The 57,671-nt window shown below is 67.8% G+C and carries 43 protein-coding genes and 1 pseudogene; 13 read left to right on the top strand and 31 right to left on the bottom strand.

Annotation, left to right across the window (positions count from 1 at the left end; translation table 11 throughout):
- Positions 1 to 569 precede the first annotated feature (569 nt).
- The 3 genes and pseudogenes from ACYVKI_RS14200 to ACYVKI_RS14190 all read left to right on the top strand — a co-directional run.
- The gene (locus ACYVKI_RS14200; RefSeq protein ID WP_460691016.1) at positions 570 to 1,493 is read left to right on the top strand and encodes a carbohydrate kinase family protein; all 924 of its coding nucleotides are present in this window, start codon (positions 570 to 572) and stop codon (positions 1,491 to 1,493) included.
- Between the two features lie 54 nt (positions 1,494 to 1,547).
- Positions 1,548 to 2,192 (top strand): 5-formyltetrahydrofolate cyclo-ligase, encoded by a 645-nt coding sequence (locus tag ACYVKI_RS14195; RefSeq protein WP_460691015.1) that lies wholly within the window; start codon positions 1,548 to 1,550, stop codon positions 2,190 to 2,192.
- Positions 2,193 to 2,239: 47 nt separating this feature from the next.
- Positions 2,240 to 2,458 (top strand): annotated as a pseudogene (locus tag ACYVKI_RS14190) (FmdB family zinc ribbon protein); the annotation flags it as partial.
- Positions 2,459 to 2,472: 14 nt separating this feature from the next.
- Here the strand turns inward: ACYVKI_RS14190 and ACYVKI_RS14185 are convergent.
- The 7 genes from ACYVKI_RS14185 to ACYVKI_RS14155 form a co-directional block, all read right to left on the bottom strand.
- Positions 2,473 to 2,682, bottom strand: coding sequence for a hypothetical protein (locus ACYVKI_RS14185; protein WP_460691062.1), 210 nt, complete (start codon positions 2,680 to 2,682; stop codon positions 2,473 to 2,475).
- Between the two features lie 25 nt (positions 2,683 to 2,707).
- Positions 2,708 to 3,352: a Flp pilus assembly protein CpaB gene (gene cpaB / locus ACYVKI_RS14180; protein WP_460691014.1), complete on the bottom strand. Its 645-nt coding sequence runs from the start codon at positions 3,350 to 3,352 to the stop codon at positions 2,708 to 2,710.
- A 333-nt stretch (positions 3,353 to 3,685) separates the two neighbouring features.
- A complete protein-coding gene (locus ACYVKI_RS14175) occupies positions 3,686 to 4,042 on the bottom strand; it encodes a hypothetical protein (RefSeq protein WP_460691013.1) in 357 nt (118 codons plus the stop codon).
- Entirely contained in the window at positions 4,039 to 7,989 is a 3,951-nt protein-coding gene (locus tag ACYVKI_RS14170; RefSeq protein WP_460691012.1) for a DUF4011 domain-containing protein, read from the bottom strand. Before ACYVKI_RS14170 ends, ACYVKI_RS14175 begins: the two co-directional genes overlap by 4 nt.
- A gap of 47 nt (positions 7,990 to 8,036) precedes the next feature.
- The gene (guaA, locus tag ACYVKI_RS14165; protein ID WP_460691059.1) at positions 8,037 to 9,587 is read right to left on the bottom strand and encodes a glutamine-hydrolyzing GMP synthase; all 1,551 of its coding nucleotides are present in this window, start codon (positions 9,585 to 9,587) and stop codon (positions 8,037 to 8,039) included.
- A gap of 74 nt (positions 9,588 to 9,661) precedes the next feature.
- Entirely contained in the window at positions 9,662 to 10,195 is a 534-nt protein-coding gene (locus ACYVKI_RS14160; RefSeq protein WP_460691011.1) for a DUF3817 domain-containing protein, read from the bottom strand.
- A complete protein-coding gene (locus ACYVKI_RS14155) occupies positions 10,192 to 11,082 on the bottom strand; it encodes an SURF1 family protein (protein WP_460691010.1) in 891 nt (296 codons plus the stop codon). The genes ACYVKI_RS14160 and ACYVKI_RS14155 overlap by 4 nt, the downstream gene beginning before the upstream one ends.
- A 138-nt stretch (positions 11,083 to 11,220) precedes the next feature.
- Here ACYVKI_RS14155 and ACYVKI_RS14150 point away from each other — a divergent pair, with 138 nt between their 5' ends.
- Complete coding sequence (locus ACYVKI_RS14150; RefSeq protein WP_460691009.1) at positions 11,221 to 11,865, top strand: VOC family protein; 645 nt, start codon at positions 11,221 to 11,223, stop codon at positions 11,863 to 11,865.
- A gap of 32 nt (positions 11,866 to 11,897) precedes the next feature.
- Here the strand turns inward: ACYVKI_RS14150 and ACYVKI_RS14145 are convergent, their stop codons facing one another.
- Positions 11,898 to 13,091, bottom strand: a complete 1,194-nt coding sequence (locus ACYVKI_RS14145) for a hypothetical protein (RefSeq protein ID WP_460691008.1) — start codon at positions 13,089 to 13,091, stop codon at positions 11,898 to 11,900.
- A gap of 42 nt (positions 13,092 to 13,133) precedes the next feature.
- Positions 13,134 to 14,378: a nucleotide sugar dehydrogenase gene (locus ACYVKI_RS14140; protein WP_460691058.1), complete on the bottom strand. Its 1,245-nt coding sequence runs from the start codon at positions 14,376 to 14,378 to the stop codon at positions 13,134 to 13,136.
- 838 nt (positions 14,379 to 15,216) lie between these two features.
- Between ACYVKI_RS14140 and ACYVKI_RS14135 the strand changes: the two genes are divergently transcribed.
- Positions 15,217 to 16,605: a hypothetical protein gene (locus ACYVKI_RS14135; protein WP_460691007.1), complete on the top strand. Its 1,389-nt coding sequence runs from the start codon at positions 15,217 to 15,219 to the stop codon at positions 16,603 to 16,605.
- Between the two features lie 140 nt (positions 16,606 to 16,745).
- Here ACYVKI_RS14135 and ACYVKI_RS14130 read toward each other — a convergent pair whose 3' ends face one another.
- From ACYVKI_RS14130 to ACYVKI_RS14085, 10 genes are all read right to left on the bottom strand, one after another.
- Positions 16,746 to 17,762 carry an ATP-binding protein gene (locus ACYVKI_RS14130; protein WP_460691006.1) on the bottom strand — a complete coding sequence of 339 codons (1,017 nt, stop codon included), beginning with the start codon at positions 17,760 to 17,762 and terminating at the stop codon, positions 16,746 to 16,748.
- Entirely contained in the window at positions 17,762 to 18,493 is a 732-nt protein-coding gene (gene cuyB, locus ACYVKI_RS14125; protein WP_460691005.1) for a cysteate racemase, read from the bottom strand. The genes ACYVKI_RS14130 and cuyB overlap by 1 nt, the downstream gene beginning before the upstream one ends.
- Positions 18,490 to 19,611, bottom strand: a complete 1,122-nt coding sequence (locus ACYVKI_RS14120) for a hypothetical protein (RefSeq protein WP_460691004.1) — start codon at positions 19,609 to 19,611, stop codon at positions 18,490 to 18,492. Before ACYVKI_RS14120 ends, cuyB begins: the two co-directional genes overlap by 4 nt.
- Complete coding sequence (locus ACYVKI_RS14115) at positions 19,604 to 21,058, bottom strand: ATP-binding protein (protein WP_460691003.1); 1,455 nt, start codon at positions 21,056 to 21,058, stop codon at positions 19,604 to 19,606. Before ACYVKI_RS14115 ends, ACYVKI_RS14120 begins: the two co-directional genes overlap by 8 nt.
- A 452-nt stretch (positions 21,059 to 21,510) precedes the next feature.
- Complete coding sequence (locus ACYVKI_RS14110) at positions 21,511 to 22,611, bottom strand: SAM domain-containing protein (protein ID WP_460691002.1); 1,101 nt, start codon at positions 22,609 to 22,611, stop codon at positions 21,511 to 21,513.
- Between the two features lie 437 nt (positions 22,612 to 23,048).
- On the bottom strand, positions 23,049 to 24,806 hold the full coding sequence (locus tag ACYVKI_RS14105) for an ATP-binding protein (RefSeq protein WP_460691001.1): 1,758 nt from the start codon (positions 24,804 to 24,806) through the stop codon (positions 23,049 to 23,051).
- A gap of 485 nt (positions 24,807 to 25,291) precedes the next feature.
- Complete coding sequence (locus ACYVKI_RS14100; protein ID WP_460691000.1) at positions 25,292 to 26,458, bottom strand: ATP-binding protein; 1,167 nt, start codon at positions 26,456 to 26,458, stop codon at positions 25,292 to 25,294.
- 17 nt (positions 26,459 to 26,475) lie between these two features.
- Positions 26,476 to 29,256, bottom strand: a complete 2,781-nt coding sequence (locus ACYVKI_RS14095) for an acylphosphatase (RefSeq protein ID WP_460690999.1) — start codon at positions 29,254 to 29,256, stop codon at positions 26,476 to 26,478.
- Positions 29,257 to 29,487: 231 nt separating this feature from the next.
- Entirely contained in the window at positions 29,488 to 29,961 is a 474-nt protein-coding gene (locus ACYVKI_RS14090) for a hypothetical protein (RefSeq protein WP_460690998.1), read from the bottom strand.
- A gap of 9 nt (positions 29,962 to 29,970) precedes the next feature.
- A complete protein-coding gene (locus tag ACYVKI_RS14085) occupies positions 29,971 to 31,698 on the bottom strand; it encodes an asparagine synthase-related protein (protein WP_460690997.1) in 1,728 nt (575 codons plus the stop codon).
- 157 nt (positions 31,699 to 31,855) lie between these two features.
- Between ACYVKI_RS14085 and ACYVKI_RS14080 the strand changes: the two genes are divergently transcribed.
- The gene (locus tag ACYVKI_RS14080; protein WP_460690996.1) at positions 31,856 to 33,094 is read left to right on the top strand and encodes a sugar-transfer associated ATP-grasp domain-containing protein; all 1,239 of its coding nucleotides are present in this window, start codon (positions 31,856 to 31,858) and stop codon (positions 33,092 to 33,094) included.
- 4 nt (positions 33,095 to 33,098) lie between these two features.
- Here ACYVKI_RS14080 and ACYVKI_RS14075 read toward each other — a convergent pair whose 3' ends face one another.
- The 7 genes from ACYVKI_RS14075 to ACYVKI_RS14045 form a co-directional block, all read right to left on the bottom strand.
- The gene (locus ACYVKI_RS14075) at positions 33,099 to 34,094 is read right to left on the bottom strand and encodes a hypothetical protein (protein WP_460690995.1); all 996 of its coding nucleotides are present in this window, start codon (positions 34,092 to 34,094) and stop codon (positions 33,099 to 33,101) included.
- A gap of 101 nt (positions 34,095 to 34,195) precedes the next feature.
- The gene (locus ACYVKI_RS14070; RefSeq protein WP_460690994.1) at positions 34,196 to 35,809 is read right to left on the bottom strand and encodes a glycosyltransferase; all 1,614 of its coding nucleotides are present in this window, start codon (positions 35,807 to 35,809) and stop codon (positions 34,196 to 34,198) included.
- Positions 35,810 to 35,817: 8 nt separating this feature from the next.
- Entirely contained in the window at positions 35,818 to 36,237 is a 420-nt protein-coding gene (locus ACYVKI_RS14065) for a hypothetical protein (RefSeq protein ID WP_460690993.1), read from the bottom strand.
- Positions 36,238 to 36,366: 129 nt separating this feature from the next.
- Complete coding sequence (locus ACYVKI_RS14060) at positions 36,367 to 37,626, bottom strand: hypothetical protein (RefSeq protein ID WP_460690992.1); 1,260 nt, start codon at positions 37,624 to 37,626, stop codon at positions 36,367 to 36,369.
- On the bottom strand, positions 37,616 to 40,534 hold the full coding sequence (locus tag ACYVKI_RS14055; protein ID WP_460690991.1) for an acylphosphatase: 2,919 nt from the start codon (positions 40,532 to 40,534) through the stop codon (positions 37,616 to 37,618). The genes ACYVKI_RS14060 and ACYVKI_RS14055 overlap by 11 nt, the downstream gene beginning before the upstream one ends.
- A gap of 306 nt (positions 40,535 to 40,840) precedes the next feature.
- On the bottom strand, positions 40,841 to 41,263 hold the full coding sequence (panD, locus tag ACYVKI_RS14050) for an aspartate 1-decarboxylase (RefSeq protein ID WP_460691057.1): 423 nt from the start codon (positions 41,261 to 41,263) through the stop codon (positions 40,841 to 40,843).
- Between the two features lie 156 nt (positions 41,264 to 41,419).
- Complete coding sequence (locus ACYVKI_RS14045; protein WP_460690990.1) at positions 41,420 to 42,868, bottom strand: TIGR01906 family membrane protein; 1,449 nt, start codon at positions 42,866 to 42,868, stop codon at positions 41,420 to 41,422.
- Between the two features lie 284 nt (positions 42,869 to 43,152).
- On the opposite strand from ACYVKI_RS14045, the gene ACYVKI_RS14040 reads away from it, so the two are divergent.
- From ACYVKI_RS14040 to ACYVKI_RS14025, 4 genes are all read left to right on the top strand, one after another.
- A complete protein-coding gene (locus ACYVKI_RS14040; RefSeq protein ID WP_460690989.1) occupies positions 43,153 to 43,731 on the top strand; it encodes a hypothetical protein in 579 nt (192 codons plus the stop codon).
- Between the two features lie 8 nt (positions 43,732 to 43,739).
- Entirely contained in the window at positions 43,740 to 45,878 is a 2,139-nt protein-coding gene (locus tag ACYVKI_RS14035) for an LCCL domain-containing protein (protein WP_460690988.1), read from the top strand.
- 45 nt (positions 45,879 to 45,923) lie between these two features.
- The gene (locus tag ACYVKI_RS14030) at positions 45,924 to 48,890 is read left to right on the top strand and encodes a BTAD domain-containing putative transcriptional regulator (protein ID WP_460690987.1); all 2,967 of its coding nucleotides are present in this window, start codon (positions 45,924 to 45,926) and stop codon (positions 48,888 to 48,890) included.
- A 481-nt stretch (positions 48,891 to 49,371) separates the two neighbouring features.
- Positions 49,372 to 50,349, top strand: a complete 978-nt coding sequence (locus ACYVKI_RS14025; protein WP_460690986.1) for a hypothetical protein — start codon at positions 49,372 to 49,374, stop codon at positions 50,347 to 50,349.
- Between the two features lie 125 nt (positions 50,350 to 50,474).
- Here ACYVKI_RS14025 and ACYVKI_RS14020 read toward each other — a convergent pair whose 3' ends face one another.
- Both ACYVKI_RS14020 and ACYVKI_RS14015 read right to left on the bottom strand, forming a co-directional pair.
- On the bottom strand, positions 50,475 to 51,464 hold the full coding sequence (locus ACYVKI_RS14020; protein WP_460690985.1) for a stage II sporulation protein M: 990 nt from the start codon (positions 51,462 to 51,464) through the stop codon (positions 50,475 to 50,477).
- A gap of 10 nt (positions 51,465 to 51,474) precedes the next feature.
- On the bottom strand, positions 51,475 to 52,533 hold the full coding sequence (locus tag ACYVKI_RS14015) for an ATP-grasp domain-containing protein (protein ID WP_460690984.1): 1,059 nt from the start codon (positions 52,531 to 52,533) through the stop codon (positions 51,475 to 51,477).
- A gap of 193 nt (positions 52,534 to 52,726) precedes the next feature.
- Between ACYVKI_RS14015 and ACYVKI_RS14010 the strand changes: the two genes are divergently transcribed.
- Genes ACYVKI_RS14010 through ahcY form a run of 3 tightly spaced genes read left to right on the top strand, consistent with a single transcriptional unit; the run spans position 52,727 to position 55,286 of the window.
- The gene (locus tag ACYVKI_RS14010) at positions 52,727 to 53,545 is read left to right on the top strand and encodes an RDD family protein (RefSeq protein WP_460690983.1); all 819 of its coding nucleotides are present in this window, start codon (positions 52,727 to 52,729) and stop codon (positions 53,543 to 53,545) included.
- 59 nt (positions 53,546 to 53,604) lie between these two features.
- Positions 53,605 to 53,814 carry a Trm112 family protein gene (locus tag ACYVKI_RS14005; RefSeq protein WP_460690982.1) on the top strand — a complete coding sequence of 70 codons (210 nt, stop codon included), beginning with the start codon at positions 53,605 to 53,607 and terminating at the stop codon, positions 53,812 to 53,814.
- A complete protein-coding gene (gene ahcY / locus ACYVKI_RS14000) occupies positions 53,811 to 55,286 on the top strand; it encodes an adenosylhomocysteinase (protein ID WP_460690981.1) in 1,476 nt (491 codons plus the stop codon). The genes ACYVKI_RS14005 and ahcY overlap by 4 nt, the downstream gene beginning before the upstream one ends.
- A 615-nt stretch (positions 55,287 to 55,901) precedes the next feature.
- Here ahcY and ACYVKI_RS13995 read toward each other — a convergent pair.
- From ACYVKI_RS13995 to ACYVKI_RS13985, 3 genes are all read right to left on the bottom strand, one after another.
- Positions 55,902 to 56,105 carry a hypothetical protein gene (locus ACYVKI_RS13995; RefSeq protein WP_460690980.1) on the bottom strand — a complete coding sequence of 68 codons (204 nt, stop codon included), beginning with the start codon at positions 56,103 to 56,105 and terminating at the stop codon, positions 55,902 to 55,904.
- Positions 56,106 to 56,108: 3 nt separating this feature from the next.
- The gene (locus ACYVKI_RS13990) at positions 56,109 to 57,143 is read right to left on the bottom strand and encodes a glycosyltransferase family 2 protein (protein ID WP_460690979.1); all 1,035 of its coding nucleotides are present in this window, start codon (positions 57,141 to 57,143) and stop codon (positions 56,109 to 56,111) included.
- A 292-nt stretch (positions 57,144 to 57,435) separates the two neighbouring features.
- A partial coding sequence (locus ACYVKI_RS13985) for an LPXTG cell wall anchor domain-containing protein (RefSeq protein WP_460690978.1) occupies positions 57,436 to 57,671 on the bottom strand: 236 nt, incomplete at its 5' end.

The raw sequence follows: 57,671 nt of genomic DNA, 5'->3' as shown, positions 1-57,671 counted from the left end.
GACGGTGACGCACGGTGAACAGATCAGGCCCGCGCCCAGATGACGGGGCACGCCTTGATGGGCGCGGTCCGATGGGTCTCGGCGATGGTTTCGATGACCGGTCTGCCGTGGATGGCGGCGGGGCACGCTCTGTGCCGGGCAGGCTTCCCGAGAGCGGAGGTCGGCGCGACGGAGCACCTTGGATCTCGCCGGTGGCGGGGACCATCTGCGCCCGGACCTCAGCGGGACCGATGTGTACCACCGACGCTCAGACGAGCCCTCACCGAGCATCTGGTGCACCGGGGTCTCAACGCCCTACCGGGCGTACCCGCCGATCAGTAGACTGAGAGCGACCAGGGTCGTCGCCCGGGCCGGCTGGCTCTTCGACGACCTCCGGAGCGGCAGCGACGCCGCATCAGGAGGACCGCCCGACCGATCGTCCTCGCTGAGGCGTCCGCCGCCGTCTCGTTGTTGCCTCTCCGCAGTGTCGACGGTGAAGACACCGTCGTGCTGTCCCTCCTGTGCTTTCTTCCATACCGGGCGGCGCCAGCCCCCGGCCGGACCACCGCGACGCCCCAGGAGATGCTCACATGCCGCAGGACCCCGCGACCGCTTCCGCTCTGATCATCGGCGAGGCGCTCGTCGACGTCGTCACCGACGCCTCAGGACACCAGGAGGACCATCCTGGGGGCAGCCCGATGAACGTGGCCGTGGGGCTGTCCCGCCTGCAGGTCCCCACCATCCTGGCGACCCATATCGGCGACGACGCCCACGGCGCGCTGATCACCGACCACCTGACGCAGTCCGGGGTCATCGTGTTCCGGGTGGGTCCGAACACGACGGCCACCTCCACGGCGCATGCGGTCCTCGACGCCGACGGCGCAGCCAGTTACACCTTCGATGTCACCTGGGAGCCGGGTCCCCTCGAGGTGGACACCCCGGAACTGATCCACACCGGGTCGCTGGCCACCTGCCTGACTCCCGGAGCCGACGTCGTCGAGGAGACCCTGCGTGAAGCCCCGGCCGGGACGCTGGTGTCCTTCGACCCCAATGTCCGCCCCTCGCTGGCACCGTCCCGGGAGGCGCTCCGCGACCGGGTGGAGAGCATCGCGGGGCTCGCGCACGTGGTGAAGATGAGCGACGAGGACGCCGCCTGGCTGCACCCGGAGGAGAGCCTGGAGCAGATCGTCGACCGGTACCGCGGCCAGGGGGGGGGTGGGGTGTTCGTGCTGACTCGGGGTGCCCACGGCTGCACGATCGGCACCCGGGAGTGGGTCGTGGATCTGCCCGCGGCCGCGACCGAGGTCGTCGACACCATCGGCGCCGGGGACGCCTTCATGTCGGGGCTGCTCTTCGCGCTCGTGTCCTCTGGGCAGGCCCAGGCGCTGACCCGGGGCGGCGGCGAGCGGGCGGACCTGGAGGAGTGTGCACGGGTCGCATTGCGCAGTGCGGCGGTGACGGTGTCCCGGGCGGGCGCGAATCCGCCCTCGCGCCAGGAGCTCGTCGGCGGCTGACCGCCACACCTGGCGTGTGGCCGCCCAGGGCGGCGTCCCAGCTACGCTGGTGGCATGAGCGAGACGGCGGAGGCCAAACAGCAGGTGAGAGCCAGGATCCGCGCCGCGCGTCGGGCCCTGGACGAGGAGTCACGACGCCGGTTGGGCCAGCAGATCTCCCAGGTCCTGACACGCGGTGCCTCGGTGGGATCGCCCGGGGCAGACTTCTCCCGCGTGGCGGCGTATCTGCCGATGCCGACTGAACCGGATGTGCGCGACTTCCTGGCCCACCATCTGGTCCATGACGGCACCGTGTTCCTGCCCCGCGTGTCCGAACAGGAGGAGCCCCACCTGGAGTGGGTGCAGTGGACACCGGATGCCCCGACCAGGCGGCACCGGGTGCTGCCGTTGGATGAGCCGGAAGGCCCGGGGCAGGAGATCGAGCAGGTGGTGGATGAGGGACCCCTGCTGATGCTGCTCCCAGCACTTGCGGTGGACACTGCGGGGCGCCGACTGGGTCAGGGCGGCGGATACTATGACCGGCTCTTCTCCCGGCTGCGGGCCTCAGAGCGGCTGGCTGAGGTCGTCGCCTGGGCGGTGGTGGGCCCCGGGGAGGTGCTCGAGCCAGGCACCTTCCCCGTGGAGGAGCATGATCTGCGGGTCGAGGCCGCGGTGACCCCTGACGGTCTGCGCCGCTTCTCCCCCGCCCCCGGCACCTGAGGGTCTGCCAGGAGGTGGGACTCGGGTAGGTGTGGAGGCGGTATAGAATGGGTGCTCGGCAGATGTCCACGCGGTCGCCCCTGCGCTGGGGGCGGGCCGCCTGTCCCCACCGACCGAGGAATCCGATGCCCACCTATTCGTACGCCTGCAAGGACTGCGCCCACGCCTTCGACATCGTCCAGTCGTTCACCGACGATTCGCTGACCGCGTGCCCGGAATGCTCCGGGACCCTGCGCAAGAAGTTCGGCAGCGTCGGCGTGAGCTTCAAGGGTTCGGGCTTCTACCGGACCGACTCCCGCGCCGCGGCCAGCTCCAGCACCGGCTCCTCGGGCGACTCCTCGAGTTCGTCCACCTCCTCGAGTTCGTCCACCTCCTCAAGTTCGTCCACCTCGTCCAGCTCCTCCAGCTCCTCGGCGACCAAGGCACCGGCCGCCGCCGGGGCAGACTGAGCCCCACCGGCCAGGGCACCGCGAAGGGCACAGGAGCTCACGGAGGGCGTCGCGCAGCTCGTCCCCTCACCCCACCAGGCTCAGGTGGAGGCGCCCCTGGTGAGCGGCCTGGGCGATGTCCTGCGCCGTGGAGGGATCGACGCCGATGACCACCACCTGCCCGCCGTCACCGGCCTGAGGGAACCAGTCGTCCCCGTCGCCGGTGGGCGTCCACAGCACCGGGGCGCTGCGCGCCACCGTCCGGGACGAGGTGCCTTCCTCCAAGGACTCCGCCGAGAGGATCACATCCACCTGCTGACCGGGAGTGAGCATCCCCACCAGCGCAGTGTCCGCCGGACGCACCGGCACCGCCACGTGCCCCTCCGGCTGTCCGGCCAGCAGGCCCGGGCCCACCAACAGCGAGGGCAGCACCACCGCACCGGAACGCAGCGGCACCGCCGCCTGACCGCCCACCAGCTCGTCGACGCCGACCGGCTCCCCTGCCGGGACCGCCTCCGCGTCCACGCGCACCTCTTCGAGCATCGCCGCGGTCAGCTCCTCCCCCACCGCGACATCCTGGGTGAGGCGGACCGCGATGACCAGCTCCCCTCGAGACTCCACCCCGGCGAGCAGCCCCGCTCCCACCGCGCAGAGCCCGCACAGCACCGCCAGCGGGATCCGCAGCCGCCGGACCCAGAGACCCAGGGCGGTGCCGCGCAGACGCCGGGCCACCCGCGGTGGACGATGCCGCTCAGGCGTGGGCGCCGGTCCGCCGCGCGACCGCCCAGCGCGAGAGCCTCCGGTGCGGGAGCGTCCAGCACGAGAGCGCCGGGCACGCCGGGTCTGACCGGTCTGCCCCGGCGAGGCAGCTCGCCCTGCCCCTGGAGCAGATGACGACCGGGGCGCTGAGCGCGGAGGGGCCGGGAATCGGCGAGGTTCGGCGGAGAGTGTCATGCCCTCCACTGTGGGACGACCCCGGTGGAGGTGACGACCCCACAGCCAGCGCCTGTGGAGAGCTCAGCGTGTCGGCCTGCCGCCCCGGACACTGTGGAGGACGGAACTGGTTCACTCCCAGTGCGGGGGCCGCTGCTCCAGGATCCAACGGTCCCGGGGACTCAGCGCAGAGGTGCTCGCCGCAGGAGTCTTCGCCGAAGGAGCCGGCGCCGCCGCAGCCTTGCCCGCAGCCGAGGTGCCCGCAGCCGAGGTGCCGTTCCTCTTCTCCGTGCCGTCCTCACCGGGGGTATCCCGCTGCGCGGCATCGGCCTGCAGCGAGGCCGACCGGAACGGCTGCGATTCGATCTCCTCCGGCTGCCCGGAGGTCGCCGGTGCGACCACACGGCGTCGACCCCGCCGCCCCCGCTGGCCCGACTGGCCAGACTGGCCGGGTCGGTCCCGCCGACCTCGGGGCTCCTCGGTGCTCACCGGACCCACTTGCCCCGCTCACGCGGCGGAGCCCAGGTGGTGGCCCGGCGGTGTGAGTCCTCATCCTCGGCGTCGGCGGCCCCGCCGAAACGCACGCGGGACCCGGCGCCGTCGCGCGGCATGCGCTCGGCCAGAGCACCGGTGGTGTTCAGGGCGATCCGTCCGTACTCGGCGAACTCAGGCCCCTCGGCCAGCCCCACCTTCTCGGCGACGACCTCAGTGCAGCGGATGGGATCCGAGAACACCTCGATGGTCCACAGCACCAGGTAGTGCCAGCCCAGCGCCTCGAAGTCGGCGGGACGCTGGCGGGATCTCTCACGCACGCTCATCGCCGCATAGCGGTCCGTGCCGTCGGAGACCATCGCCAGCGGGGTCACCGGGGACTGCGGGCTGATCTTCCGCGGGCATGCGGCCAGGTCCAAGGTCCCGCGGAATCCGTCCTCCACCCGGCCGCCGCGGGCGCGGATGCGGTCCACCAGATCCAGCACCAGCGGGTCGGTCAGCGAGCCGGAGGCGGTCGGGTTGTCCACCCCGTGCAGCCCCAGAGCGATCAACCGACGCATCAGCGCCGCCCCGTGCTCCAGGCGTGCGGGGTCGAGGTCCTCAGGCGCCAGGGAGGTCACCACCGTCAGCTCTCCGCGCGCCCGGGTGGTCGCCACGGCGAAGAACTCCTCACCGCGGGGCTCGGAGAGATCACCGAAGTGGTGCACCGCCTCCCCCTTGATGCCGCGGCCGTAGCCCAGGGAGAAGATCACACGGTCCCGCACCAGATGATGGGCGCGCTCCACCGGCGCGACGACGAAGCTCTCGCCGTCGTCGGCTTCGAAGAACGGGCGCGCCCAGGTGTGGTTCGCCAAGTTGACCCGGATCGCGTCGGCCACCCGGCGAGCATGCCACTCAGAGCCGGTGATCACCGCCAGCGAGCGATCCTTGGTGGTGCGCACGTGGTCGAAGACCATGTCCACCACGCGGTTGACCTCCACGGTAGGGGACTCCACCGAGTCCCGCGCCCCGGGCCGGCCCACGGCGTCGCCCAGGTGCTCGACCACCAGACGTCGGCTCTGCCCGGTCAGCTGGGCGGCGTCGGGGAGGCGCTGCAGCTGGCCGTCGTAGAGCGCCTCGGAGAGCAGACCGGTCAGTTCCTGGTCTACCCCGCGGTGCACCCGGCGCAGCCGGTGCTGGGGCAGCACCTCGGCCAGCTGCGCGTAGATCGAGGCGGGCACCTGCTGTTCGGCCTCGCGGGCCACCGGATCGGCGGAGACCTGGAACGGCTTCGGCGTCCCGGAGACCGGGTCTCCGAAGGCGATCACCTGGTCCGCCCGGGAGATGGCCCCCAGCGCGGCCGGCACGGAGAGGGTCTCGGCGTCGAGGAGGATCACCGCGTCGAAGCGCGCCTGCGGCGGGAACTGGTCGGACAGCCCCATCGGGGAGGTGGTCCACACCGGCACCAGCGGTTGGATGAGGGCGTCGTCGACGGCGTCCAGTCCGGCCACAGTGGGTTCGTCATCACGCAGCAGCGTCTTCAGCCGCACGGCGGCCTCGGCGTGGGACTCCACCGCGGACTTCCAGCGCACCGCCAGGGCGTGGGTGAGCCGCTGGGCGCCGGTCTCGATGTGGGCGGCGTCGGCGGCGCGGAACTCGGATTCGATGCCGCGCAGGTTCTCCCCGGTGGTCATCGCCAGGTAGTCGTCTCCGGAGATCATCGCCTCCAACGCGGACTGCCACCAGGCCAGCTCCAGCTCGTCGGCGACCTGCTCGGCGGGGACCTCCCGTTCGGCGAAGTCCTCCATCAGTTCGCGGAAGCCCTGCTCGCGCAGCTGCTCGGTCACCAGAGTCCGCTCGGGCAGAGTCTCCAGCGGCTTCTCATCCTGCGCGAGAGTCTCCACCGTGGAGATCATCTCCTGGGCCGGCATGTCGAGCAGGTCGCGGTCCTCGGCGTCGTCGGGGTCCACCGGGCGCAGCACGGCGACCAGCTTCTCCAGCCGGGTCTGCACGTGCCCGATCGTGTCGGCCAGCCGATCCAGGCTCTTGGGCACTTTGGGCAGGGACTCGTCCTGGGCCTGCCGGGCCCATTCCTCCCGCTCGGACTGCACCTCGATCAGCGAGGAGTGCAGGTCATGGATGGACACTCCGGAGCGCACGTACTCCTTGGCCACACGGCGCAGCCGGGAGCGGGCCATGGAGGTCATCTCCACCCCGTGCTGGCGTCGCCACCAGCCGGGCGCGGTGGCGGCGATGAGGTCGTCGACCGGTTTGGCGTAGACGTCGTGGCTGAACCGTCCCAGGGACTCCTGGACGCGCTGGAAGAGCAGCACCTGGGCGTGCCAGTCGGAGAAGCTCTCCCCCAGCTTCAGCCCGGTCACCGCGGTGGCGACCTCCATCTGGGCCTGGAGCTTCGGCAGCTCCTCGCGCAGGTCCTTCACCAGGGCCATGGCGTCCTCGGTCTCCTGGCGGTTCCGCAGCCGGGCGTTGTACCAGGGGCTGGTGCGGGTCTCCGAGGCGAAGGCTCCCAGCTCGGCGGCACGGCGGAGCTTCACGGTGATCTGGCTACGGTCCACGGTGTTGTCCAGCACCGAGCGCTTCAGCCGCACAGAGGTCGACGGCGCCGGGTTCAGCGAGGTCAGCGCGGCCAGGGCCTGCATCGCCTGGTAGGGCGAGCAGGACCACCGGGCGCGCACGTTGTGCAGGGATCTCACGTGGTCGATCAGCTGGTGGCGTCGGTCGATCAGGCGCTGGTGCAGGGCTCCCAACCGGGGCGGTTCGGCCCGTTCGGCCCGTTTGATGGCGCGGACCATCTGTTCGCGCAGGTCCTGGCCAGTGGCGGAGGCGGGCACGTGCAGCGCCAGGGTCCCCAGGCGGGCGTCCTTGAGGCGGTTGCGGAGCTCCTCGAGGGTGGAGGTCCGTTCGGCCACGACGAGCGTGCGCTTCCCGGACCACGCCAGGGCGGCTGCGGCGTTGATCGCCGTCTGGGTCTGCCCGGTGCCGGGCGGGGCGGAGACCACCAGGGAGGCGCCCGTCTCGATCGCGTCCAGGGTCTCCTGCTGATCCGGGTCGGCGTCGAGGACCAGCGTCTCCTCCCGCGGGTCGCGGGCATCCAGCGGTGCGGTCTCGACGGCGGGGGCCGGGATCTGCTGACCTGTGGCCAGGGCCTGCAGCACCGGGTGCTCCAGGTCCAGGGCTTCGGGGTTCCCCAGATCGGCGAGGTCGGCGAAGGTGGAGATGTAGGTCTGCCGCCACACCTGCAGGGCGTCCACGGAGTCGGCCACCAGGCGGGAGAGCAGGTCCGCGGTGCGCACCGGGTCGAAACGTGCGGTGGCGTAGCCGGTGGCGTGGAAGTCCTCGGGGTCGAGGGGGATGCCGTGTCGGCTGAGCATGTGCCGGGCCAGGGCCGGGTTCAGCCGCGCCGGGGCGGTGAACTGGACTTCGTAGTCGTCGTGCTCCGAGCGCGGGCGCAGGGCCACCGGGACCAGCATCACCGGGGCGGTGAACTGCTCGTCGCCGGCGTCGGTGGTCTCCGTCCAGGAGGCGATTCCGGCGGCGAGGAAGCCGACGTCGATGCCGCGCTCCTCGGCCATCTCACGGATCTTGGTGCGGATGCGCCGGGCGGCCTCCCGGCCGGCGCTGTAGGCGCCGGATTCGTTGAGCAGCGTGGAGAGCCGGGTGCGTCGGCCGGCGAGCAGCTGCATCAGCCCGGAGGAGTTCGCCTCGGTGAGGTCGATGGCGTTGTGCTGCGAGGGGGTGAAGCGCAGCATGGTGTCGTTCTCGGTGCCGGAGTGCCTGGCCTCAACCCAGGCGGTGACCGGATCCCCGTCCGGTCCGATCTGGCTGAGCTCGGAGGTGTCCGCAGACGCCAGGGCATCGGTCTGCGGTTCAGCCTCGGCCGCTGCGCCGCTCTCAGCCTCGGGCAGCGGGACACTCTCCTCAGACGTGGATTCGTCTCTGCTCACTTCTGACCTTCCGGCGGGATCACCTTCACGTGGACGACGATGCTAGATCATTCCCATTCGATGGTGCCTGGGGGCTTCGAGGTGACATCGAGGGTTACCCGATTGATCTCCTGAACCTCGTTGGTGATGCGGTTGGAGATGCGGGCGAGCAGGTCGAAGGGCAGACGAGACCAGTCAGCGGTCATCGCATCCTCGGAGCTGACCGGACGCAGCACCACGGGGTGGCCGTAGGTGCGACCGTCGCCCTGCACACCCACCGAGCGGACATCGGCGAGCAGCACCACCGGCATCTGCCAGACGTCGCCGTCCAGACCTGCCGCGGTGAGCTCTTCGCGGGCGATCGCGTCGGCGCGGCGCAGGATGTCCAGGCGTTCGGCGGTGACCTCGCCGATGATGCGGATGCCCAGCCCCGGCCCCGGGAAGGGGTGGCGCTGGACGATCTCGGCGGGCAGCCCCAACTCGGCCCCCACCGCGCGGACCTCGTCCTTGAAGAGGCTGCGCAGCGGCTCGACGAGCTTGAACTGCATGTCCTCGGGGAGCCCGCCCACATTGTGGTGAGACTTGATGTTGGCCGCCCCCTCGCCGCCGCCGGACTCGACGACGTCGGGGTAGAGGGTCCCCTGGACGAGGAACTCCACCCGGGCTCCCTCGGCGGCGGCCTCCTGCAGCACGGCGGACTCGGCGTCTTCGAAGGCGCGGATGAACTCGCGGCCGATGATCTTGCGCTTCTGCTCCGGGTCGGTCACCCCGGCCAGGGCGCCGAGGAACCGGTCGCGCTCGTCGGCCACGTGCAGCTTCGCTCCGGTGGCGGCGACGAAGTCCCGCTCCACCTGTTCGGCCTCGCCTTGGCGCAGCAGGCCGTGGTCGATGAACACGCAGGTCAGCTGCTCGCCGACGGCCTTCTGGACCAGAGCGGCGGCGACGGCGGAATCCACTCCCCCGGAGAGCCCGCAGATGACGCGGGCGTCGCCGACCTGGTCACGGATCGCGGCGACCTGCTCCTCGACGATGTTGCCGGTGGTCCACTCCGGGGTCAGCCCGGCGCCGTCGTAGAGGAAGTTCTCCAGCACCCGCTGGCCCTGCGGGGAGTGCTTGACCTCGGGGTGCCACTGGACCCCGTAGAGGCGTCGGGTCTCGTCGGCGAAGGCGGCGACCGGGGCGCCGTCGGAGGCCGCGAGGACCTCGAAGCCCTCAGGGGCGGCCTGCACCGAGTCCGAGTGGGACATCCAGGTGGTCTGCACCGTGTCGGTGCCGTCCAGCAGGGAGTGCGGCGCCGTGGTGGAGCGGACCTCCGTCTTGCCGTACTCGCGGTCGCCGGTGCGGGCGACCTCCCCGCCCAGGGCGTGGGCCATGGCTTGGAAGCCGTAGCAGATGCCGAGCACCGGCACTCCGGCCTCGAAGAGCGCGGCTTCGACCGCCGGGGCGCCGTCGGCATAGACGCTGGAGGGGCCGCCGGAGAGGATGACCGCCGAGGGACGGCGGTCGAGGATCTCCTGGGCCGAGAGCGTGTGCGGCACGACCTCGGAGTAGACGCGCGCCTCACGGACGCGGCGGGCGATCAGCTGGGCGTACTGGGCGCCGTAGTCGACCACCAGCACAGTCTGGGCGCTGTGCGTGGGACGTTCGGCGGCGGGGGCGGGGCTCTCAGATGTCACCCGACCATCCTACCGGTTCAGTACCGTCGGACGGCCTCCGGGTTGGCGTCGACGTCGCGGCGCACCTCGGCGGCGATCCGACGCTCCACGATGAAGCTCAGGAACGGCACCACACCGCCGAGCACGATGGTCACCAGCCGGGAGAAGCGCCAGTTCATCAGGAACCACAGCCGGAAGCCGGCGATGACGTAGACGACGTAGATCCACCCGTGGATCACCGCGGTCCAGTAGGAGATGCCGGTGCCGTCGACCACGGACTCCTGGGGGTGGAATCCGAGGGTGTTCGCCGCACCGTCGGCGGTGGTGCCTCCGGCGTAGAGCTCGTAGCCGAAGCCGTAGTCCATGATCATCTTGGCGACCAGGATCAGCAGCATGATGCCGGTGGTGAAGGCGAAGATCTTGTAGAAGGTCAGCGAGCCGTTGATCTGCTGCATCGTGCCCTGGAAGCGGCGCTTCTGCGGGCGCCGGGGCGCCGCGGGCACCTCAGCGGCCTCCGGCACCGCGGGCACCTCGGGGGCGGCGTGGTGGTGGGATCGGGTGTTCTCGGTCATCGTGCGTCCTTCTCGTCCAGCTGGCGTGTCGCCTCGTCGGTGGCGGTCTGTTCGGCCTGCTCAGGGCTCTGCCCAGCCTCGACGGCGGCCAGGTATTCGTGACGCCATCGGCTCTGCCATTCGGCGTCGAGGGCGGCGGCCTCCTGCTCCTTCTCGTGGGCATCCTTGACCAGGCGCCACCACAGGTAGAACGCGAAACCGGCGAAGACCACCCATTCCACGGCGTAGAAGAGGTTCAGCCAGTTCACCGAGGAGCCTTCGGGCTGGGGGCCGACCCAGACCGGCTCCAAGGGGGAGGCCTGGGCGTCCGCCCCGACGTCCTCGCCGTCTGCATCGACGACGTCGAAGGCCACCAGGAAGCCGGAGTAGCCGGGCTGGTCCCAGACGTTGATGAGCTCGGCCGGCGAGAGGCTGGAGAAGATGTGGGGGGCTTCGCGCTCCCCCGGCACGGGTGCCTCCGGGGGCAGCAGGCGGCCGGTCAGCTCAAGCTGCCCGGCGGGCAGGGGGTCGACGGCGTCGACGGCGTCGGTCCAGCCGCGCACCACCGGGATCACCTCTCCGTCCGGGGCGCCGTCGACGGCGAAGGCGCCCACGGCCCACCAGCCGTTCTCCCCGTCCTGGAGGCGCTCGTCGATGAGCACCTGGGTCTGGTCGACGAATTCGCCGGAGAGGGTGACGACGCGGTCCGCTTGCTCCAGGGTCATCGGCTGCTCGGGGGCGTAGATCTCGGTGAACGGGACCGGCTCCTCGGTGATCTCCTGTGAAGGGGCCTCTTCTGCGCGGGACTGGCCGAACTGCCAGGCGCTGAGCACCACGAAGGCGGTGGCCAGAATCAGGGCCAGGGCGAGCATCGCCATCCACTTGGGCTGCAGCGCGGTCTTGAGCACCGCACCAGGATACGCGTGACAGCTCGGCGACGCCCCTCGGGCCACCGAATATTTCTACGTGCGGTAGAAGAAACTCCTGGTCGTCACGAGGACGACGTCGATTGGTGACCAGTGCCACGCTGGTGTCAGTATGGACCCATGATGCGCTTGGATCACGTCTCTTATGCGGTCGGCCCGGATGGCATGGACGCCACGGTCGAGAGGATCGTCCATGAGCTGGGCGTGGAACGAGTCAAGGGTGGCATCCACCCGCGCTTCGGCACACGCAGCTCGATCATCCCGCTGCGGAACCGCCAGTACCTCGAGATCGTCGAGGTCCTCGACCACCCCTCGGCTGACAAGGCCCCTTTCGGTCAGGCCGTCCGCAACCGCTCTCAGGTGGGCGGCGGATGGATGGGCTGGTGCGTCACCGTCGACGACCTCTCCCCCTTCGAGGAGCGCCTGGGCCGCAAGTCCGTGCCGGGCAACCGGAAGTTCCCGGACGGTCAGGAGCTCACCTGGCAGCAGATCGGCATCAAGGGGCTCATCGCGGACCCCCAGGTCCCCTATCTGCTCCGCTGGGATGCGGGCACTGAGGATCTGCACCCCTCCCAGGCCTACCCGCCGCAGGCGGAGCTGGTGCGGCTCTCCATCGCCGGCTCCCCGGATCGGGTGGCGGACTGGCTGGCCTGCCCCAACGGGGATCCCTTCCAGGACGTCGCCGTGGACTGGGTGGCCCCCTCCGGGACTCCGGGACTGATGTCAGTGACCTTCCGCACCCCCAAGGGCGACGTCACCATCTGAGCCGGTCCCTGCGCCCGGGCCGGGTGCGCCGTTCAGGCGGCGTCGGCGCCCTGGTGCAGGGCGTGTGCCAGCACCGTCTGGGCTGCCTGCTCGGCCCCGTCGGCGACGGGCTCCCCCGGTCCGGCGGGTGCCTTGCGGTCCGCGCCCCACAGTCTGGCCTGCATGGATTCCAGGGCTGTGGTGAGCTGGGCGCGCAGCCTGTCGATGTCGTGCGGCCCCTCCACCTCCTGGTGCAGCCCCCAGCCGAGATCCGCGATGCGTTCGGCGCGGGTGCGCAGCGCGCGGACCTGTTCGGCCCGCAGCTTCCGGCGGGGTCGGCGGGCGGCACCGCGCAGCGGTGCGTCGGCTCCGGGTCCTTCGGTGAGCCAGAGGGTCGGCACGGCAGCCGGCGCCCAGGTGTGCAGCGCCCGGTATCCCGGGACGGCGACGGCGGCGACGGTCCGAGCCAGCAGCGCGGGGGTGACCCCGCCGGTGAGCTGCTCGACGCCGACGGATCCGCGCCGGCCCACCGGGCTGTCCAGCAGCGTCACGGTCCACTCCGGGTGGCGTGCGGCATACCACTCCAGCGCGAGGTCCTCGGCGGCCGCGGCGGTGTCCGGGCTCAGCCCGGCCAGGTCCAGCACCACGGTGCGCGGCGCGGCGCTGGGTGCTGAGTAGGGCGCAGTCTGCGCGCGTCCTTCGGCCTGCAGCACGGCGGCGTCCAGCAGCGGGGGCACGGAGGGGGTCCTTGCGGTGTGCGCGCCGCCGCTGTCCTTGTGTCGGCCTCGGCCGATGTCGCCGGGGAGCAGCTCGCCGAGCACCACGGTGTGGTCGATGGCTCGGTGCAGCAGGCGTTGGGCGCGTCGACCGTGCCGGTCGAGCGCGGAGACGATCTCCACATGCGGCAGTCGGTGGGCCCGGTGCAGCCGGTTCAGCGTCCACCCGGGGATGTCTCCGTCGATGACGAGCGCGTCCGGGCCGAAGCTGGAGATGAGCCGGTCCAGGCGGGGCAGGAGGTAGTCCTCCTCCCAGGTCTCGGGGTCCATGTTCATCGTGCGGGCGGATCCGATGCGCACCACGGGGATGCTCGGCGCCTGCGGTCCCGGGGCCTCGGTGGCCGCCAGGGTGGCCATCATGACGTCGGCCTGCCCGGTGAGGTGTACGGCGAGGCGGGTGAGGCGACGCACGGTTCCGGTGACGGCGTCGTCATCGCTGAGCAGCAGCACACGGGGACGGTGGTGCGGCATGGTGTGTCCCTTCCTCTCGGCGGGTGGGCGTCCGGCGCCGACTCAGAGGCGTTCGATGTCCTCGGAGGTCGTCGCCCCGCGGGTGTCGAAGACCAGCTCCGCGGCTTCTGCGACGGCCTCGAGGTCATAGGCGGTGTGCGGCTGCAGGATCACCACGATGTCGGCTGCCGCGAGCGCCTCGTCGAGGTCGGGCACCCGTTGCAGAGTGCCGCCGTCGACGTGCCAGGTCTCCACGTAGGGGTCGTGGAACTGGACGTGGGCCTTCTTCTCGGCGAGCACTTCGGCCACCGGGACCGCCGGGGATTCGCGCTGGTCGGCGATGTCGGGCTTGTAGGTGACTCCGAGCAGCAGGATCGTGGAGCCGTTGAGCGGTTTGCCGACCTCGTTGAGTGCCTCGCTGATCCGGCCGACCACGTACCGGGGCATGGAGTTGTTGATCTCCTGGGCCAGCTCCACGAAGCGGAACTGGTAGCCGAGGGTCTTGCGCACCTGGAAGCTCAGGTAGTTCGGGTCGATGGGGATGCAGTGGCCGCCGACCCCGGGGCCGGGGGTGAACTTCTGGAAGCCGAAGGGTTTGGTCGCCGCGCCCCGGATGACCTCCCAGATGTCGATGTCGAGGTCGTGGCAGAACCGGGCCATCTCGTTGACCAGCGCGATGTTGACGTGCCGGTAGGTGTTCTCCAGCAGCTTCGCGGTCTCGGCCTCCTTGGTGCCTGATACCGGCACCACCTCGTCGATGAAGCGGGCGTAGAACTGCGACGCCGACTGGGTCGCCTCGTCGGTCAGTCCGCCGACCAGCTTCGGTGTGTTGGTGATTCCGTAGCGGGTGGATCCGGGGTCCACGCGTTCCGGGGAGTAGGCCAGCAGGAAGTCCTGGCCGTGGGTCAGCCCGGAGGTCTCCAGGATCGGCAGGACCACGCCGTCGGTGGTGCCGGGGTAGGTGGTGGACTCCAGGATCACGGTGGTCCCGGGGCTCAGATGGGCGGCGATGGTGCGCACCGAGGCTTCGACAGCACGCAGGTCCGGCCCCCCGTCCTCGCTGAGCGGGGTGGGCACGCAGATCACGATCACCGAGGCTGCGGCCAGGTCGGCAGGGTCGGTGCTGGCGCGGAATCCCTGGCTCAGCATCGTGGCGACGTCGGAGTCGCTGAGGTCATCGACGTGCGAGACGCCGGCGTTCAGCTGGGCCACCAGCGGTTCGGAGACGTCGAAGCCCACTGTGGGGATCCCGGCGGCCGCTGCGGCCTGGGCCAGGGGAAGGCCCACATATCCCTGCCCGACGATCACGGCGGGGCGGTCCTGGGCTGGTGCTCCCCCTTCCTGGGGCAGTGCGCCGGCGGGAGTGTTCGATGCGTCTGTCACGTCAGTCCTTCGGTCTGGTGGCGTCCTCGCGGGGACGATGACACTCTATCGGTCCAGCGGGGATCCCAGAGAGCATCAGTTTCGAATCGAGCCGTGAGGACTACTCACATCTACAAGATCGGTCCCCGCGCAGCTCACCCTGAGCAACCCCCTTCACGAGCTCTTGAGACCCTATGTGAAGCGCCTGTGAGTTGTGGTTGATCAGGCCAGGACTGGCTGCCCCTCTCATGACTGACAACCAGTTCGCTGCTCAGCTCTGAAACGAAGACGTTCTAGTGAGCTCCTGAAAGCTGCGCCCCTGGGAACTCGCGACCCCTCAGCCCTCACCAGCGAGTCACCCCCTGGTGCAACGACGCCTGCGATTCACGTCTTGACCGCGCGACGAAAGCTCGCTGGCCTGCACGGAGGATCACCACATTGGCATCCAGGCTGCCTGACCCACTTCCCCACGTACCGCGCCAAATTGCCATGCGTGCGAAACGACGAATTGCATCTCCGAGCTCTTCCAAAGAATTACCGGTGACTTCTGCTGCCACAAGGACCGCCGACTCGAGGGGTAGCTCAACAGCGGAGGCATCCATAAACCCGCTCCCTTCCCTATATCCGGTGATCCTGTATTCTAAGGAAGGACATCAGGGCAGCTGAAGGGGCCTCAATGCAGACAGAAGTCGGACCTTCGACCGAGGGCGGATCATCCTCCCAGAAGTCGACTCGTGGCGCTAGCCAAGAGCCCAGGTGGCCACTAGGGTTCGAACCCTATGTTGTGAAGACGATGTTCGGAAGCCAGCGTCTTTCCGCCGGAACGATCGCCCTGGAGGCCTGGCGTCGTGGCCTGTCCGTAGATTTCACGAGCGCCAACCGCACCAGGGTGAGGATAGGCGACGGCCAAAGTGCCGTGGAGTTCAATGGCTCTCGACCGTCGCTGACGACGGCCGAGGCAATCCGTATTGCCAACCGCAAGGATGAGGCTCTTGCTTCGTTTCGAGCCGCTTCAGTGCCAGTGCCACTCTCCCAGGCACTTCCTCCCACCGCTGGCACTGAAGAAGTGATCTCGCTAGCGAGCAAACATCATCAGTGGCCAGTAGTGCTTAAACCGGCCGGCGGCAGCCTAGGTCGCGACGTATATGTAAACATTCACACTCACGATGAGCTCCGAGAGTGTTACCGTCGAATGCAAAAGGGGCCGCGAGGGCGCACAATCCTCCTTGAAGACCACATCGCAGGCGAGGATTACCGCATCTATGTCATCGGCAATAGAGCCGTGGGGGTTGTGCGCAGAATTCCCGCCCATGTTGTCGGCGATGGCAATCGCACTATACGACAGCTCATCATCGCCAAGAACCGACATCGCCGCCTCAATCCGTTCCTCTCCAAGGGACTCATCCGGCTCGACTCCGAGTCGGAAAGGGTGCTCGCGCGGCAAGGCATGGGCTTTGGGGACACCCCCGTCGAGGGGGCACATATACAACTCAGAGACAACGCGAACGCCAGTGCCGGCGGCGACGTCGAAGGAGTCACCGAAGACCTACCGAAGACCGTCCTGGACTCAGCTGTCGCAGCGGTCGCAGCTATCCCAGGCCTGATCGCGGCAGGCGTCGATATCCTCTATGATCGAAGCACGGGAAACTTCGCGGCGATTGAGATCAATTCTCGGCCTCACATTGGCGTCAACATGTACCCAAGCATGGGCGAGGGACAGAATGTTCCCTCCGCTATCATTGATCATTTTTTCCCGAATTTGCCGCCATCACCTCCAGAGGCAATGAAACTGTCGCTGAATATTGGTGAAATAGTTTCCCCATTGATGTCAGGCGGAGCCGAAGCGGTCACGGTGGCGACACTGCCTCAACATAAGTACCCATCCCGCCTTACCTACACCCTCACAGGCGACCCAACGATTACCAGCCAACAGAATCGCCGTCTTGTCAACGCGGCAAGGAGGCTTGGAGTCTCTGGAGGACTCAATCATACTGGCAGCCGTGTTCAATTAATCGCCGCTGGATCGAATCGCGATGTAAAGACTTTTGCATCTAAGGCGAAGAATATATTGAATTGCACCTTCCGCAATAGAAAGGAATGGGAGGGAGTCGTATATCAAGGATTTCACGTCGACGACAAAACTTCGTTCAGTCTCCCTAAGACGTCATCCTGATCGGGGATGGCCGCTAGTCAGATCGGCGCAACACAGGAGATAGGACCGCTCATAATACGGCCCGATCGTATGGATACTCCACGGAGTATCCGCGGCAACCTCCACCAACTCTACGGACTCGAAGAGCCTCCTCCTCCATCTTATTCGGCAAAGTGGTGCTCGAGGACTGCGCCGGCCATGTCTCGGGGCTGTCCCTCCACGGGGAACTCGGTCATCGGCATGGGCGCGGTCTCCACTTCGGTGACCACGTGGCTCTCGGCCGTCGGTGGTTCGGTGATGGAGGTCGCGATGAGGTCCACTCCCAGGCACTCCACCCCGGGGATCGCTTCCACGGCTTGCTGGGCGATCTCGGCGAATCCCGGATGGATGGTGTCGGTGACGTCGATGCTGTCACCTCCGCTGGCGAGGTTGGAGACACGGCGAAGGGTCACTCGGGCGCCCTCGGCCGGGACGTCCTGCAGGGTCATCCCGGAGGCGGTGAGTTCTTCGAGCGATTCCGGGGAGTCGGGGATCGGGTAGCTGTGGAGCATCGGATGCCCGGCGCGGCGTCTGTTCTTGGCCTCGATCAGCGCGCGGATCGTCGACGAGCCATCACCCACGACGGACGCTCGACGGCGCATCGTCACGGAGACGAGGCGGCCGCCGACCACGAAGCACCGGTAGTCCTCCCCGGAGAAGTGCTGTTCCACCAGGGCCAGCTGCCGCTGCGTTGATCTTCCGTAGGCTTCGAAGGCCCGATCCCAGGCCTGATGGAACTCGTCCTCCGTGCGGATCTCGGTGGTGACTCCACGCCCCCGGGAGAGTCTGGTCGGTTTGATGACAACGGGTCGGTCACATGCCTGTGCCCAGTGCCAGGCCTGCTGCCGCTCGTCGCGGATGAATGTGCGGGATTCGGGCACGCTGACCCCGGCCTCAGCGAGAAGCTGCCTGCTGAGGTGTTTGGTGTCCGCGAGGTATCCTCCGGCATGGCTGGTGGAGGGTCCGAGCATGTTGTAGAAGATGACCGGGCCCTGCCCCGGCGGTTCGACGACGATCACGTACCGGCTCAGCCGACGGTACGGCAGGCCACGGCGGATGACGGCATGCTCCATCACCGCGCTCTTCTGATGGATGCCTTGTTCCTCACAGGTCGCGAGGTGTGCCGCCAGGCCGTCCATCAGGAGGCCTCCTCGTCTGGGACCGTTCTCGATGACGCCTCGTAGATGACCCGGTTGGCCAGCAGCATGGCCGGGTCGACGAGGGGGCGCGCGGAGTCCTCGGGGTCGAGCGCCAAGGGAATCTCTGTGCAGGCGCCCAGGATGGCATCGGCACCCTGTTCTGCCAGCCGGGCGGTGACCTGGGCCAGAGAGGCCCGCAAATCCGGGCTGAGGTGTCCTGATTTCACCGCGTAGATGGCGTCCATGACGATGCGTTGGTCTGCGGCGTCGGGGATCACCGGTTCGATGCCGACCGCGTGCAGACCGTCCTGGTACAGCTGGGCGGTCAGCGTGGCGTCGGTGGCCAGCATCCCCACGCTGTGCACATGAGGGAGGGACCCTAGGTGTTCAGCCGCAGAGTCGATGATGCTCAGATATTCCAGGTCGACATGGCGCCGCACCTCGGGAAGAAACGCGTGAGCACCGTTGCAGGTGACCACGTAGAAGTCTGCCCCGGCGTCGGCGAGCTTCTGCGCGCCCTGGATGAGTGCGGGCACCGGGTCTTCTCCGTCACCGGTGAGCGCCAGGGAGCGGTCAGGGACTCCGGGGTCAGCCCAGATCACCACACGCAGATGTTCTTGGTCTGTGCTCGCCGGGGTGGCTGCAATGAGCTTGCTGTAGAAGTCGGCCGTGGCCGCGGGTCCCATCCCGCCGAGGATGCCGACCACGGGGGCGCGCTGCGGTGTTCTCATCGATCGGCACCTCTCTGCTGGATCGTCACGGTCTGCGGTCGTTCGTCCATGAACCCCCGGGTCACGGCGAGTCCGGAGAAGCCGGCGAGCAGTTCAGGTGGTGCTTCGACCCACCCTGTGGCCTCGGCGTCGCTGATCCCGTCTGTTGTCAGCGCTGCACCCTGTCCGGCGAACCATCGGGTCATCGTCTCCACCGTCTCTCGCGGAGCGCGGAGACCGGTGAGGGTCACTCGTGCAGGCAGGCCGGCGGTTCTGCGCTGTGCAGGATCCTCCGGCCGACCGAGGTCGCCCGGTTGGGGTGCGTCGCGGGCGGCATGGTCCACCATCTTCCGGGCGATGAACTCGCTCCATTCAGGGGGACGGCGTCCCCCGATGAGCGTGATCCTGGGGCTGGATGAGACCACCACCGCCCTGCGGGTCGAGCGGGTGGGATCACCTGACATGATGTGGACGACTCCGTGGGCGGCGCGGGGCTGGGCCGTCAGGGTGCGTTCAGCGAGCGAGATGAGACTGGGGTGAATCAGCTCGCCGCTCAGCCCCGGGCGAGCGATCTCCCCCTCCCAGCGACGCCCCCGGATACGCGCCACGGAGACTACGCGCCCCCCGATCAGGATGAACTGGTGCTGCTGTCCTGTGGCACGTTGCTCCACGAGAAACCGTGTTCCCCGGGGCACCGTGGTGTTCCACCGGGTGATCTCTTCGCGCAGCGCGTCGTCTGTGGTCGATGACTTCAGAGTGACGCGGCCAGCGCCGCGCAGGAGGGGCTTGACGAGGGCGCCGTTGGGGAGCTGGCTTCCGAAGGAGATGGCTTCGTCGATCTCGTCGAAGCTGAAGGTCCGGGATTCCGGCACCGGGATCTGGTGATCGACCAGATGGCGTTTACGCATCAGCCGGTTCTCGGCGACGCGGTCTGCCGCACGGGAAGTCTCTTGGGAGAGCGCTCCGTTGAAGCCCACCAGGTGAGGCGACTGCGCTGTACCAGCCACGAAGGTGCGAGACCCTACCCGGGTGGTGGTCATTCCTCGGGCCAGCGATTCAGCCTCCAGGAGCAGGCTGCCGCGGACTCCGGGTCGCAGGCTCTGGATGTCCGGGGACGCCAGGAACTCGGGATCAGTCATGGGCTGCCTCCGCCGCCGAGGGGTCCGCGCAGGGTGTGAGCCGGACGCTGTCCGGTCTCTGCGCCTGCGTCACGGAGTACATCGCGGCGGCCAGCGCCCCGATGCGTTCGCTGTCTCCGTCCAGGATGATCGAGACTGCCTGGTCCTCGACCGAGGGCTGCTCGACATCGATGTCCACTGCCCGGGCATGGTGCATGACCCACTCACACGTGCCCTCGGCGTCGCGGATGCCCTCGATGTGCATCGTCATCCGGGACGTGGGCCGTGGCGGAGACAGGCGAAGTCCCTGTGCCTCAGCTGTCAGCTCCACGAGCTGCTCGGCGACAGGCTGCGGGTTCCCGAACATGGGCACCGCATTGGCCATCAGCGCGGGGGTGGTGTTGATCTCGCAGATGCCTCCCTCTTGTTCGGCGAGGGAGAGCCGATGGTCGGGCAGCAGGAAGTCCACGCCGGCCTGGTTGAGCCCGGGAATGGAGTCAACGGCCCGGACGGCAGCCTCCAGGATGCTCGGGTGGGTTTCGTCCAGGACTTCAGTGGAGTCTCCTCCACGGGAGATGTTCGCCGCCGAGGCCAGGGTGACGGTCGTCCCTACTTCAGGGACGGCGTCCCAGGTGAGTCCGGCGCGTTCGAGCTGGTGATCGGCGACGTCGTCGGCTTGGATGAGGCGGCGCCGGGTGTGGGGATTCTGACGCCGCACGAGGTTCTTCTCCAGGACCAGCTCTGCGATGGTGCGGCGACCGTCGCCGGTGATGGAGGCGGGACGCCGCATGATCACCGACAGCACCTTCCCATGCGCGACATAGATCCGGTAGTCCTGCCCCGGGACGTGCCGCTCGACGATGAACCGTCCACCGGACTCCCCCAGCTGTCGGACGGCTCGTCTGACCCCTGCCGGGTCAGTGATTCCGGCGACGACGCCCACCCCGCCTTTGCCGGCGAGCGGCTTGACGACGACGGGGTACCCGATGGACTCCGCATAGACGAGCGCTTCGTCTGTCGCCTCTGCGCGGAAGGCCTCTCCAGGAGGAACCGGTGCTGATGCTTGCTGCAGGAAGTGCCGGGTGAGCTGTTTGTCGCCAGTGAAGTATCCCGACACCGGCGAGGACGCTTCGGAGAGGGACAACCCGAAGGTCATCTCCCGGCCGTGGATGTCCCTCGCTGTGAAGTCCCGGGAGCCGCGCCGGATGGTCTCAAGGCCCCTGGACACCGCAACCTGCTGCAGACGCTGGTTCGCCTCGGCGAGCTTGGGAAACGCGTCATAGACGGCCATGTCGTAGGTGTTGGCGACCCGCCCTTCGGGGTCCGTCAGCGGATCAGGACGCGGCCACCAGCTGGCCTCGATGACGCGTGGCTGGATCCGGAGATGCTCTGCGAAGACCTTGTCGCGCTCCACTGCCGGATCCAAGCGGCCGGCGAGCTGGGCGGCAGCATGATCGACGGCCTGCACGGCCGCCTCCTGGAACAGGGGATCAGAAACATGTCTGTGGAGGCTTCTCCGGAGTTCACGCATACGCCGGTCGCCCCATCGCGTCAATGGCCGAGGCAACTGTCGCGTCGCGCAGATCTCACGTCCCGAGAGGGCTTCTCCCATGGCCTGCGCCCTCTCTTGGAGGCCTCCCCCGAGCATGTCAGGAGGAACACTGACTTCCCCCCGCGCTGAAGAGACCTCATAGGATTTCCCCATCAACTCCAGGACCACCATGACCCGCAGGTCCTCCGGCACTCCCCCTGACGCGTTCAGCTCGATACCGGTGCGAGTGGAACCGTAGGCGACCAGATGAACACCCGTGACGGTGGCCTTGTCGCTCTCAGGGGGCAAGCTCATGATGCCCCGATCCTATCCCAGCCGGTCGGGATAGGCCCGCTGGTCGAGGCGGGCGGGCGGCACCCTTCGGCCGGTCACCGGTGTGCTGCTGGAGGTGTCGGATAGTCTCTGGTCGTCTGCGGAAACATCGCGTTCAGGATGGGGACGGTCACCTCACGGTGACTCCCGTAGCGGGGAAAGTGGTGGCCGCCAATGCCAGCCGCGGTGTTGGCTTCGATGATGGTGGGCGGTCCATCTCCTTCTCTTCGAGGAAGCAAAAGGTCCAACCCCACACATCGCATTCCGGGACAAGCCTTCGCAGCCTCCTCGGCGATGCGGATTTCCTCCGGACGAATATCATCGGTCGCGTCCAGTGAATCCCCTCCGGTGGACAGATTACTGTTCCGTCGCAAGTAGACCGTACGCTCCGCTTCCAGTACTGACGAGGGAGAAAGCCCGAGAGCGTCGAGGGATGCAAGCTCCACCGACTCGAGGCGAATTTCACGGTGGCGAATCTGTCGATGGGAACTGCGGGCTGCCCTGTTCTTGGTCGCCACAAGCTCCTCGATGGTGCTGGACCCATCGCCCGTGACGTTGGCGGGCCGCATCACCAGAGCAGCGGTGAACGTGCCATCCACCACATGGAGGCGATGCTCAGAGCCTGGGTTGAACTGCTCAACCAAGACACTTCCCCAAGTGCGGGCCACCTGTGCGAACGCCGCATCGAATGCTTGCCTGTCAGTGACATTCACAAACACATCCTGACCCTTGCGCCCATTCACGGGCTTCACCACTACAGGAAGGACATGGTGGGCCCAGTCCCAGGCGCGCTCGACTTGGCCCTCATCGAACGCGCAATTCTCCGGGAACGGGACTCCCGCAGACTTGAACAGCCTCCCCTGGACATCTTTGCGTCTGGCGATCAACCTGGCCAGCCGATGGTTGAGCGAAGTCGCTCCACCCCGCCAGGTATACCTTTCGCCGTCCAGACTCAGGAGCATGGTTCCGCGTCGGCTCGCCGAGACTCTGATCCCACGTGTCACGGCTTCTACAGCAACGGGAAAGTTGGATGGGCCATAGTCTTCTAGACCCAAGGAGCGCATCCACTGCTGGACCTGCTGCTTGTTTCCAGCCATGTGCAGCCGCTCTGTCAGCGACAGTTCGGGATCAGTGATCGAGGGATCGAAATCGTGCAAGACATTGTCCTTTCGGGGCGCGACATCACCCTAGCCTATCCATAGATGACGCTTGGGCGGTCAGCACCCTTCACGCAGCGAACCATAATTCACGAGGGCGAACTCTATAGGACTCCGGCTGCAAGCCCAACAACCCTCAGGAGCATCCACTCCACCCGATTTGACGCTCATGCCAAGAATATCGTCTCAGCAAAAATAAAGAAACGAGGCTCAGATTCTCTTGACTTAACGGATTTCCGATCAAACCTAGGCAAGACACTCCACATTTTACCCCATCCGTTAAATCGAAAATTTCGACTCTCCACCCGTACTGACATGACGTTCCGCGCACCAGGCACGCGTCCTATCGGTCTCACCGACCCCCGAGCCATCCGCGTCTGAGCACCGAGAAATACGCCCCGGGGCGGGCATCGAATGACACGCCTGCCTTCGAATCATCACACTGATGGGATGACGTACTCGAAGACCTCATCCATATGTCCTGCGACCACAACGTGACGGCGCGCCATGACGGGATTCATGGACAAGCCTGCCACCAGGCAGCCACCGTTCCTGACCTGCACCTCTACCATCCCCCACGGAAGCTCCGGCACAGCCCTTACTGCCCTCACAGCAACTTCACCAGCACGCGCCAAAGCCTCGCCGGTCATCGCGGTCTGACGTCCGTCCCGACACGTCACTGCCAGCACCCGGTCCCGAGTCGCGAATATCCGTGCTCGAGTGCCAGATGGATGATGTTGGACGAACCAGGGGCCCGCAGCAAGCTGCTGGCGAGCTTCAGCAGCACGGACGATGGACATGTCGTTATCGCCCCAAGGGCTTTCTGCGGGAACTACGGCAACTCGCCCTTGATATCCATCTAGCCAACTGGCCAGCTGTTGCTGGGACTCGAACCGACGCCCCTTCGGGCGACGAATGCCAGCACGAGCAAGCATCTTGCGAACCATGATGTGGTCGCGTACCAAGCGACGCACGGCGAACAATTCATCGGGGCCTGCTCCCGTGCGTCCCACATAGTAATCATGTCCAGACGTGTTTGTGATGCGTACCACCGTCGGCAGGTATTCCAACGCCGCGCCGTGTGCCTCGGCCCAGGCGAACAACATTGCAGACAACGAAGCTCGTCGCGTGTCGTCCGTCAGGTAATCCTGTTCCCCGATGCGCTGTACTGTCCTCTCGACCGCGGGGATCACCAGCGGCGCAACGGGGTCAGGACGACTGATCTCAAGTCGCTCCCGCCAGATCACGGGTGATACGTCTCGTGGTGTGCCCACTACTGCGTAAGCGGCGCTGCTGAACCCCGCAGATGCGTTGACCTCGATTACTAGAGGGCGTCCGGTGGCATCGCTGACGATGTCCACTCCACCCCATCGCATTCCGAGTGCCCGGATCGCGGCAATCGCAGTCGACTTCACCTCTTCACCGACTGAGTCCATCACCTCGTGTGGCTCACCCCCGCCGCTGATCCCCCCGATGCTCCGCACCACCGCCCATGCGCCAATCGGCAGGACCGTATCCAACGCGAGTCCCTGACGATCCAAGGTCGACCGAGTGATGCGATCCCGAGGGATCAGCAGGGAGGACAGGGCCGGATTCTCTAAGCGCTGCGCGTTCTTAGCATCAATCAGCTGGCGTACAGTAGATTGACCATCGCCGACGACCTGTGGCAACACTCGATGTACAACTGACTCACAGCTCGTCGCCGACGCCATAGCGCGGTACTCCCGAGCGATGTCTACGTGCTCTTCAATCAATGGCCTACCTCGCCCCACCTTGACGGCTCGGGCGTAGGCGGACCGCATTTCCGATTCGCTGCGCACGTCGACCGTGACGCCTTTTCCACGGGCTCCGAGCCTGGGCTTCACGACAACGGGACCGCCTATCTCACGAAACAGGGCCAGCGCGTCATCTACTGTGGGAGCAAGGCCACCTCGGGGAGTACTGACGCCGTGATCACGCAGGATCTGCTTGGTGAGTAGCTTGTCGCGCACTATGGCCGCAGCGACTGAGGTCTCATTGCCGATTGGTCCATCGATGATGATTTCGCGGTCGCCCAAGGACGCGACCGCAAGTCGACTGGTAAGCCACTCAACCTTAGCGCCACTGATTCGCTCTGCAGTGCTCGCCATCAGTGCAGCACCAGGATTTCTACCCTCATGGATCAAGGCAGTGGCGCGGTCAAGTGTCGTCGTCATCCTGTCCCCTCAGAACTGCTAGTCGATTCAGGTTACCAGTGGCAGCGATGTCCTCGACGACGGATCGATCTCCCAGCGGCAGGCGTGGGGCAGTCTGCCGCGAAGGTCACCCTTGGCTAGCCCCCAGGGGCTTGCATCCCCGGGGCTGATGCAGAAATTCTAGCTCTCCCACTCGGCTCACCCGGCTGGACTCGCTGACCGCCGAGTGGTCCCCTTCTCATCAAGGGAACTCAAACGGCTCTGGCCACCGTGGTTCACTCAGATCAGCCAGACTTGGAGGCCCGAATCTCTCGCCCTTGAAGAGACGCCACCAGCGTACGGCCCACCTCTGGAAAGACCCCTTCGTTCTGCGGGGCAACGCCTGCACGTCTAAACCCACCCGCACCATAGATTCTTCGCCTGTCTAGATGCGGTGGCGCTCCCCAGAAGCAAGGCGCGCACCCTGGCCGGTGGCCATCCGCAAGAGGTTCGAACATGTCAGCGAATCATCCCATGGGCGTAGAGGCCGCCAACATGGCACGTTGCCCTCCGACACCAGTCTCCAGACACGTCTCGACCAACGCTGCGACATCTCGTGCTGCACCGCCAAAGGTCACGCTGACGTCGCCCAGTGCGGCATCAGGGATCTCCCCCTCAACCTCGACCTGGAGGTCCGACGCGAGCTGTGTCAATGAGTCCAGGAACTGGGAGGGATCCACGGCGCCCTGCAGGACGGTCTTCAGTCGAACAGATGGCCCAGCCCCTGGCGTGGACTCGGTCGGGAGGCCGGCGCTCAGAACCTCGAAGGCGAGAGCCTCTGCCAGCTCCGGAGAGATCTGCCCCTGAACAGCCAGCCACGGCCGTTCGGACAGCTCCACGATGGGCACCTCCTTGCGGTGCGCCGGTGTCCGCCAGTCCTGGACCACGACATCGACAGCGGCCAGGGAGAGGCCGCGGAACGCGCGGACTGCTCCCAGTGCCACGTCACGCAGCGACTCGTGCACCTCATCCGTGACGTCCCTGGCCTGATCCCCGGAGTCCCATGGCCCCTCAGGGAGGTGCAGCGCATTGATCACCCGCCCGTTGAGCACCAGGAGTCGGACGTAGCTGCCGGGGATCTGCTTCTCGAGGAGGAACCGATATCCGGGGGGAACCACAATCTGGCCGTTGTGGATCCCCGGCTCACGGAGCTCCGTCAAGGCGTACCCGGCACGCACGTAGCGGTCTCGTTCGCTGGGCGGCGTGAAATAGTACTCGATGGCGCTGACGAGAGACTCCTCGTCACGGATCCCGGCCTGCGTCTCGATCGTATTGTCACCCTGCGCCGGTTTGACGACCACCGGGTATCCGATCCGCTCGGCATACCGCAGAGCGGCGCTCCGGCTCCTCCCCACCGAGAAAGTCGCCCCCTTGGGAACCTTGAACCCGGCCTTCGCCAGGATCGCGCGCCGAATGCGCTTGTCCTGAGCCAACGTCGCGCCCGAGAGCGTAGTGGCCTGAGGAACACCGTGGGTGAACGCCGCCTGCCCGGCCGGACCGCCGTCACCGACGATCATGACCTGTCTCGGCAGCAACGTCACGTCCAGTCCACGGGCCAAGGCTGCGGCATGGACCTCGTAGCCGTCGCGAAGAGCGGCGGGAATCTCGTCAACGGTGCGCTGTCGGCTCATCATCTCTGCACTCACTTCTCTCAGGCTCGCACGCCAGCGTCGGTCTGAACCGGAACCTGCTCCAGGATCTCGAAGCCGGTGACCCCCGGGTCCGGGATGTGCTCAGTCGTGTAGGTGGTCGGCAGGGATCGGCGGGGACCGAGGATCGTCGAAGCGACCAGTGCCGTCGTCGCATCTGTCGGCCCGACCAACACCGCCTCGACCGTCTTCCGGTTCACGTTCCGGACCCACCCAGTCACTCCCGACTGCAGCGCGCGGCGTCGCAACCACTTCCTGTACCCCACGCCGGTGACCTTCCCACGGATGGTCACCTTCAGAGCCACCGACTCGGCCCGCTCGGGCAGCGCCTCCAGCTGGTACTGATCGATGGTCTCCTGCATGAGAGTCGCCGCGACCTTCCGCGGACTGCCGTACATGGGGTACTCGCAGTTGCCGATCGCCGCGTGGGCGTTCAGCTCGCAGATCCCGGCATCCTGCTCGTCCAACGGTAGGCGGTGATCCTCCAGCAAGAAGTCCACGCCGCAGTACACCAGCCCCGGAATGGCCTGAACCGTTCGCACACAGGCATCCACGATGGAGGGGTGCATCTCATCCAGCACGTCGATGGAGTCCCCGCCCTGGGACAGGCTGCAGGTGTTGGCCAGCTGCACCCGCTGCCCCTCCGCCGGCACTGAGTCCAGACTGAGCCCCGCCTTCTCCAACTCGTAGCGGGCGGCCTCGTCGTACTTGGCGGGCCGAGCCCACAGGTGCGGGTTCCGGCGACGAGCCACATTCTTGTCGATCATGAGTTCGGCGACCGTGCGCTTCCCATCACCGAGCACCGAGGCCGGCTCACGCAGGATGGCCGCGACCACCTGGTCCCCGATGACCACGATGCGATAGTCCTGGCCATTGACGTGCTTCTCCACGATGAAGTCCTGAGCACCCAACTTGGAACCCGACATCAGGGTGAAGGCCGCGTCCAGCTGAGCGGCGTCCTGGATCCCAGCGACGACACCGATCCCCCGCACCCCCATCGCCGGTTTCACCACCACCGGATACCCGATCCGCTCCGCGAAGCTCTTCGCCGTGGCGAAATCCCCCTGGGCGAACGTCCTCCCCTGGGGCACAGGGATCCCGGCCCGCTGAAGCTGAAGCCGGGTCGCCTCCTTGTGCGTGCACAGAGCCAGAGAGACAGCACTGGACAGCGGGTTCCGGCTCCACTTGAACGACACCGGCTCCTGCAGCCCATCGGTCACGCTGAAGGCGCCCTTGGAGAAACGGGTCGTCGTCAGGCCCAGAGCCAAGGCCTCTCGCTCCAGAAGATGCCCCTTGGAACCATTCGGCCCGAGAGGGTGCAGATTGTCGACGTCGTCGTAGACGGTCGGAGCCATGCCGGCGTTCTTGACCACCGGAGGCTCCGGGAACGTGACCATGTTCTCCACGTCACCGACCAGGGCAGCGGGTGCCAACGAGACTCCGAGCCCGACCGCTTCCGGATCAGCCACCTGCCGGAAGGCGAGCCGACGCACCTCACCGAGGCCGTTCCAGACATCCGACGCCCGGTCCGCTCCCTCATCGGTCTCGTCATACTCGCTCGAGTCCGCCGTGCCATTGGACTCGACCGACTCCTCATCCTCCGCCTCATCATCCGACTCTTCCGCCTCATGAGGCGTCATGGTGACATCGGCGTCCTGCTCCTCCTCGTCGAGGAGCAGCTCATCCTCATACCCGTCGAGTTGGGTGAACGGCAGACGGCTCTCCACCACAGCGGAGACCGTGGCGTGATGCAGTGTGGGAAACGCCAGCGCCAGCTGACGCAACGCCGAGGTCGTCACACGGCTCGCACCCACCATGCGACTGATGACGAGCCGAACCTCCGGATCACGGGCGACCGCCCGCTCCGCGATGTCCAGACTAGCCAGAAGGCTCCCGGTCTGCGCCGGACGGAGGTGGACACCACCCACACCCCCATGGAGCCACAGCTCCTCCAGCGAGGCTGCGTCCCAGACCGATCCATCCGCCATGATGCGCACGTCCAGGTCCGTGCCGCGGGTCTGCTCGTCAGCCAACTGCTGCAACGACGCCAGCTGAGCCAGGGCCTCACGCCCGACCGGCTGCTCGATGATGATCGACCCCGGAAGGTCACCTTGGCGGGCGCTTTCGACCACCGAGCGCACGAAGTCCTGCGCGGTCTCGGGGTCCATACCCGACTTGAAGTCCAACCACAGGGGCAGGTCCTCCTGCTGAGCCTCGCGCGCCTCCCGCACCGACGTCAGCAGACGCAGGAAAGCCCCGGCCGCCTCGTCGTCGTCACGGCACGACAGGCGCACTCGCCGACACGTTCCCGGCTCCAGGTCGCGCCCATCGACAGAGTCGGCCTCGGGCCCCTCGCCGGCGGAGGCGATCGGCAACCCGGGCCCTCCCGCACGGTGCTTGCCCCACAGGCCGCTCAGCGGCACATCCAGGGTGCGCGCTGCCAGATCCAGCAGCGCCATCTCCACGCCCAGCAGCGTTCCGCGGAAGGGACGGACGTAATCCGGGTCCACAGAATGATCGGCCGCCCTCTCGACGAAGCCGGCCATCAGACGCCGCACCGACTGCAGGGCGTCCGCTGCCCCACCGACCTCGAGGGTCACCCCCTCGAGACTCTGCATCACCGCACTCAGGAACGGCCAGGACGAGCCGGGCTCGTCACCGGTCGCCGCCGCCCGCGGCTGCCCCTCTCCGAGTCCCTCCACAGTGTCACCGCCGGGACCCTCCGCCATCAGATGCACCACATGATTGAACTTCGTGGCTCGGCCCGTCAGCTCACGCGGCACCCGATAAGAGAAAGCCCGGGCACGAACAATACGAAGGGCCCGGTGACTGTCTGGAGATGTGGAGGAACTCATATGTGGTGGCGAACTCTCGTCCATCGAACGGCTGGGTGACGGTCAGATCGGAGGGATCAGACCGTTGTGATGCTACCACCGCAGCCCTGCCAGAGACGGGTGCGCCCCACCGGGACCACCGGGCTCGCAGCGGCGTCCCTGCGGCGTCCCTGCGGCGAATCAGCCGCTTCCCCGCCCCCGGAGACGCCGCATCGTGCGCCGCATGAATCCGCCGACACCACGGTCCGGCGCCCGGTCCTCTGACGACTCGCCTGCCTCCCACAGGAGCGCGCGGGCCTCCTCAGGACCCGGGGCCACCAGGACACGTTCCGAGCCGAACCGCGCCAGGGCCTCCTGGTGCAGTGTCCGCCCCCCGCCGACCTGGCCCTCGACCTGCTCCTCGGCCAGCACCTCGACGTCCGGCACGGCGACATGGGTCACCACGGCGCTCTCCACGACATCAAGCTGCTCGGAGGTCTCCACCCACAACACCGACGAGGTCCCCCGCTCCTCACCACGCATGAGGGCCTCCACCACTTGCGGTTCCAGCGCGCCGCGTACGGCCGAACGTGTCATCCCGGCATGAAGCAGCACCGGCCTCCCATCACCCACGTCTCGCGGCGGATCAGAAGGCGCCTCGTCTTGAGTATTCATCCCAGCTCCTCAGCTGCGCCGCAACGGCGTCGGGTCGGTCTCGGTCAGGCGATCCTGGTGACGTTCCAGCCACAGGGCCAGCAGCGCCAGCCCGCGGATGAGGTGCTGGCCCCGTGTACGCAGGAGCTGGCGTCTCCAGACCTCCACGTCCCCCTCGCGCAGCTTGGGCGCCAGCAGCGCCGCTGCGGGGGAGTCCAGCACCAGCCCCCGGTACCAGGCGGCGGCCTCGAGAGACGCCCCTCGCCGCACGTGCTGGCGCACTGTGGTCAGGTCGGCCGCCGTGGGGATCTGGGCCAGCTCCGGGCGCACCCGGCGCAGCAGGTCCGGGTACCAGACGCCGTCGCGCTTGGCCTCATGCTCCACGCGCAGAGCCTGGGAGACGACCTGGTGGGACATGATCGGCACCGCTGTGGGGCGGCTGCCGCCGAGCACGGCCGCAGGAGCCATGCTGATGCCCGGCAGGGTGCGGGTCAGATAAGCCGTCAGAGTCGCTCCCTGGGGGTGATCGACCAGCGGTTCGGCCACTGTGGTGAAGTCCTCACGGCCGGCGGCGGTGAGGCTCTCGGCCACCCCGGGGGCCAGCAGCTCGTCGGCGACCTCCACATAGCGCGCCAGGCGAGTGAATCGAGCCGCCAGCACAGCCTGCGCGGAGGTGCCGGGCTCGAGCGCCTCCGGGCTGTCGGGGAATCCACCACCGAGGAACACTCCGCCGCCGAGACCGTCCAGCACCGTGCCCGGCTGGCGCGCCAGCTCCCGGGCCACCGGCATCAGCCAGACGTGGAAGGACGCCTGGTGCCCGGTGATCTCCGCATAGTCCTTGAAGTCCTGCGGAAACGCATCATGCCGGCCCGGCACGATGCGTTGGCGGATGCCCAACCGGTGCGCGATCCTGGCCGCCGTGAGCTCCTCCAGCGTGGTGCCCGTGTCAGAACTGGTGGTCCAGGCGGTCAGAGCCTCTACGTCGTCGTTTTCACAGGCCAGCCCTGCCAGCAGCCGGGAATCACGACCGCCGGAGAGCATCGGCTGCAACGGACCCCCACCGGCGTCAGCACCTGCGGCGCCGCCAGAGGCCGCCCCGCGCAGCTGCTCGCGCAGCGCGTCGAGGACGTCGCCGGTGAGCTCCTCCGGAGCCATGCCCAACTCTGGGGTGACGTGCTCCCACGGCCAGGAGGCCCGGTGGCGCTGCGGCTCCCGACCAGGCTCGAGGCGCACCTGCTCCATCGGAGCGAGACGGCGGATCGTCTGGACTGTGGTGCGTCCGGCCAGCGGTGCACCGATGCCGATGATCTGGGCCCACCCGGTCCAGTCCGGAACCAACGGGCCCTCAGCGGTGTCCACCAGGAGGTTCAGTTGGGTGGCGAAGTAGACAGCACCAGCGCGCTCTTCCACATAGACCGGCTGCACCCCGGAGATGCTGCTGTGCAGCACCATCGCCCCCGTGTCCTCGAGGACGATCCCGGCCACATCAGCGTCCCGAGCGGCCGACTCCCAGTCGCGCGGCGATCCGCCGAGCACATCCGCAACGGGAGTCGCCGTGGAGAACATCCACGCGTCGCCGGCGGCATCGGGGCGGGCCCGCAGCGCCGAACTGCCGACGATCAGTGCCGCGCCGCTCTCGACGACCACTGCGGCAGCGGCCTCGCCCTCGCACGCGAGGCCCGCGGCACGAGCCATGCGACGGACCCGGTCAGGATCGCCGGAGCCGAGCATGCCGCAGACTCGGGTCGTCTCGGTCACAGGCATCTCCTAGCGCGTCCGGTCACGGACGCCGGCTGATCGGGGCCTCGGCAGCACGAGGATGACGGTCCCCCGGGAGCGCCTGCGCGACACCGCTCTCCCGGGTTGGTACGATCCTAACGCTTGAGAACCCCTTCACCTGGAGGCGACGACACCGATGGATTCCGCGGCCGACCACGGACACAGCACTGCTGACGAGGGTGCGGCCCGTGCCGCGGCCTCTCCGACGCCTCCTGCTCCTTCCTTCCCCCGGAAGGTGGTCCGCAAGTCCCGGCAGGTCGCCCGGAAGGCGGACCAGAAGCGCCGCAACTGGCGCAAGGAGGTGCGCAAGTCCCGGCGCTGGACGCAGGACTACCGCAAATTCCTCCGCAAGGAGTTCCGCTGGGACACCTCGCCGGCCATGCGCCGTCCCCAGTGGTGGGCCCAGGGGTTCCTCTCCCGGTCCGTGACTCTCTACGGTCTTCCCAATGAGGACCAGCAGGACTACGTCACCGACGTCCAGCGCTACACCCGTACCAAGCGCATGGTCCATGAACACCTGCAGGAGATCCTGGACAACAAGTTCTCGTTCTTCCTGCTGATGAACCAGCTGGGCCTGGACTCCGACGTCGTGCCGCTGCTCGGTCTCTACACCCGCGGTGAGGTCCATGTCTTCCCGAACGACGACCAGGTGCCGCTGCGGGAGTTCCTGGAGACCCGGTTGGAGGTCGGCCAGCGGGTCTTCGTCAAGCCGCTCCGTGGTGCCGAGGGCCGTTTCGTGGTGGCCATCCGCCGCACCGAGGACGGCTGGCGGATGAACGGGCAGGACTGCGACCTGCAGGAGGTCGCCGCCTGGATCGAGGCCCGGCCCAAGCCGATGCTCTTCGAAGCCGCCGTTCCGCAGGCCGAGGCTCAGGCGCGGTTGAACCCGCACTCCACCAACACGTTGCGCGTGCTCACGATGCCGGACCTCACCCGCGGGAAGGAACCGTTCATCGCCGTCGCGGTCCAGCGCATCGGCACCTCCCGCTCAGCGCATGTGGACAACTGGACCCAGGGGGGTCTGAGCGCCAAGATCGACATCGACACCGGCACACTCTCCCGAGCCGGCCAGCTGCCCGACGATCACACCCCCGTGTGGCACACGGTCCACCCCGACTCCGGGGCGCAGATCGAGGGCACGGAGGTCCCCTTCTGGGAGGAGACCAAGAAGCTCGTGCTCGAAGGCGCCAACCGGCTGAACTTCATGGAGTACATCGGCTGGGACATCATCATCAGCCCCACCGGTCCGGTCATCCTCGAGGCCAACGTCAACTCCGGGATGAACGTCCTGCAGGTGCACGGTCCGCTGCTGAAGGACGAACGCGTCCGCCGCTACTTCGAAAAGCGCGGTGTCGTCCCGAAGAAGCGGGACTGACCTCTCAGACGGCGGTGACCAGGTGGATCCGGCGCAGCCGGTCCAGCGCCGAGGGCAGCTCGGCGGCGCGGATCCGCGTGGAAGCCCCATAGCGCATCGTGAGCTCGGCGCTCCACCCGGCTCCCGGCTCCTCGGGCCGGTGGAGCACGACGGCGCCGTCGAGGCCCGCGGGCACCGCGGAGGCGTCCTGCGGCTGGTCGGTGATCAGCAGCAGCGGCCCGGCCGTACCGACGGCCCGTCCCACTCCTTCACCGGCCGCGCGGATCAGCGCCCGGTGCAGACGCCCACCCTCCGGCGGAGCAGACTCCGGTCCTCGGAGACGCGCCACGGACCAACCCGACTCGGCGGCCCACCCCTGCAGGGCCTCTCCGGCGATCGTCCCGTCGGCGACCAGGACGCCCGCGGAGGCCCCCGGCGCGACGGTGACCGCGGAGGAGAGCCCCGCACCGAGCTCGACGGTGCGGGCGAGGCCGTCGTGGCAGGCGTCCTGCCACCAGCCGCGCAGTCCCTGCTCCACTCTCGGACCGCCCTCGGCAGGGTGCTGCCCGTCGCGCAGGGCGTGTTCCACAAGCTCCGCCGCAGTGCTCATGATCTTCTCCGGCGCACGCGAGAGGGCCCCCAGGCGAGCGATCTCCTCCAGCAGCTGCTCGTCCGTCTCCGGCGCGAGCACCATGCAGGCTCCGTACTGCCGGCGCGCCCATTCGAGGTGGGCGACAGTGGCCGGAAGCCAGTTCTCCTCATGCAGAGCCGCCCAGTCGGCTTCCCCGAGCACATGCTCCACGGTCCAGTCCGCCGTGCGGATCGGTGCACTGGTGGGCACGTCGGTGACGGCCACCAGGCGGAAGGCGTAGGTGGCCTCTCGGATGATCTCCACCGCACGGGTCAGTGCGGCGTGCAGCGGCGCACTGCGCCGCGTCACCACCGCCAGCACCACCGGGAGGTCGTAGAACGTGTGGGGCCGCAGAGTGCCCAGCGGGGCGAAGTCCAGGGTCTGGGGCACGGTCAGCACCTTGCCCCCGTGGTGCGTCCGAGCCCATGATTCCAAGCTCGTCGACCACGATTCTGTCGGTGCGGCCGGAGCCGGCGTCGAGGAAGTCGGCATCAGCGGGACTCCTGTCCTAGTCTCGGGGGCCGGTGTGGCGCGGCATGGTCGGCAGGGCGCGCGGGAAGCTCCGAGGCGGCCACCACACGGTGGAAGCAGCTGGCCACGCGTGGTTCAGGGGCGAGGCCCTCTCCGGCGAGTCCGCGCACCCAGACGGCGGGGATGTCTGCCCAGGCCAGGGCGCTCAGCAGCCCTTCCGGCACCTGCTCCCCCACCACGAAGACCTGCCCGGGGCGGTGTGCCCGCAGTACGCGGCGCAGGCTGCGGTGCAGGTGGCTCTGCCAGGCCGACTCATGGGTCTGCAGCGCCACCATGGACGGCAGCAGCAGAGTCGGGCCCGCAGTCGCTGAGGCACCCTCCGGTGAGCGCCCCGCGGAGCGGTCGGTGAGCTCCACGCGCAGCACGGGTCGGTCCTCTTCCTCCTGCAGCAGCCCCAGGGCCCGCTCCACCACGTCCTCGTCGGCCTGAGCCACGATCAGCAGGGCCGGGCCCGGCTGGGAGGGGACGTCCCCGGGGATGGGCTCGGCCGGGGATCCCGGGGCATGCACGCCGAGCGCCTCGAGCCGTCGGATGTGCATCTCGGGGCTGAAGGCCAGGGCGAAGTCCTGCGCACGAGCGGACTGGGCGAGGTACTTCTCGGGGTCCGCGTAGTACTCGTCCACGAGGCCGCGGACCTCCCGGGGAGAGGCGTAGAGGGCTGCGTCGCCGAAGAGCTCTTCCAGGTAGGGGGGCATGATCGCCACACAGCCGGCGGCCAGCGCCTCCATCGCGGCCCGGCCGAAGGCCTCCTTGAGATCCGGGTGATGCATGTACACCCAGAAGTCGATGCGCTCCAGGAAGAGGGCGGGATCCTCGCCGCCGAATTCGACGACGTTCCATCGGGCGGGCACCCGGCCCAGCTTGTGCTGGGCCACCTGGGCTCCCCCGAGGATCTCCACCTGGTAGTCCGGAGAGTCCGGGTAGGCCTGCAGGATGTCCTTGCCGGTGGCCGGCCACTTCCCCGGCTGAGGGCGGGAGTGCCGTCCGATCACCGGACGATCGGCGATGAACCCGGTGCGACGGCGCACCTCTCCGGAGGTGCGGAAGATGTTGACCCAGTCATCCGCACGCAGCGGGATGCGTCGAGTCTGGTCCAGCACGGTCTGGCGGACCACCGGCCCGATGGGCGCCCAGACCGGCTCCACGCCGAAGAGCCGGCGGACCCGCGCATCAGTGGCCTCGACCGGATAGTGCCAGGTCTCGGCGGCGTCGACGGCGGCGTGGTTGACCACGATGATCACATGGTCCGCGCTGATCCCCTCGAAAGTGGAGCGCGTGCTGTAGATGACGGTGGGGTGCCTGATGACCAGCACCTTCGCGTGAAGCTGCGCCCGAGGTGAGGCGATGCGCACCCCGGGGAGGTCCAGGATGCGCTGGATGTGGGCGCTCCACGGGTTGGGGTAGTTGGTGATCGATCCGGCGGCGTGGATCAGCGCCGTGCTGATGCCGACTTCCGACTGAGCGCGGACCTCCTCGGCGATGCTGCTGGTGGTGCCGCCGGGGAGCCGGAAGTCGGAGAGGATCGCGACGTCGACGTCGTAGGAGTCGGCCGATCCGGCCTTCGCCGATGTCATCACCGCGCTCAGTCCTGCTCGGAGGCCTTCGGGGTGTTCGAGGAGAACGACTCCTCGAACAGCTGCCGACGCAGCTGAGCCTGCGCGGCCTCCTGCTGCTCCAGCAGCCGGGCCAAGCGCTGCTCGTTGCTGCCATGGGCCGCGAGCTGTTCACGGACCCCTTCGATGACGTCTTCGGGAGAGATCTCCGGCCGGGGCTCACCCACGCGCCCTTCCTCACTCCGGTACCGGGTGCGCAGGATAGCCCGGTGGAGGACGGCTGCGCTGCCGGCGATGAGGACCTGGGTGGCCAGCACCATCACCACGAGCCCGAGCGTGTCATACCCCATCAGGATGACGAGGAAACCCACCAAGGAGGCGGCGACCGCGGCGGCGAACACCACGAGCAGCAGCCGCATCCGGCGCAGCTCACGAACGATCATCTTCACCCGTCCCACACTCCACATCTTCGTCCGGAATCGACGTCATCATTCATACCATCGGCAACACCTCACCCACCGGTGGCGCACCGGACACGCACCGAATCGCTCACGGCACCGGGCTGCGGGCCGAACCCCTCAGGACACCCGCTGCTCGACCACCATCGCCCGCTGGCCTTGGATGCCCCGATCCAGGAGCCGTTCCGCGACCCAGGCGATCCGCTCCGGCATACCGCGGACGGACCCCCCGATCTCGCCCAGGGCGTGGTCCGTCTCGTGCAGGTCACCGGTGACTCCCAGTTCCTCGAACCTCTGTTCCAGGACAGCCAGGAGCCCCGTCGGGTCCACCGCTCCTCCGATTCGGACCTCGGCAGCGACCTCTGCCTGGGGCGCCCGGAGAGCACCTTCCGGCAATCCACATGCCAGGATCTCGGCGGCCAGCGGAGCCACAGAATCTCTCTGCTGACGACGCACGATGGACAGCCAGGGACGCTCCGAGACCTCCACGATGGGCGCGGCCTCGACGGAGGTCTCCCGGGTGTGGTCCGCCACGACCATGTCCACCGCAGCGAGCGACAGCCCGGGCATCGCCTGCGCCGCGGCCACCGCGATGGCCTTGAGGCTGGGGTGCGTCGACTCCTGCACATCGCGCAGCGTGGCTCCGCGGGAACGCCACGGTCCGTCGGGGCAGAGAATGACTCCGCGCGCCTCTCCGCCGATCACGAGGAACCGCAGATACTCGCCCGAGAGGTGCTTCTCCACCAGGAATCGGTAACCCGGGGGTGCGACGAGTTTGCCGTTCTGCCGTCCCGGCTCGCGCAGCTCCGTCAGCGCATAGGCCGCGCGGGTGAACCCCTTGCGCTGCTCCGGCGGTGTGGTGAGATGCTTGATGGCCTTGTTGAACTGCCGCTCGTTCTTCAGCCCGGCGCTCACCTCGACGGTGTTGTCGCCGACCTCCGGTTTGACGACCACGGGATACCCCACTCGCGCGGCGAAGCGTCGGGCGGCGCCCTTGCTGCGCCCGACGGAGAACGTCGCCCCGCGCGGCACGGCCAGCCCCGCCCGGCGCAGGATCGCGCGGCGGATCCTCCGATCCTGGGCGAAGGTCGCACCGGCCAACGTGGTGGCCTGGGGAACTCCGTGGGTGAACGCGGCAGACGCGGTCTCGTCCCCAGGAAGCGAGACCTCCATGACCTGCCGCGGCAGGAGCCGGACGTCGAGCCCCCGGGCGAGGGCCGCACGATGGACCTCGAATCCGTCCCGGAGGTCATAGCGCAGCTTCAGCTCCAGCTCCGTCGCCGTCGAGGTCGACTCCTTCTGAGAGCCTCCCCCCTCGACGGAGGCGCCATGGGCCTCCGACAGCGCGTCGGCCCCGGTCTGCTGGCTCTCAGGATGCATCGATGACCTCCACTCGGGTTCCCGCCGGCGCGTCTTCGCGGATCTCGAAGCCGCTGAGCTCCTGGGGCGCGGAGATGTGCCGCGCCTCATACGCTGTCGGGACAGCGCGCTTGGGGCCCAAGATCGTCGCTGCGGCCACAGCGGTCGTCGGATCCGTCGGGCCGACCAGCACCGCCTCGACCGTCCGCGAGTCCACATTGCGCACCCAACCCGTCACTCCGGCCGATTCGGCACGGCGCTTCAGCCAGGCTCGAAAGTTCACCCGCGTGACGCGCCCGCGGATGGTCAGGTGCAGCGCGAGCCGCTCGGCACGGTCAGCCCGGGCATTGAGTCCATGCTGATCGACGACCGCACGCATCAGGGTCTGCGCGACGGGACGACCCGTGCCGAACATCGGGTACTCGCAGTTGCCGATCGCCGCGTGGGCGTTGAGCTCACAGATCCCCGCGTCCTGATCCTGCAAGGGCCGCGTGTGATCCTCCAGCAGGAAGTCCACCCCGCAGAACTGCAGGCCCGGCATGGCCTGGACGGCCTGCACACTGGCTTCCTTGATCGACGGGTGCATCTCGTCCAAGACGTCGATGGAGTCCCCGCCCTGGGAGAGGCTGCAGGTGTTGGCCAGCAGCTGGCGCTCCCCTTCAGGCAGCACCGTGTCGAGGTCGCGGCCAGCCTTCTCCAACTCATGGTGCGCGGCCTCGTCGAATTTCGCGGGTCGGGCCCAGAGGTGAGGGTTCCTGCGGCGGGCGATGTTCTTGTTGATCAGCAGCTCGGCGATGGTGGAGGTCCCGTCACCGGTGACTGATGCGGGCTCGCGCCTGATCGCGGCGATCACCTCCTCGCCGACGACGACGATGCGGTAGTCGGCTCCGTGAACATGCTTCTCCACGATGAAATCCTGCTGACCCAGCTTCGAACCGGACATGATCGAGAACGCCGCATCGAGCTGCTCCTCGTTCTGGATGCCGGCCACCACGCCGATCCCGCGCACGCCCATGGCCGGTTTGACGACGACGGGGAACCCGATCCGCGCCACGAACTCCCGGGCCGTGTCGAAATCTCCGACGGCGAACGTTCGCCCCTGCGGCACTGGAACCCCCGCCTGCTGCAGCTGCATGCGGGTGGCTTCCTTATGGGTGCACAGCGCGAGTGATGCGGCGCTGGAGAGCGGGTTCCTGCTCCACTTGAAGGGAACCGGATCCTTCTGCCCGTCCCAGGCGTCGAAGGCCCCCTTGGAGTATCGCGTCGTGTTCAGGCCCAGAGCCAGCGCTTCACGCTCCAACAGATGCCCTTTCGAGCCGTTGGGGCCCAGCGGATGCAGGTCATCGACGTCGTCGTACCGGGTGACGGGAACACCGTCATACGTCTCGGCAGGTGGGACCGGGTACGTCACAGCGTTCTGCAGATGAGCCACGAGTTCCGAGAGCACCAGATCGACTCCGAGGCCCGGGACATCGCGCACACGGGAGGTCTTCACCGCACTGCGCTGATCTGAGGACTGACCTGAGGACTCCGCGACATCTTCGGTGGTCTCCCGCTCGCGATCGACGTCCTGGTGGTCCTGCGGATCATCATCGGTCGTCCCCGAGGCAGACGCCTCGTCGTCGACGAGATCGTCCTCCGGCTCACGGTCGTCCGTCGCCGGCTCTTCGTCGTCGTCATGCGGGATCATCTCCACCACGCCATTCGTGGTGCCTCCGGCGGCGAGCGGCGGCGCCGGAGCCGGCACGGCGTCAGCCGGCGTGAGACGACGGGTGATGGGCAGGTCATCTTCCACCACGTTCTGGACGATGGCGGCATCGATCCTGGGCAGCGCCAGGGCCAGGTGACGCAACGCCGCCGAGGTGACTCGGCTCGCCCCGACCATTCTGGCCAGGAAGATGCGCGCCTCCGGTTCCTCGCGCAGCACCCGCTCGGCCAGATCCAGGCTGGCCAGCAGCCCACCGGCCTGAGCCGGACGGATGGTCACCCCAGCCAGACCACCGACCTTGCGCAGGCGGGAGACGTGGTGGATGTCTGCGACACTCTCATCACCGATGACCCTGATCTCGGCGTCGGGGCAGGTCGACTCCTCCTTGAACGTCCGGGTGCGTTGATGCAGCGTCCCGAGATGGTCCCGATACTTGGTGGGCACGGGCTGCTCCAGGATGACCTGGGGCGGCAGGACGCGGGCCTCCACAGACTCGGCCACCGCATCCAGCAGCTGCAGGGACTCCGGCCGGGTCAGCGCACCGTTGAGGTCGACCCAGAGCGGCTTGTCCGGGCATCCCACCTGGCGGGACCGGTTCACCAACGAGACCGTCTCCATGAAGTCCACCGTGGAGGCGATGTCATCACCAGCGGTGAGCCGCACGAACTCGAAGGCGGAACCCTGAGAGATCAGCTTCTTGCGGAGTTTCTCCATGGAGAGGTCCGGGGACAGCGCACCCGGCGCCACGGGAGCTTCTTCTCGCTTCTGGCCCAGCAGCTGGGCGAGCCGCTCACCTCTGGCACGCGCGACGGCGTCCAACAGGGCCACCTCGAGACCCACCATCGTGCCCCGGAACGGCCTGCGGTGCCCTGTGGTGCGAGAGAGCTCCTGAGCGGTGACCGCCAGTTCGGCCATCACCTCGCGAACGGACTGGAGGGCCTGGCTCCGGTCCCCCAGGGCGAGTGAGCGGCCGGTGAGAGCTCCCGTGGCTGCGGTGAGGAATGCCCAGGAGTCCCCCGCGTCCTCTCCAGTTCGCCATCCTCGCGGTTGACCCTCGCCCAGACCTTCGACCTCGCGGCCGTCCGAGGTCGTCGCAGTGATCCGGACGATGACATTCTGCGGCCGTGACTTTTTCTTCGCCACTTCCGGAACCCGGTAGGAGTAGGCCTGGGAGTGGGTGATCTCCATCGACACCGGACCGGTGTCCTGCGTGGGCGACAACCGCCCAGGAGAGGTCCGTTGCGACGGAGAGGAAGTCATTGGTGGCTCAATCATGGCTTCGGTGACAAGGATCATCCGGACAGGAGCTGTGACACGTCACTCTCACCACGTTCGCCACGAGTCCGGGCTGCATCTGCGCCGCCAGGGCCGAAACCCCGCCGACGCGCGCAGGGTAGATGGTACCACTGGCTTCCAGGGTTCATTCAGCGAAACGTCATCCCGGCGTGACCTGAACACGCCCCGACGGGCGTTCCGCGAAGCCCTGGACATCTGCAACTCTCCTCGCAGAACACGCATCATCGCAGGTCACCGGCTCTCCAGCACTCGAGCCGAGACCTGATCGCTGGCTCCGGGGACTGCCTCCGCCGCGTCCTTCCCCAGAGCGACCACCCGGTTCGACTCATCCACATGGACCACCCGGGGCGTGTGCTCGGCGATCTCGGCGTCAGTACCCATCTGATAGGAGATGAGGATGACCAGGTCCCCGGGCTGGATCAGATGGGCGGCGGCACCGTTGATGCCGATCACTCCGGTGCCGCGTTCCCCAGCGATGGTGTAGGTCTCCAGGCGCGCCCCGTTGGTGATATCGACGATCTGCACCTGCTCGCCTTCGAGGATTCCGGCTGCGTCCAGGAGGTCCTGGTCGACGGTGACGGACCCGACGTAGTGGAGATCGGCCTGGGTCACCGTGGCGCGGTGGATCTTGCCGGCCATGACGGTTCGCAGCATGTCAGTCTCCCTGGTGAGGTCGATGCGCTCCTGGATGAGGGGCTCCGCAGACATGCGAAACACCTCCAACAGGGTACTGGAACTGGTGGGGCCCCGCAGGATGTCTGCGGGGCCCCACCAGTGCGCGCTCCAGTCATCGGGAGCGGACCCGTGCGCTCAGCGGCGGGCCTTCGGCGCGTTGGAGTACTCCGCGTCCTTGGTCAGCTCGGCCACCAGCTTCTCGCGCCGGATCGCGTAGACCTCCTCCAACCGTGCCTGACGGCGGGCCCGACGGCGCTTGGTGGGCCAGGTGATGATCAGGGTGAGGATCGCGATGATCGCCACCAGCCCGACCACGGCGATCCCGGCGTCCATCCAGAACTGCTCCGGGTAGAGGCGGATCAGCGTGGAGTCCGGGCTGAAGGTCCAGGTCCCGTCCTCGAAGAGGATCCGGTGGAAGGTGTCGAAGAACTGCTGCCAGCTCAGGATGGCGGCGACAGCCCCCGCGGCGATCAGACCCAGGGTCACCCAGGCGCCGGAGAAGAACCCGCGGGCCACTCCTCCCGGGCGCCAGCGCCGCAGCAGCAGGGCGAAGAGGAGCGTGAGCAGCAGCAGGAACAGTCCGGCGCCCATGGAGATCATCATGACCATCTTGACGTCGGTCATATGGCTGACCTCCGCCTCAGTGAACAGCTGTTCCCCGCCCGGCGCCAGCTCAGACAGGTACCGGGAGTCGGCGGCGTTGAACAGGTAATCCATGCCGTAGGACCCGTAGAGCAGCCGGTCGGCCGTGTCGAAGCCGAACGTGTCCCCCGGGAATCCCGGCCGGTGATACGCGATCCACAGGAACGCCGGGGAGGCGACCAACCGGATCGCCGCCACCGTGACCATCAGCGGCACGAAGATCGCGATGATCACCTGGAAGACGCGCGAGACGCCCCGTTTGTCTCGGGAGACCTCCTCGTCCAGGTCCGCATCGGTGATGGCCTCGCCGGAGTCGCTGCGAGAGACTGGTCCACCGGCGATCGCCGTCTCATAGGAGGGGCGGTAGGGCTCCTCCTCAGGAGCGGCCGGGGCCGGCGACTGCGCCACCGGTGCGGGGGCAGGATCTGCTGAAGACTGCACCGGCTGGGATTCCGCGGAGATCGACTCCTCCGAGTCCGCGGCAGCAGGCGAGGCGGCAGGCGAGCCGGCCGTCGTCTTCGGCAGGGCGGCCGTCTCATCAGCTGTGCTGGAGCTCCGACCAGTCGTGCCGGCGGGGGCGTCGGCGGATGCGTCGGCCGGGCTGGAAGCCGCCGTGCCGACGGGGGTGACGTCGTCGAGCGGACGGGTCTCAGCCTGGGCCGGACGCGGCACCGCGGTGGTGGCACCCTCACCGGACGCCTCCTCATCAGCCCGGGCCTCATCAGCCCGGGCCTCATCAGCCCGTGTCTCGCCGGACCGCGCCTCGCCGGACCGCGCCGTGTCTGACGCGGCCTTCTCTCCCGGGGTGCCCTCAGCATCCAGGTGGTCCTCCGGGAAGTCCGGGTCATCCTCGGCGAACGCACCGTAGTCGAGCCCCGACTCGAAATCGTTGCTGGCTCCGGCGGTCTCCTCGTTCTCGGACCGCTTCGAATTCGCGCTCATGATCGCCTCTCCACGCAGTGCATTCCACTCTCGAGGGTACGGTCATGTCCGGGCATTTCCACGCAGACCTGCCGCAGTGTGGTTCAAACGGCGCGGTCAGTCTCCCGCCACGGCTGGGGCCACAGGTGCTGACCTTGTGCGACGAGCTCCGATGGCCGGATCGGACGGTGCCTTCCGCTGATGACAGCGCACCCGCATTACGAGCGCTTTACGGGTGTGTCTCACGCTGAGGGGACACCAGCCGGAGTGAGGCTCCGGACCCCAGGATGACGAGGAACAGACCCATGATGCACCGATTCGGCGCCGCGGCCGGCATATGCGCTCTCAGCCTGATGCTCACCGCCTGCGACGACTCTGAGAACCAGACCGACGACGAGGCATCAGAAGAGGCGGCAGGCGGCGCCGACCAGGCGGCGGAGAGTCCTGACGCCGAAGACGGTGCAGGCTCTGCCGAGGCGTCCGAGAGCCACGGTGAGGCGACCTGGTTGGGCGATGAGCTCGTCGTGGAGCGGGTCAGCTGCTCCACCGGACGCCCCGAGCCCGACATCCGACAGATCCGCGCAGGTGGCGACGACTTCGACCTCACCATTCAGCTCATCTTCGATCGCAGTGCCAGCGACGACGACACCATCGTCCTGGCCGCAGACGACGTCGGAGTCGAGATCTTCTTCCCCGGCGAGGGCGGCACCATCGGCGATGGGGAGGGCTACCGGGGAAGCACCCAGTTCGGCGCCGACGCCGACGGCGATGCCGATGCCGTCTCCGGAAGCCTCCACCTCGATCCGGACAGCGTCAGTCGTGCTGCCGAGGTCACCCCCGACGGAGGCGAACTGACCTTCAGCCTCACCTGCGGGACAGACTGATGAGAAGCATGGGCCCCTGGTCGGCTCTCCTGGCCGCAGCACTGGTTCTGGTCAGCTGCGGCGGCCCGGACCCGGACAGTGCTGAGACCTCTCCGTCTGCACCTGCGGAGGATGTCCACGCGGACGTCGCCACCGCCGGCGTCGGCAGCCTTGAGCACGTTCAGGATCTCTGGCTGTTCCAGCAGGTCGCCGTGGTCGGTGCGGCAGAGGCCGAGACGCTGGACGAGGAGATCTTCGCCTGGTTGGGCTCTGAGGCCACAGAGACCGTGGAGCTGCCCGGCGGCGCCAGCTTCCACCGCGTCGGGGCGCTCGATGCGCAGGTCCTGGCTCCGGACGATTCCCCCCGTGATGACGTGGACGTCATCGCCGGTTACGTGGAGTTCGAAGAGGCTCACGCACTCGCCATGCTCGGCACCGTCCACGACGGCGCCGAGCATATCGGCTACCAGGACCACCTCGACCTGGACCTGACCGCGGTCGAAGGCATCCGGGCCGGCGACATCATCAGCTATGAGCTGGCGTTCCTGCAGACCCTGCCGATGGCCAATCATGAGGATGAGGCCGGCCTCAGCGGCCTGGAGATGCTCAGCCAGCGGCTCGAGGCCGAGCGTTACCTCTACGCCGGCTACCGCGACGAACAGGGCGACATCCGGCCCGGCACCTTCAGCCAGCAGCTGGCAGCCGTCGTGGAGGGCTCCGACCGTCCGCGGCTGCCGGCCAAGTCTCAGGACATGATCGAGGGCATGGGAGATGCCGTGAGCGACTGCTCGGTCTGGGAATGCATCGTCGACTGGTTCGAGAACCTCGGACCAGGCGGAGGCGGCGGATCCAGCTGGGACAACGCCCTGTGCAACGGCAACATCGGCACCGACTGCGCACCGCCCCCGCCGCCCGCCCCGTACTGCAGCGCCCCACCGTGCAGCAGCACGCATGGAGATCCCTACCTGTCCTCCTATCACGGCGGCACCGTGCAGTTTCACCTCGTCGGGGAGTTCGTTCTGACCTCCGGGGACGACCTCGAGGTCCAGGTGCGGATGGAGCCCGCCTATCTGGACGGACTGGCGTTCAACACCGGCGTGGCGATCGAGTCCGACGCCCGGCGTCTGACCCTCGTCTACGAGGACGAGGAGATCGTCTCTCGGATCGATGGAGAGAGCGTCGCCGGTGCGGACCTCCACGCGGCCCTCGAAGCCGCAGGCTGGCACGCTTCGGTGCTCGACGACACCTACCTGCAGGTCACCACAGACCGAGGGCATACCGTCTCCGTGTCACTGCGCCACCGCTCCGATCACCAGTACCTCGATGTCTATATCGACCTCGCAGAGGAGGTTCCCGGGTTCGTGGGCCTGCTGGGCGGCGCACACGCCGACGAGCCCGGCTGGATGAGCCGCGACGGCGAAGAGTTCAGCCTCAGGGCGCTCGGCGACCGAACCACTCGTTACCGAGACTTCGGGGACACCTGGCGCATCACCGATGATGAGTCGCTCTTCGACTACGCCGAGGGCGAGTCCACCGCCACCTACACCGATCTGAGCTTCCCTGCGAGCGGCAGCATAGAAGCTGACGATCTCGACCCCGAGGATCCGGAGATCGCCCAGGCCGAGGCCGTCTGCCGCACCGCCGGCATCGAGACGCAGCCCCACCTCAGTCACTGCGTCCTGGACCTCTGGGCCACCGGTGACATCTCCGTGGTGCTCTCCGCACGCACAGCAGATCGCGTCCGACACGTCAACGAGGGGGAAGCGGACGGCGAGGAGTTCTCACCCTGGTCAGCCTGGGACCATGAGGAGCCCCCGGCAGGAACGATCGACGCGTCCTGGAACACCTCCGTCCGGGAGATCCGCGAGCGGTACGGGTTCGAGGAGGGCGATCGATTCGAGGTCACCTGCGCACCGGAGGCCGAGAGCGACGGCCGCACCAACACCCGCATCTGGGGCACCGACGTCTACTGGACCACCTCCCCGGTCTGCGCCGCTGCGGTCCACGCTGGTCAGGCCACCCTGGATGAGGGCGGAACCTTCGAGGTGGAGCTGCTCGACGACGTCCGTCATCAGGAGATCGAGCCGGAACCTCGCCACGGCATCGACCCAAGACAGTGGGTACGGACAGGGAGCGGGTTCCAATTCACCGAATCAGCCGATTCCTGAACATCTGCTGACAAGCGGCTGGGAGCCGCGTAATCTGGCGGCATCATGATCGCCACCGACGTTGCGGCCGACAGCGACCGGAAGGCTCCCAGGATCACCATTCTGGGCCCGGTCGCGGTGGATTCTGTCGACGCTACGGAGACCATCCGGGGTGAACGACGCGTGTCCGCGCTGGTCGCTCTGGCTCTGAACGCCGGCGAGGCGGTGACCCGCGAGCGCCTGATCGACGTCGTCTGGCGGGACGAGGCCCCGCCGACTGCCGCCACCTCCTTGCGCGTGCTGATCTCCCAGCTGCGCAAGACGCTCGGCGAGGACCTGCTGGAGACCACGGAGTCCGGATATCGGCTGGCCGTGGACCCTGACCTCGTGGACGCACGCCAGTTCCGTGCACTGGCCGACCGAGGCCGCGAGCTGCTGCACCAGCGGCGTTACCCCGCGGCGCACGCGACGCTCCAGGAGGCCATCGCTCTCTGGCGCGACCCCCAGTGGCCCGATCACGGGCTCCTGCGGATGGAGAGCTCGTCCCTGATCACCATCAAGGAAGAGACGGAGCTGCACCTGGCTGAGGCCCGCCTCCACGCCGAGGGGCTGCCCCCTGACGTCGCCGCACTGGAGGAACTGGTCCGGCGCCACCCCTACCGTGAGCGGGCCTGGGAACTGCTCATGACCGCCCTCTACTGGGCGGGCCGCCAAGCCGATGCGCTCGAAACCTTCCAGCGTGCCAAAGCACTCCTGCTGGACGAACTCGGACTGGACCCCGGCCCATCCTTGGTGGAGACCGAGACCGCCGTCCTCAACCAAGACCCCCAACTCGATCCGCCAGCCCCTGCCGCAGTGCGTCTGCCCAGCTACACGACGGAGTTCGTCGGACGTGCTGACCAGGTCGCCGAGCTCGCTGAGCTGGTCACCACCGGTCGCCTGGTCACCGTCCTCGGCCTGGGCGGGTCGGGGAAGACCCGCCTCGCAGTCCAGGCGGCTCGCGCAGCAGCCGGGGAGTTCCCGGACGGGGTGACCTTCGTGGGCCTCGGCCCGGTGGAGGACGGCTCCGTGGTACCGGCAGAGATCGCTCAGGCCGCAGACAGCCGGGCGGAGACCACCGGCAGTCTCGCCGCACATATCGGCACCTCGCGCATGCTGATCGTGCTGGACAACGCCGAGCACCTCAGCAGGCCCGTGGCGGACACGGCCCATGAGCTGATCACCCACTGCCCCCACCTCAGCCTGCTGGTGACCAGCCGCACCGCCCTGCACCTGCAGGCTGAACGCGCCTGGCAGATTCCGCTGCTGGACCTGCCGGAGGATGACACACCGCAAGCCTGTGAGCGCAGTGACGCGGTCCAGCTCTTCCTGGCACGCGCGCAGGCCAGAGCCGATCACCTGCAGCTGGACCACCGCAGCGCTCCGCAGGTTGCTCAGGCCTGCCGACTCTTGGCTGGTCATCCGCTGGGCATCGAGCTGGCTGCGGCCAAATCTTCGGTGCTCTCGATCGGAGACATCGTCGACCAACTGCGCCGAGGCACCTCGATGGAGGGCACGGAACACGACCGCCCCGAGCGACATCGATCGATGCAGGTCGCCCTCCGGTGGACCATCGACACCCTCCCGACGATCCAGAGGACGCTACTGGTCAGGCTGGCGGTGTTCCACAGTGCCTTCGACTTCACCGGGGTGCACAACGTCTGCCTCGGTGGATCGTTGACGGAGCAGAACCTCGCCGAACAGCTGGAGGCGCTCGCCGCCAGTTCGCTCATGCAGACCGACCACCAGAACAGCACCTGCTGGTACCGGTTGCTGGCGCCGGTGCATACGGTGGCGCGCGAGCTCCTGGGGCAGTCCGCAGACGCACCGGAACTGCGGCATCGGCTTCACGACGCCGTGCAGACCCTGGTCCGCCGCACCCACTCAGGAAGCCAGAGCGCCGAGGCGCCGGCACACTTCGCCCGACTGGACGCCTACGCCCACGATGTCCGTGCCGTGCTGGACGAGGCCGAACGCGAAGACCCGAACACAGCGGCGCAGATGTGCACCCAACTGCGACACTACTGGACCTCCCGGCGCACGCATCGCGAGGCGATCCGCCGCCTCGAGCGGCTGCTGATGCGGGAGGACGAGATCGAGGCCCAGACCTTGGCCGACCTCTTCGAGACCGCCGCATGGTTCTACCTGGACTCCGGGGACAGCACGAAGAAAGTCGAGGATGCCGCTGCCCGGTGCATCGCACTGCGCGAGACGGCCGAGGATGCGGCCGGCACGGCGTCCGCCAAACTGCTATTGGCCGCCGCCGTCTCTCACGACGGAGACCATGCCCAGGCCTACGCCACCTTTGCTGAGGCCCAGCAGACCTTCGAACAGCTGGGACACGACTCCGGGATGCTGCGGGCCGGGATCAACTCAGGCATCGCGGCGCAGAAGCTGGGCAGGCTCGAGGACGCCGATGAGCACTTCACACGCGCCCTCGCCGTCACCCGCCGCACCGGTGCCCGCGCGTTCGAAGCCCTGGTGCTGGAACGTCGTTCCTATCTCGCGGCCGAACGCGGCGATGCCGCCACGGCAGATGCCCTGGTCCGCTCCGCGCACACGATCCGGCTGGAGCTCGGGGAGCCCCTCGAACTGTGCCGCAGCCATTGGAACCTGGGCCTCAGCGCCTGCGCAGCAGGAGAGCATCGAGCAGCCACAGAGCACATGCTCGAGTCCATGAGGCTCGCCCAGGAGCACCGGTTCTCCGACGCCTGGTGGATTCCCGGGCTCCTCGAGCTGGCCGCGGTGCTGCTGGTGGAGCAGGGCAGCCTGTTGGCGGCCACCCGCCTGCTCGGAGCAGCCGACACACTGCGAAGTCGCTCGGGCCTGGGCCAGAACCCACAGAGCGTCCCCGGTGTGGAAGAGGCCACGACCTCCCTTCAGCAGACTTTGGGGTCTGTCACGTACGAGTCCGAGTTCGCCCTGGGTGCCGCACAGACCGGCCCGGTGGCGCTGCGACGGGCTCAGGAGGCCTGCGCGCACCTGTCAGTCTGACCACTCGGAGAGATCGGACGACAACTCGCTGGGCTCCGGACGGGCTGCACCAGAGCCCAACCGCCTGAGCCTCGATCAGGTCAGAGATCTCGACCGGCACCCGGGAGATCCTCTCCCCTTCGGGACCCAGTGCGATCTCTGCGGCGCTGTGAAGGCATTGGTGAGCCGCATGTCCACTTCGACCATCAGACTGCCGTCCTCCTGCGGAATCGACCTGACCGTCTCCTCGGTGTGGTGCACCCCGGCCTGGCCGCAGCCGCTGACCATCAGCATCGTCGCCAGTCCGGCCGATGAGGCAACAGGCATCATCCTTGCCATGGTGTGTCCTCTCTGGCTCAGGCAGGACCGGCCGCCCTGCGGATACGCCCATGCTGACCTGATGACCGTCATGCGACCGTAGAACAGCCGCCAGGAGGAGCATTACACCGGCTTTACACCCCCGTACCTACTGTAGAGTCCCATCGAGAGAGGACCCACAGTCATGGATTTCTCCTACGGCGCCACCATGAGGCTGCTCCTGCGCACGATGCCGTTCCTGATCTTCCGACTGCTGGTCTATCTGGGCATCGCGGTCGGCTGGATCATCATCACGGCAATCGGCGCCGGCATCGGTGCCATGACCGGAGCAATCGGCGGGTCCACCCCTGCCGGTGCCACCATCGGCGGCATCATCGGGTTCGTCGCCTGCCTGGGCATCCTGGCGCTGTTGCGCCGCTACCTGCTCTATATGGTCAAGTCCGCGCATATCGCAGTGCTGGTGGAGGCGATCGACGGCCGTGCTCTCCCCGCGGGACAAGGCCAGGTCAGGTTTGGGCAGCAGGCGGTCAAGGAACGCTTCGTCGAGATGTCGGTTCTCTTCGGCGTCGATGCCGTCATCAGAGGGATACTCAAAGCGTTCAACCGACTGGCCGTCCGCGTCGCGAACATCCTGCCGCTCCCCGGGACGGGCAAAGTCGCCACGATCGGCAGCACCGTGATCAACAGTTCACTGACCTACGTGGATGAGACCATCCTGGGACACAACCTTCGTGTGCGCTCCACCAATCCGTGGGAGACCAGCCGCCAGGGACTGATCCTCTACGCGCAGAACTACCAGCAGTTCCTGAAGAACGCGGTGAAGCTCACCCTGGGCGTGTGGGGGCTGACGCTGCTGATCTTCTTGGTCCTGGTCGGGCCGGTCGCACTGGCGGTGTGGCTGCTGCCGGTGACCGGAGGACTCGTGCCTCTGCTGCTGACCCTGAGCCTCACCTGGGCGATCAGAATGGCCGTGGTGGAGCCTTTCGCCGTCACAGCCATGCTGCAGGTCTGGGCCACAGTGACCGCAGGTCAGGTGCCCCACCCCGAGTGGGAGGGCAAGCTCCAGCAGGCCAGTCGGACGTTCGGCGAGATGGGTGCCAAGGCCCGGGACTGGGGACGGCGCAGGCCGGACCACTCCGCCCAAGCGCCCGGTGCCCCCTGAACGCCGCAGACACGGACCCATCGCCGGCCCGGCAGCCGGCCCGGCGGAGAGCGTGGAGATCACCGATCAGGTCCGCCCCAGCCACCTTCAGGTCGCGGCCCGGCACATGCAGGCGCTGGAGGAGCTCAGGCGGTCAGTTCGTGGGCACCGGCGTCGTACCGGCCCAGATCCCCGGTGACGCCGGCACGCTGGGCACGCCCGCCCAACACCAGGGTGTACACCCAGTAGGCCACCAGCACGATCGCACCGATGAGGATCTTCAGCCAGGACGGCAGGGCGCTGGGCGTCACGAAACCCTCCACGACCCCGGAGACCAGCAGCACGATCACCAGCCCCACCGCCACCGTGATCAGCCGCCGACCCTCATAGGCCAACGAGGTCAGGCGGCGCTGCTGCCCCGGCGCCACCCAGGCCCAGAAGATCCGCAGCCCCGCAGCACCCGCAATGAAGATCGCGGTGATCTCCATCAGCCCGTGCGGCAGGATGTTCAGCCAGAAGACATCGGCCGCGCCCTGCTCAGCCATGACCCCGCCGGCGATGCCCACGCTCTGGGCATTGACGAAGAGGATGAACGGCACCCAGACGCCAGTCACCCCGAAGGCCACCTCCTGAGCGGCGATCCAGGCGTTGTTGGTCCACACCTGGGCGGCGAAGGAAGAGTTCGGATGCTCCGAGTAGTACTCCTCGAACTGCGAGCCGGCATACTCCTGACGCTCCGCCTCCGGCATGAGCAGATCCAGCTGCGGGTGGTGATAGGTCCAGATGCCATAGCCCACCGCCACCGCGATGAACGCCGCACCCAAAATCACCGTCAGCCAGCGGATGCGGTAGAACGCCGCCGGCAGCGACTGGACGAAGAAATAGGCGATGCCCTGGAAGACGTTGCCGCCCGATCCCGTCAGCTGGGTCCGGGCCCGCCCCAGCCGGGCAGAGAGCCCTGCGGCCAAGGAACCACCAGGTTCGACCGCCTGCACCATGGACAGGTGGGTGGAGGTGCGCTCGTAGAGACGCAGCAGCTCGTCAGCCTCCGCCGCACTCAGGCGGCGCCTGTCGGAGAGCACCGCCAAGCGGTCCCACTCCGACTGATGCACGGCGACGAAGGCATCGATGTCCACGCCCTCGAGACTATATGACCGCCCGGGAGATCCGCTCATCACGGCGAGGCGTCTTCGCCGCGACCGGAGCACCGCGCGTGGCCGGGAACATGGCATCCAGCACCGCCCCCGCGGCATCACGCGGCGTGCCTGCCCAGGGGAAATGATGGCCTTGGATCGCCGGGCTGCCGTTGATCTCGATGATGCCCATCCCGCCGTCCGCAGCATCCTGAGGGATGGCCACGTCGAGCCCGGCGCACCGGAGCCCGGGGATGGCCTCCATGGCGTGCGCCACGAGGGTCCGGACCCTCCCGGCCACCTCATCAGTGACGTCGATGGCATCACCACCGGTGGCCAGGTTCGCCGATTCCCGGATCTGCACCTCCTGACCGGCCGCCGGGACGCTGTCCAGGGTGAGTCCCTGCGACGCCAGGAAATCCCGGGCGATCCCGTCCAGGGCGATCTTCTTATGACCGATGCTGCGGACGGCGTTCTTGCGTTCGACGAGCTCACCGATGGTCGCCGTGCCGTCGCCGTGGACATTGGCAGGACGGCGTCGGGTGATCGCGACGACCTCCCCGTCGACGGCCAGCACCCGGTGGTCGTCCCCCAGGATCTGGTCCTCGACCAGGATGTTCTGATGCCGCGCGGACAGCTCCTGGAAGACCCGGGCGAGGGTGCTCGCATCGCGGACCCCCATGTGGACGTCCTTCCCCTGTCGACCGTCCAGGGGCTTCACCACCACCGGCGCGATCGGCTCGGCCCATGCCCACGCTCTGTCGACCTCCGCCGCCTCGAAGACGCAGTTCTCCGGGGCGGGGAGTCCGGAGTCGCGCAGCAGACGGTTGAGGACGTCCTTCCGGTTGAGACACCGTCTGGCCAGGCGCGAGTTCAGCCGGGAACTCCCCGCCTGCCACCGATTCTCCACCGACCCGTGGCGGAGGAAGATGCTCTTCCTCTCCGGCTTGGCATACACCTCGATGCCCCGCTCGAGCGCCGCGGCCACCATCACCACGTTGCTCCAGGTTCTGGGATTGAATCCCTGCTGCCGCATGAACCGCTGGGCGGCCTCGTAGTCGCGTGGAGCCACGCTCAGCCTCCTGTCGTCGTCGGCGAGCCCGCGCCCACAGCGGCGCGCGGGTCTCTCCAGTCCGGATCAGGGACGCCCCTGACCCAGCGGAGACGCTAAGCATCGGAGCTGGTGGGGACCTTGGCGTCGGGTGGGAAGACTCTGCCCGCGTCACCCCACGGGGCATCCTCGATCGCTTCAGTAGAGTGGACCCATGCGCACCGTGATCACCGGAGAGGCCGTCCAGCTGGAGCTGCCTGCCGCCTCGGTGGCCGTGCGCGGAGCCTCCCTGCTGATCGACCTCGTGATCCACGCGCTGATCTTCATCGGCATCCAGCTGCTCTTCGGCTACTTCTCCGGGGCGGCCCTGGAGACCATGGACCCGGCCATGTACGCCGCCGTCAGCCTCTTCACCCTGGTCCTCTGCTTCGTCATCCTGCCGGTCGCCGTCGAGGCCCTCTCCCGAGGCCGGTCCCTGGGACGCCTCATCATGGGGGTCCGGATCGTCCGTGACGACGGCGGCACCGTGCGGCTGCGCCATGCCCTCATCCGTGGACTGGTCGGCTTCCCGGAGATCTTCATCACCTTCGGGGTGCTGCCGCTGTTCTGCGGCATGCTCAACGCCCGCGGCAAACGCCTCGGCGACATGGCCGCCGGCACCTACGGCATCCTGGTCCGCCAGCCGAAGGTGAAACCGATGATGCTGCCGGTGCCCCAGCACCTGACCTCCTGGACCCAGATCGCCGACCTCGGCCGCATCCCCGACCGCCTCGCCCTGCGGATCTCCCGGCTGCTGCGCCGGATGGAGACCACCGGCCGAGGCGACAACCTGGCGGTGCTGCATCGCACCGCCGACCAGCTCGCCGCCGAGCTGCGCCCGCACATCGCCCCACCCCCGCCGCCGTCGACCTCCATGGAGTTCCTCACCGCGGTCATGGCCGAACGCCGCAACCGCGAGTACCGCCGGCTCCGCCGCCAGCAGGACCGCACCGCCGAGCTCGGCCGCCGGCTGCACACCCTGCCCTACTCCTGAGTGACCTGAGGTGACGACGTCGAGCTCTGACCTCCACACCCCGCGATAGGCTGTGAGCCATGCCCAGTGCACCCCAGACGCACGTCATCTCCCCCGACGTCCTCGAGATCCTGCGCTGTCCCCTCACGGCAGCCCCGCTGCGCCAGGACGGCGATCTCCTGGTCTCCGTCAGCGACGACAGCATCCGTTATCCCATCGAGCACGGCGTGCCTCGCCTGTTGGCCGACGCCGCCTCCCGCGACACTCCAGAGGAGACCCCCACCCCATGAGCTTCGACTACAAGATCGCCGACATCTCCCTGCATGAGGCCGGCCGCCACCAGATCCGCCTGGCCGAGCATGAGATGCCCGGCCTGATGGCGCTGCGCGAGGAGTACGGCGAGTCCCAGCCGCTGGCCGGTGCCCGCATCGCCGGCTCGCTGCACATGACCGTGCAGACCGCGGTGCTGATCGAGACCCTCACCGCCCTGGGCGCCGAGGTCCGCTGGGCCTCCTGCAACATCTTCTCCACCCAGGACGAGGCCGCCGCCGCCGTCGTCGTCGGTGACGGCACCCCGTCAGACCCGCAGGGGGTGCCGGTCTTCGCCTGGAAGAACGAGACCCTGGAGGAGTACTGGTGGACCGCCAGCCAGATCTTCGCCTGGCCCGGTGCCGACGAGGACCCCGCCCAGGGGGCCAACATCATCCTCGACGACGGCGGCGACGCCACCATGCTGGTCCACAAGGGCGTCGAGTTCGAGGCCGCCGGCGCCGTCCCCTCGGCCACCGAGGAGGACCCGGAGGAGTACCGCATCGTCCTGGAGACCCTGCGGTCCTCCCTGGCGGAGAACCCGCAGCGCTGGACCTCGGCGGCGCAGAACCTGCTCGGCGTCACCGAGGAGACCACCACCGGAGTGAACCGGCTCTACCAGCTGGCCCGCGACGGTCAGCTGCTCTTCCCGGCGATCAACGTCAACGACTCGGTCACCAAGTCCAAGTTCGACAACAAGTACGGCATCCGCCACTCCCTGCCCGACGGCATCATGCGCGCCACCGATGTGCTCATCGGCGGCAAGGTCGCCGTGGTCTGCGGCTACGGCGACGTCGGCAAGGGCGCAGCCGAGGCGCTGCGCGGCCAGGGCGCGCGGGTCATCATCACCGAGATCGACCCCATCATCGCCCTGCAGGCCGCCATGGACGGTTACCAGGTGGCCACCCTGGACGAGGTCATCGACCAGGGCGACATCTTCATCACCACCACCGGCGGCAAGGACATCATCTCCGCGGCCGCCATGCAGCAGATGAAGGACAAGGCCATCGTCGGCAACGTCGGCCACTTCGACAACGAGATCGACATGGCCGGGCTGGCCGCGATCCCCGGCATCGAGAAGGTGGAGATCAAGCCGCAGGTCCACGAGTGGGTGTTCCCGGAGGCCGACGGCCGGTCCATCATCGTGCTCTCCGAGGGTCGCCTGCTGAACCTGGGCAACGCCACCGGCCACCCCAGCTTCGTGATGAGCGCCAGCTTCGCCAACCAGGTGATCGCCCAGATCGAGATCTTCGCCAAGTCCCACAAGGTCCGCCCCGGCGAGGGCAGCTACCAGAACGAGGTCTACACGCTGCCGAAGGTCCTCGACGAGAAGGTCGCCCGCCTGCACCTTCCCGCCCTGGGCGCGCAGCTCACCGAGCTGACCAAGGACCAGGCCGAGTACCTCGGCCTCGACGTCGCCGGTCCGTACAAGCCGGAGCACTACCGCTACTGAGCCTCACCGACACCTGCACGTGGGGCCCACCCGGATCACTCCGTGCGGGTCCCACGTGTGTCAACGGCTCACTGCGCCACCGCGAGAGCTTGAGACGGCTGATGAGCGCACCGCGCCGGATCGCGAAGGCCCGTTCCGCTAGCTCATTCACGTCCGGAAGCGTGTGCCGCCCCGTGTCTCCCCGATGCACCACCCGGTGCCTGAACTGCACGAGGTCGGCAGCCCAGTGCGGAGCCGTCCTCGCCCAGGGCGAGCCGACACCACGGGGTGCCGCACGGGGTACGGCTGCAGCGGTGTCCACGGTGTCCCCGTACTCCAGCACTGCCCACGTCAGAAGCGGCTCCCCGTCCAGCACTGCCCGAGCTCACGCAGCATCTGGGTCACCAGCTAGACGTGGGACGGGCCCATCGACATAGGCTCGGAGAAGGAACCGATCAGCAAAGCCGGTGGTCCTTCTCCTGCTCCGCTGCTTCGTTCGTCTGGGGGCCGACGGTGATCATGCGGTCACACCGTGGAGCGCAGCCCGCTGACACGTCATAGAACGTGATGGTGCTGGAAGACCACGGAGGCGCCTTTCTGCAGGCCCGGTCTGGACGACCAGGCGGAATGAGACGCTCATGGGCCGGGCAACCCGAGAGTGCCCTGATGGCCCGCAGGCTGAGATGTCTTCCTGTCACGGTGAAGCAGAATCCGCGTGATGGTGACCAGCGTGAGAGTCGCCATGAAGAGCACCCCCACGGCGATGACGTGGCCGCTGACGCCGAGGGCGGTGCCCATGGCCGCCAGGCCGGCGGACTGCGTAGTGTCGGTTCCGTACATGGTTCATATCTCCTCGTTGGTGGTGGTGTTCAGGTGGCTCCAGACGCCGTCGGAGCCGGTGAGCCGTTGCACGACGGCCCCAGCCCAGGCGGTCTGCAGGATCAGGGCATAGATGAGCTCAGGAACGATCAGCGCGGCGAACAGCCGCAGGCGCACCGGCTGGTCCCAGACGGACAGGACTCGTTCAACCAGGAATATCGCCCCGATGCAGGCCCAGAACAGCGTCGGAGGGGACGGCCCGTAGGTCACCAACGAAGTGATGGTCAGGATGATCAGGCCCCAGAACAGCACCACCGACAGGCCCAGCATCACCTGTTGCCCCCAATAACGCGCAGTGACGCGCGTCAGCCCCATGTCTGCGACGTTCTGCATCGCTCCCAGATACCAGCGACGCCGCTGGAGCCAGAGCATTCGGACCGTGGGCATCATCTCCGTGGCCGCCCCGCACTCGATCGGGGACCGCAGCTCCCACCCGCTGGTCTTCAGCTCCAACGTCAGGCGCATGTCTTCGGTGATGGTGTCCGTGTTGTAGTACTGCCCAGTCCGTATCCGTACCTGCCGAAGGGCTCTGCCACGGACCAGGGAGGCCGTACCGGACATGATGAACGTCTTGCCGGTCCGGTTGACCTGCTCCCGATACCGGTGCCATTCGAGGTACTGACACAGCTCCAGGTACGAGGTGGGTCGCTCGCCGCCGAACACGGCACCGACCCCACCAACGGCCGGGTCCTCCATCTCCCGGAGGGCCCGGGCGATGAAGGTCCGCGACAATCGGGTGTCTGCGTCGAGGATCAGGACGAATCCGTCCAGGTTCACGTGCTCCAGCGCCTGATTGAGCGCCCCGGCCTTGCGATGATCGTTATTGATGGTGGCCAGCGCCTCGGCGCCATGGCGCCGCGCGATCCCGACCGTGTCGTCAGTGCTCTTGTCCGAGATGACCAGGATTCGGTCGGGGGCGGGATCCTGGTCGCGGAGCGCCGTCAGCGTCCCGGGCAGGGCAGCCGCTTCGTTATGCGCAGGGATAACTGCAGTGATCATGAGAGTGATATTCCTTGGTGCGTCCTCGAGAGGATCGGCGGTCGGTCTCCGGTCCCGGAGGAGGCCTCTCCGCAGGTCCGGGGACATCCCGGAGTCACTTGCCCGTACTTCGGCTGCGGCTGACATGTGCAGAAGGCACGGACTACCCGGAAAAATGACTCCACGATGACGGCTACGCCACGCCTGACGAGCTCGGTAGCCGTCCCATGGCGATGACGCGGGACAGCGGGCCGCCCCGCCGTTCCGATGAACGGCGGGGCGGCACCCCTAACCACGGGCCTCACTCGGGTGGTCAAGCCCGCACCTTGCTCCGACGGAGCAGGACCAGACCAAGGGACAGCGCGGCCGCCGCCGCTGCAGCCACGAGAATGAAGCCGGAGACACCCGTGGAGGCAAGCGAGCCGTCCTCAGTGCCACCGTCCTCAGTGCCACCGTCCTCAGTGCCACCGTCCTCAGTGCCACCGTCCTCAGTGCCACCGTCCTCAGTGCCACCGTCCTCAGTGCCACCGTCCTCAGTGCCACCGTCCT

It is taken from the genome of Nesterenkonia suensis (genome assembly GCF_054782935.1).
Note: the sequence above shows the minus strand (reverse complement) of the source record. Positions and strands in the feature narration are given on the sequence as shown.

Coding starts and splice junctions, on each gene's coding strand:
- ACYVKI_RS14145 (WP_460691008.1), bottom strand. CDS start 13,091: ATGCCGCACCACCGTCCCCGTGTGCTGCTGCTCAGCGATGACGACGCC.
- ACYVKI_RS14040 (WP_460690989.1), top strand. CDS start 43,153: ATGATGCACCGATTCGGCGCCGCGGCCGGCATATGCGCTCTCAGCCTG.
- ACYVKI_RS14080 (WP_460690996.1), top strand. CDS start 31,856: ATGGATTCCGCGGCCGACCACGGACACAGCACTGCTGACGAGGGTGCG.
- cuyB (WP_460691005.1), bottom strand. CDS start 18,493: ATGAGAACACCGCAGCGCGCCCCCGTGGTCGGCATCCTCGGCGGGATG.
- ACYVKI_RS14010 (WP_460690983.1), top strand. CDS start 52,727: ATGCGCACCGTGATCACCGGAGAGGCCGTCCAGCTGGAGCTGCCTGCC.
- ACYVKI_RS14035 (WP_460690988.1), top strand. CDS start 43,740: ATGGGCCCCTGGTCGGCTCTCCTGGCCGCAGCACTGGTTCTGGTCAGC.
- ACYVKI_RS14160 (WP_460691011.1), bottom strand. CDS start 10,195: ATGACCGAGAACACCCGATCCCACCACCACGCCGCCCCCGAGGTGCCC.
- ACYVKI_RS14030 (WP_460690987.1), top strand. CDS start 45,924: ATGATCGCCACCGACGTTGCGGCCGACAGCGACCGGAAGGCTCCCAGG.
- ACYVKI_RS14100 (WP_460691000.1), bottom strand. CDS start 26,458: ATGATGAGCCGACAGCGCACCGTTGACGAGATTCCCGCCGCTCTTCGC.
- ACYVKI_RS14200 (WP_460691016.1), top strand. CDS start 570: ATGCCGCAGGACCCCGCGACCGCTTCCGCTCTGATCATCGGCGAGGCG.
- ACYVKI_RS14060 (WP_460690992.1), bottom strand. CDS start 37,626: ATGCATCCTGAGAGCCAGCAGACCGGGGCCGACGCGCTGTCGGAGGCC.
- ACYVKI_RS14120 (WP_460691004.1), bottom strand. CDS start 19,611: ATGACTGATCCCGAGTTCCTGGCGTCCCCGGACATCCAGAGCCTGCGA.
- ahcY (WP_460690981.1), top strand. CDS start 53,811: ATGAGCTTCGACTACAAGATCGCCGACATCTCCCTGCATGAGGCCGGC.
- ACYVKI_RS14150 (WP_460691009.1), top strand. CDS start 11,221: ATGATGCGCTTGGATCACGTCTCTTATGCGGTCGGCCCGGATGGCATG.
- ACYVKI_RS14130 (WP_460691006.1), bottom strand. CDS start 17,762: ATGGACGGCCTGGCGGCACACCTCGCGACCTGTGAGGAACAAGGCATC.
- ACYVKI_RS14025 (WP_460690986.1), top strand. CDS start 49,372: ATGGATTTCTCCTACGGCGCCACCATGAGGCTGCTCCTGCGCACGATG.
- panD (WP_460691057.1), bottom strand. CDS start 41,263: ATGCTGCGAACCGTCATGGCCGGCAAGATCCACCGCGCCACGGTGACC.
- ACYVKI_RS14105 (WP_460691001.1), bottom strand. CDS start 24,806: ATGACGACGACACTTGACCGCGCCACTGCCTTGATCCATGAGGGTAGA.
- ACYVKI_RS14070 (WP_460690994.1), bottom strand. CDS start 35,809: ATGACATCGGCGAAGGCCGGATCGGCCGACTCCTACGACGTCGACGTC.
- ACYVKI_RS14195 (WP_460691015.1), top strand. CDS start 1,548: ATGAGCGAGACGGCGGAGGCCAAACAGCAGGTGAGAGCCAGGATCCGC.
- ACYVKI_RS14005 (WP_460690982.1), top strand. CDS start 53,605: ATGCCCAGTGCACCCCAGACGCACGTCATCTCCCCCGACGTCCTCGAG.
- ACYVKI_RS13990 (WP_460690979.1), bottom strand. CDS start 57,143: ATGATCACTGCAGTTATCCCTGCGCATAACGAAGCGGCTGCCCTGCCC.
- ACYVKI_RS13995 (WP_460690980.1), bottom strand. CDS start 56,105: ATGTACGGAACCGACACTACGCAGTCCGCCGGCCTGGCGGCCATGGGC.
- ACYVKI_RS14090 (WP_460690998.1), bottom strand. CDS start 29,961: ATGAATACTCAAGACGAGGCGCCTTCTGATCCGCCGCGAGACGTGGGT.
- ACYVKI_RS14045 (WP_460690990.1), bottom strand. CDS start 42,868: ATGAGCGCGAATTCGAAGCGGTCCGAGAACGAGGAGACCGCCGGAGCC.